Genomic DNA, 56,684 nt, shown 5'->3' with positions numbered 1-56,684 from the left:
TGCCGCCGCAGGCGATCGGCGGCGAGCACGACAACGCCGAGGACCGCACGAGCGTGATCCCGCGCGCGCTGACCTCCCCGATGCGCCCGCTGCCCGTCGACGAGGACGGGGGCGGCGGCCGGGCCCACGCGTTCCCCGCGGACGGCATCGACCGCACCAGCCGGCTGGCCGCTCCCCCGCCGCCGCCCCGGCGCCGGCGTCCGGAGCTGCGGCGCGGCCCGCTCGCGATCGTCGTCGCCGTCCTGCTGGTCCTCGGGGTCGGCACGGGCGTCTGGTACATCAACTCCGGTCAGTTCACCAAGGTGCCGGCGGTGCTGTCCAAGAGCGAGGCCGAGGCCCGGGACCGGCTGGAGGACTCCGGCCTGGACGTCGGCAAGGTCCGGCACGCCTACAGCGACACGGTGGAGCGCGGGAAGGTCATCAGCACGGACCCCGGCGCGGGCGCCCGTATCCGCAAGAACGACTCCGTGTCGTTCACGGTCTCCGACGGCCCCGACACCGTGAAGCTGCCGGACGTCGCGGGCTACCGGCTGGACCGCGCGCGGACCCTGCTGAAGGACGAGGGGCTGGAGCCGGGCATGGTGACCCGGGAGTTCAGCGAGGACACCCCCAAGGGCTTCGTGGTCTCCACCGAGCCCGCCACCGGCACCACCGTGCGGGCCGGCTCGGCGGTCGCCCTGGTCGTCAGCAAGGGCAGCCCCATCGACCTCCCGGACGTCACCGGTGACGACCTGGCCGACGCGAAGGCGGAGCTGACCGAGGCCGGTCTGAAGGTGAAGGTCGCCTCCGCGCAGGTGCACTCCGAGTACGACCGGGGCCAGGTCGCCCGGCAGACGCCGGACCCGGGCAGCCGGGCGGCCGAGGGCGACACGGTGACGCTCACGGTGTCCAAGGGACCCGAGATGATCGAGGTGCCGGACGTGGTCGGGGACAGCGTGGACGACGCCAAGCGGAAGCTCGGGGACGCCGGCTTCGAGGTGGACGAGGACCGGGGTCTGCTCGGGCTGTTCGGCGACACCGTGAAGGACCAGTCCGTGGACGGCGGGGACACGGCCCCCAAGGGCTCCACCATCAAGATCACCATCAGGTGACGGCTCTCACGGCCCGGAGCGGCGACCGGTCATGACACCCTGAATGGGTGAACAGTCAACAGTCGGCTCTCTCCCCCGCGCCCGTCCGCAACCCCGTCGGCGGTCACGTCCCGGTGGCCGGGGGCCTGCACTCCGTGGGCCTGTCCTACGCCCGTGAGCTGAAGGCCGAGGCCGTGCAGGTCTTCGTCGCCAACCCGCGCGGCTGGGCCACACCGGCGGGCAACCCCCGGCAGGACGAGGCGTTCCGGGAGGCCTGCGCGGCGGAGTCGATCCCCGCGTACGTGCACGCGCCGTACCTGATCAACTTCGGTTCGCACACCGAGGCGACGGTGGAGCGGTCCGTGGACTCGCTGCGCCACTCGCTGCGGCGGGGGCGGGCGATCGGCGCGCTCGGCGTGGTCGTGCACACCGGCAGCGCCACCGGCGGCCGGGACCGGTCGGTGGCGCTGAAGCAGGTGCGGGAGCACCTGCTGCCGCTGCTCGACGAGCTGACCCACGACGACGACCCGTACCTGCTGCTGGAGTCGACCGCCGGCCAGGGCGCCTCCCTGTGCTCACGGACCTGGGACTTCGGGCCCTACTTCGAGGCGCTGGACGCCCACCCGAAGCTCGGCGTGTGCCTGGACACCTGTCACGTCTTCGCGGCCGGGCACGACCTGACCGGCCCGGCGGGCATGCACCAGACCCTGGACCTGCTGGTGGACGCGGTCGGTGAGGGCCGGCTGAGGCTGATCCACGCCAACGACTCCAAGGACGTGGCCGGCGCCCACAAGGACCGGCACGAGAACATCGGCGCCGGCCACATCGGCGAGGACCCGTTCCGGGCGCTGATGACCCACCCCGCGACCGAGGGGGTGCCGCTGGTCATCGAGACGCCGGGCGGCAAGGAGGGCCACGCGGCGGACGTGGAGCGGCTGAAGAAGCTGCGCGACGGCTGACCGGCGCGGGGAACCGCCGAACGGTCAGAGGTCGGGGCCGTCCCCGGGTTCCTCCTGGTAGGAGTAGCGCTGCTCGCGCCACGGGTCGCCGATGTTGTGGTAGCCCCGCTCCTCCCAGAAACCGCGGCGGTCGGCGGTCATGTACTCGATGCCCCGGACCCACTTCGGGCCCTTCCAGGCGTACAGGTGCGGGACGACCAGCCGCAGCGGGAAGCCGTGCTCGGCGGTGAGCAGCTCGCCGTCCTTGTGGGTGGCGAAGAGGGTGCCCTCGGCGGCGAAGTCGGACAGGCGGAGGTTGGAGCTGAACCCGTACTCCGCCCACACCATCACGTGGGTGACGGCGGGCGCGGGCGGGGCGAGGTCCAGGATGGTGGCGGCCGGGACACCGCCCCACTCGGCGCCGAGCATGCTGAACTTCGTGACGCAGTGCAGGTCGGCGACGACCGTGGTGTACGGCAGGGCGGTGAACTCCTCGTGGGTCCAGCCGCGCTTGTCGCCGTCGGCGGTGGCGCCGAAGACCCGGAACTCCCAGCGTTCGGGGCGGAACTTGGGCACCGGACCGTAGTGGGTGACCGGCCAGCCCCGCTGGAGCCGCTGTCCCGGCGGGAGCTCGAACCGCTGCGCTCCTTGCGAACCGCCTTCTCCCGATTCGTTTCCCACCGGCTGACCCATGCCTCCATCCTGACAGACCCGGACCGATGCCCCTGACCCACCCCTCTTACATTCGGGCAAAGTAACGCGATATGGACTAAGCCTGTACTTACTTACTAAGTCGAGACTTACTGGACGATCTTCTGCACCGGTGCAATCATGCGGCGCAACAGGCCAGTTCCCGTTCGAAGGAGCGTCAAGCGATGCAGGGCGACCCCGAGGTCATCGAGTTCCTCAATGAGCAGCTGACCGCCGAGCTGACGGCGATCAACCAGTACTTCCTGCACGCGAAGCTGCAGGACCACAAGGGCTGGACCAAGCTCGCGAAGTACACGCGCGCGGAGTCCTTCGACGAGATGCGCCACGCCGAGGTGCTCACCGACCGCATCCTGCTCCTGGACGGCCTGCCGAACTACCAGCGGCTGTTCCACGTCCGGGTCGGCCAGACGGTCACCGAGATGTTCCAGGCCGACCGGGAGATCGAGATCGAGGCCATCGACCGGCTGCGCCGGGGCGTCGAGGTGATGCGGGCCAAGAACGACATCACGTCGGCCAACGTCTTCGAGGCCATCCTCGCCGACGAGGAGCACCACATCGACTACCTGGAGACCCAGCTGGACCTGATCGAGAAGCTGGGCGAGTCGCTCTACCTGTCGACGGTCATCGAGCAGGTCCAGCCGGACCCGTCGGGACCGGGCTCGCTCTGAGGGCCGAGGACACCCGGGGCGCGCCCTAGGCGGCTTCGGGAAGCTCCGCGAGGACCGGTCCGCCCTGGTCGGCCAGCTCCCGGCGGGGGCAGGCGCCGCGGCCGAGGAGTGCCTGGATGCGGCGCACGCAGCCGCCGCAGTCGGTGCCCGCCTTGCAGGCGGAGGCGATCTGCCGGGGCGTGCAGGCCCCGGCCTCCGCGTGGCCCTTCACCTGTTCCTCGGTGACTCCGAAGCAGCTGCAGACGAACACGCGGTTCACCTCCCGAGCGGGTACAAGGTCGTGCCGTACCGAGGACCGGAAGGCCCGCTGATCGGTGAGGCAAACCTAACCTTACCCATCACGCAAGATCGAAAAAAGTGGAGGGGCGCGGATCGTGTGTGACCCGCGCCCCATTCACCAGCCCCCGCGAGGGGCGGACCGTCACTGGTCCCGGTACATCTCCGCCACCAGGAAGGCCAGGTCGAGCGACTGGCTGCGGTTCAGACGCGGGTCGCAGGCGGTCTCGTAGCGCTGGTGCAGGTCGTCCACGAAGATCTCGTCGCCGCCGCCGACGCACTCGGTGACGTCGTCGCCGGTCAGCTCCACGTGGATGCCGCCCGGGTGGGTGCCCAGGCTCTTGTGCACCTCGAAGAAGCCCTTGACCTCGTCGAGCACGTCGTCGAAGCGGCGGGTCTTGTGACCCGAGGCCGCCTCGTAGGTGTTGCCGTGCATCGGGTCGGTGATCCAGGCGACGGTCGCGCCCGAGGCGGTGACCTTCTCGACCAGCTCGGGGAGCTTGTCGCGGATCTTGTCCGCGCCCATGCGGACGATGAAGGTCAGCCGGCCCGGCTCACGCTCGGGGTCGAGGCGCTCGATGTACTGGAGCGCCTCCTCGGCCGTGGTGGAGGGACCGAGCTTGATCCCGATCGGGTTGCGGATGCGCGAGGCGAACTCGATGTGCGCGTGGTCCAGCTGCCGGGTGCGCTCACCGATCCACACCATGTGCCCGGAGACGTCGTACAGCTGCCCGGTGCGCGAGTCGACCCGGGTCAGCGCCGACTCGTAGTCGAGCAGCAGCGCCTCGTGCGACGAGAAGAACTCGACGGTCTGGAACTCGGCCGGGTCCGTCCCGCAGGCCCGCATGAAGTTCAGCGCGTTGTCGATCTCCCGGGCGAGCTGCTCGTAGCGCTGGCCGGAGGGGGAGGACTTCACGAAGTCCTGGTTCCAGGCGTGCACCTGGCGCAGGTCGGCGTAACCGCCGGTGGTGAAGGCGCGCACCAGGTTCAGCGTGGACGCCGACGCGTGGTACATGCGCTTGAGCCGCTCGGGGTCCGGGATCCGGGCCGCCTCGGTGAAGTCGAAGCCGTTGACCGAGTCGCCGCGGTAGGTCGGCAGCGTCACGCCGTCGCGGGTCTCGGTCGGCTTGGAGCGGGGCTTGGAGTACTGGCCGGCGATCCGGCCGACCTTCACCACGGGCACGGACGCGGCGTACGTGAGGACGGCGCCCATCTGGAGCAGCGTCTTCAGCTTGTTGCGGATGTGGTCCGCGGACACCGCGTCGAAGGCCTCGGCGCAGTCGCCGCCCTGGAGGAGGAACGCCTCTCCCTTGGCGACGGCCGCCATCCGGGCGCGCAGCTGGTCGCACTCGCCCGCGAAGACGAGCGGCGGATACGACTCGAGGTCCGCGATCACTGCGCGCAGAGCCTCGGTGTCGGGGTACTCGGGCTGCTGCGCCGCGGGCAGGTCTCGCCAGGTGTTGCCAGCGCTCGGGCTGGTCTTAGCGTTCACGGTCACCCCTCAACCCTACGGGGTCCCGCCAAGCGGTTTTCGCACGGCTCGACAGGTGAGACGCCACCCCCGCGCGGACCGCGGGACATGAGTTGGTAACCTCACGCGCCTTCGACGTTTGAATCATGTACATCTCACATACAGACCGAGCGCACACCAGGGGTGGGACTTGAGCGCGGACCATCGCAGAGACCGCAAGAAGAAGAGACTGCTCGTCTACGGTGTCGCCTCGCTCGTGGCCGCCGCCACCACGGCCGGCACCCTGGCCCTGGCCTCGCCGGGCCTCCTCGGCTCGGACACCACCCGGTCCGGGACGGCGGGGCAGGCCCGGCTGCAGGACGAGTTCCGGGCGGCCGCGGAGGAGTTCGGCGTCCCGCAGAGCGTGCTCATGGCGGTCTCGTACCGGCAGACGCGCTGGGAGGACCACGACGGGCTGCCGAGCACCACCGGCGCCTACAACGTGATGGGGCTCACGGACGTCGACCCGGAGAGCCTGCCGGAGGGCGGCTCCGCCGAGGAGCGCGAGCACCGGCTCGAGCACATGAACCGCAGCGGCGACCCGGTCGTCGAGAAGAACTTCGACGCCGGGAAGGCGCTCCGGAGCCTGCGCCAGGAGCCCGTCGACACCAGCGACCCGCGGCTGCACACCCTGGACGAGGCGGCCGGTCTCATCGACGCCTCGCCCGAGGAGGTGCGCGGCGACTCCGGGGAGAGCATCCGGGCGGGCGCCGCCCTGCTCGCCGAGTACCAGCGGGACGCGACCGGTTCGCTGTCCGAGGACCCGGGGGCCTGGTACCCGGCGGTCGCCCGGGCCGGCCAGTCGACGGACGCCAAGGGCGCGCGGCAGTTCGCGCAGCGGGTGTACGAGTCGATCAGGACCGGTGAGCGGCGCGTCACCGCCGACGGCCAGTCCCTCACCCTGCCGGCCGACCCGGCCGTGCGGCCGGACCGCACCGCGGACCTGGACCTGGCCGCCGCCACCGCCGCTCCGGCCCCCGACTGCCCCTCGGGCCTCAGCTGTGACTTCCGTCCCGCCGCCTACAAGCAGAACGGCGGCATCGACGACTGGGGCAACTACAACGTGGCGAACCGCCCGGTGACGGGCAACGAGATCACCTCGATCGTGATCCACGACACCGAGGGCAGCTACAGCAGCGCCCTGGGCGTCTTCCAGAACTCCCTGTCGTACGCCAGCGCCCACTACCTGATCCGGGCGTCCGACGGTCTGGTCACCCAGCTCGTCGAGAACAAGAACGAGGCCTGGCACGCGGCCAACAAGACCCTCAACATGCACTCGATCGGCATCGAGCACGAGGGATACGCCATCAAGGACGGCAGCTGGTACACCGAGCCGCAGTACGAGTCCTCGGCGGCGCTGGTGAAGTACCTGGCCGGAAAGTACGGCGTCCCGCTGGACCGCGAGCACATCATCGGCCACGACGAGGTGCCGGGCGTCCTGGACGCGAACGTGAGGACCCAGCACTGGGACCCGGGCCCGTTCTGGGACTGGAACCACTACATGGGCCTGCTGGGCGCACCCACCGGCGCCGAGGGGCCGGGCGGCCCGTACAAGGCCGGTCAGGTGGTCCGCGTGGTGCCGCCGTTCACCACGGCGAACCAGCCGAAGATCACCAACAACGGTGCCTCCGTCCCCGCGCAGCCGGCGAACTTCACCTACCTGTACTCCTCGCCGTCCACCTCCTCGGCCACGCTCACCGACCCGTACCTGGGCAGCCAGACCTGGAGCGAGGGCTGGAACTGGGGCAACAAGGTCCTGGCCGGCGGTGAGTTCGTGGTCGCCGAGGCGCGGCAGGACTGGACGGCCATCTGGTACGGCGGCAAGAAGGCCTGGTTCCACAACCGGGGCGGCCAGTTCGCCACCGCCGCCGGCACCCCGGACGTGGTCACGGCCAAGGCCGGGGCCGGCTCCGTCCCGGTGTACGGCCGCGCCTACCCCGAGGACGGCGCGTACGCGGGCACGGGCGTGCCGGTGCAGAACAAGAACAACGAGTCCCTGAGCAAGTACGGCGTCCTGAGCGGGCAGAAGTACGCCCTGGCCGGCGGCGCCGTGAAGGGCTCGTACTACAACAGCGGCAACATCGACGGCTCGGGCACCGGCTCGCGTGTCGTGGTCGTGGGCGACACGACGTACTACCCGATCCGCTTCAACCACCGCATCGGCTACGTGCGCACGGCCGACGTCCAGCTGGTCGAGGGCACCGCGCCCGACGCGGGCACCGACCGCTACAACATCCTCGGGCGGGACGCCTCGGGCGTGCTGTGGCAGTACCAGGGCACCGGGGACGCCGCCGGCCCGTTCTTCGGCCGCTTCCGCGTCGGCGGCGGCTGGAACGGCTACAACGCGGTGACGACCCTGACGGCGCTGCGCGCGGACGGCACCGGCGACATGGTGGCCCGCGACAAGAGCGGGGTGCTCTGGTACTACAAGGGCACCGGCAACCCGGCGAAGCCCTTCGGGGCCCGCGCGCGGGTCGGCGGCGGCTGGTCGGTCTACGACACGATCACCGGCGCCCGCGACCTCACCGGGGACGGCAGGGCCGACCTGATCGCCCGGGACAAGAGCGGGGTGCTCTGGCTCTACAAGGGCACCGACAACCCGGCGAAGCCCTTCGAGGCCATGAGCAGGGTCGGCGGCGGCTGGTCCGCCTTCAACGCGCTGGCCGACACCGGCGACCTCACCGGTGACGGCAGGGCCGACCTGATCGCCCGCGACAAGAGCGGGGTGCTCTGGCTCTACAAGGGCACCGGCAACGCCGCGAAGCCCTTCGAGGCCATGAGCAGGGTCGGCGGCGGCTGGTCCGCCTACGACGTGCTGAGCGGCCCCAGCGACCTCGACCGCGACGGGGTGCCCGACCTGATCGCCCGGGGCAAGGACGGCGTGCTCTGGTTCTACCAGGGCACCGGCAGCGCCTCCGCGCCGTTCGCGGCCCGCGCCCGGGTCGGCGGCGGCTGGAACACGTACAACATGATCGTCTGACCTCGGCACCGGCGCCGCGGGCGTCCCGGATCCCGGGATGTGCCGCGGCGCCGCGCGGGGATGGAGTAGGGTCTGCGGCATGTTCGCGCACTCGATCCAGAACTGGTGGTGGACCGCTCATCCGGCGGCCCGCTGACTGCGCGTGACGTAAGACTTCGCGAAGGCCGCCCGAGGGGCGGCCTTCGGCGTTTCCGCGACCGGGGACCGTTCCTCTCTCCCAGACCGAGAAGGAAACGGACCCATGACACCGCTCGACGCCCTGCTGACCGACTCCCGCCCCTTCGCCCTGCTCCGCCGACGCACCCCGGGCCTCGACCAGGACACCGTGGAAGTGCTGCTCGGCCCGGTGACGGAGCGCGACAGACTCGCCGATCTGCCCGACGAGGGGCTGGCGCTCGTCCCCTTCCGGCAGATCCGCGAGCGCGGCTTCGACGTCCGCGACGACGGCACGCCGCTGCTGGTGCTGACTCCCGAGGAGCGGTACGGCGTTCCCCTCGCCGAGGCCCTGGACCGGCTCCCGGCGCACGAGGTCCGCGTCGAGGGCGGCGGCTTCGACGTGGACGACGAGGAGTACGCGCGGATCGTCGGCCGGGTGCTGGACCAGGAGATCGGGGCCGGTGAGGGCGCCAACTTCGTGATCCGCCGGACGTACGAGGGGCGGATCGACGGGTTCGGGCGGGCCGACGCGCTGGCGCTGTTCCGGCGGCTGCTGGAGGGCGAGCGGGGCGCGTACTGGACGTTCGTGGTGCACACCGGGGAGCGGACGCTGGTCGGGGCCAGCCCAGAGGTGCACGTGCGGATGTCCGGTGGAAGGGGCGGGCGCGCGGCGCCCACGGCCGAGGGTGGCGGTGGGACACAGGTGGGCACGGTCGTCATGAACCCGATCAGCGGGACGTACCGCTACCCCGCCGGCGGCCCCACCCCCGAGCACCTGCTGGACTTCCTCGCCGACGGCAAGGAGATCGAGGAGCTGTCGATGGTGGTCGACGAGGAGCTCAAGATGATGTGCACCGTCGGCGACATGGGCGGCGTCGTCGTCGGTCCGCGGCTCAAGGAGATGGCGCACCTCGCGCACACCGAGTACGAGCTGCGCGGCCGCTCCTCGCTGGACGTGCGGGAGGTGCTGAAGGAGACCATGTTCGTGGCGACGGTGACCGGCTCGCCGGTGCAGAACGCCTGCCGGGTCATCGAGCGGTACGAGCCCCTCGGGCGGGACGGGGTGGCGCGCGGCTACTACGCGGGGGCCCTGGCCCTGCTGGGCCGGGACGCCGGCGGCGCCCAGACCCTCGACTCCCCCATCCTCATCCGCACCGCCGACATCGACGCCGCCGGACGGCTGCGGGTGCCGGTCGGCGCGACGCTGGTGCGGGGCTCGGACCCGGCGGGCGAGGTCGCGGAGACCCACGCCAAGGCGGCCGGGGTGCTGGCCGCGCTGGGCGTGGGCCCCGCCCGGCCGCGTGCGGAGGCCGAGCGGCCGCGGCTGGCCGACGACCCGCGCGTCCGGGCGGCACTGGACGGGCGACGCGCCTCCCTGGCCCCGTTCTGGCTGCGGATGCAGGAGCCGTCGGGCGCGCTGGAGGGGCACGCCCTGGTCGTCGACGCGGAGGACACCTTCACGGCGATGCTGGCGCACGTGCTGCGTTCCTCGGGGCTCGCGGTGAGCGTACGGCGGTACGACGAGGAGGGGTTGCGCGAGGCGGTGCTCGGGCACGAGGGCCCGGTGGTGCTGGGGCCCGGTCCCGGTGATCCGTCCGACCCCGCCGAACCGAGGATGCGCTTGCTGCGCGCGCTGACCGCCGACGTGCTCCGGGAGACGCGGCACGGCGTCCTCGGCGTCTGCCTCGGGCACGAGCTGATCGCGGCGGAGCTGGGACTGGACATCGTCCGCAAGGAGGTCCCGTACCAGGGGGCGCAGACGGAGATCGACCTGTTCGGACGGCGGGAGACCGTCGGCTTCTACAACAGCTTCACCGCGCGCTGCGACGACGAGGCGGCCCGTAAGCTGGCCGCGCACGGCGTGGAGGTGAGCCGTGGGGCGGGCGGCGAGGTGCACGCCCTGCGCGGGCCGGGCTTCGCCGGGGTCCAGTTCCACCCGGAGTCGGTGCTGACCCTGGACGGCGCGGCGATCGTGCGGGAGCTGGTCGGTCAGCTGCGCGGCACCAGCACGTTCTCGGAGCGGCGGCCCGCCCGGTAGTCGAGGACGTTCCTCACCGTGGCGTCGACGATCTGGCCGACGGCGTCCTCGGTGTAGTACGCCTGGTGCGAGGTGACCAGCACGTTCGGGAAGGTGACGAGGCGGGCCAGGGTGTCGTCGGCGATGGCCTCCAGGGACTTGTCGAGGAAGAACAGGCCCGCCTCCGCCTCGTACACGTCCAGGCCGACGCCGGTGAAGCGGCTGGCGCGCAGCTCGGTCACCAGGGCGGCGGTGTCGACGAGGCCGCCGCGACTGGAGTTGAGCAGGATCGCGTCGTCCCGCATCGTCTTCAGGGCGGCCGCGTCGATCAGGTGCCGGGTCTCGGGCATCAGCGGGACGTGCAGGGTGACCAGGTCGGACTCGGCGAGCAGCTCGTCCTTGGCGACGTAGCGCATGCCGAGCGCCGTGCAGGCGGGGTTCTCGGCCACGTCCCAGCCGAGCAGCCGCATGCCGAAGCCGTGGGCGATGCGGGCGAAGGCCTCGCCGATCTTGCCGGTGCCGAGGACCCCGGCGGTGCGGCCGTGCATGTCCCGGCCCATCAGGCCGTTCAGCCGGAAGTCGAAGTCGCGGGTGCGGGTGGAGGCCCGCACGATCCTGCGGTTGACGGCCATGGCGAGGGTCCAGGCGAACTCGGCCACCGAGTGCGGGGAGTAGTACGAGACCCGGGCGATGGTCATGCCGAGGCGGCCGGCGGTGTCGAGGTCGATGTTGTTGAAGCCGGTGGAGCGCTGGGCCACCATCCGGGTGCCGCCGGCCGCGAGGATCTCCAGGACGTCCGCGCCGAGGTCGGCGTTGACGGACGTGGAGACGATCTCGTGGCCGGCCGCGATGGGGGCGGTGTCCTCGTTGAGGAAGACGTCGAGGCAGCGGACGTCCGCACGGCCGCGGAAGGCCTGCTCGATCAGGGGCTGCTCGTCGGCCTGGACACCGAAGGCGAGGATTTCCACGACCGCTCCCGTTCTGCTGGGCTCCCGGCCGAATATACGGTCCTGGCCCGCCGCACGCCCGCCGCACGCCCTCCGGTCACGCCGGTCGCGCCGGTCGCGCCGGTCAGCCGAAGAAGACGCCGACCTCCGCGTACAGCTTCGGGTCCACGGTCTTCAAACGGGCCGTCGCCTCGGCGATCGGGACGCGGACGATGTCCGTGCCGCGCAGGGCGACCATCTTGCCGAAGTCCCCGTCGCGGACGCAGTCCACGGCGTGCAGGCCGAAGCGGGTGGCGAGCCAGCGGTCGAACGCGCTGGGGGTGCCCCCGCGCTGGACGTGGCCGAGGACGGTGGTGCGGGCCTCCTTGCCGGTGCGTTTCTCGATCTCCTTCGCCAGCCACTCGCCCACGCCGGACAGCCGTACGTGACCGTAGGAGTCCAGCGACTGGTCCTTGAGCACCATGTCGCCGTCGCGCGGCATCGCCCCCTCGGCGACGACCACGATCGGGGCGTAGGAGGCACGGAAACGGGAGGTCACCCAGTCGCAGACCTGCTCGGTGTCGAAGCGCTGCTCGGGGATGAGGATGACGTTGGCGCCGCCGGCCAGGCCGGAGTGCAGCGCGATCCAGCCGGCGTGCCGGCCCATGACCTCGACCACCAGGACGCGCATGTGCGACTCGGCGGTGGTGTGCAGCCGGTCGATGGCCTCGGTGGCGATGCCGACCGCCGTGTCGAAGCCGAAGGTGTAGTCGGTGGCGGACAGGTCGTTGTCGATCGTCTTCGGGACGCCGACGCAGGGCACGCCGTACTCGTCCGCCAGGCGGGTGGCGACGCCGAGGGTGTCCTCGCCGCCGATGGTGATCAGCGCCTCGACCCCGAGCTTCGCGAGGTTCTCCTTGATGCGCCGGATGCCGTGCTCGTGCTGGAGCGGATTGGTGCGCGAGGAGCCGAGAACGGTGCCGCCGCGGGGCAGGATGCCGCGGACGGCCGGGATGTCGAGGCGGACGGTGTCGCCCTCCAGGGGGCCGCGCCAGCCGTCCCGGAAGCCGGTGAAGTCGTAGCCGTACTCCTGGACGCCCTTGCGGACGATGGCCCGGACGACGGCGTTGAGCCCGGGGCAGTCGCCGCCGCCGGTCAGTACTCCGACCTTCATCGCGTAACTCCCTTGCCACGGCGGGAGGTTCAGGACCCTGCCACTGTCCCGCGCGGGGTCACGCGTCGTCCAGACCCCGTTCTATCGCGTAGCGCACGAGTTCCACCCGGTTGTGCAGCTGGAGCTTGCCGAGGGTGTTCTGGACGTGGTTCTGCACGGTGCGGTGGGAGATGACGAGGCGTTCGGCGATCTGCTTGTAGCTCAGGCCCTTGGCGACCAGGCGCAGGACCTCGGTCTCGCGGTCGGTGAGCCGCGGCGCTCCGGGTTCACCGGTTGCGGCGGCGGGGGCCGGTTCGGAGGCGAGGCGGCGGTACTCACCGAGGACCAGTCCGGCCAGTCCCGGGGTGAACACGGGATCGCCGAGGGCCGTGCGGCGCACCGCGTCCTGCAGTTCCCCGGTCGAGGCCGACTTCAGCAGGTATCCGGTAGCGCCGGACTTCACCGCCTCCAGCACGTCGGCGTGCTCCCCGCTCGCGGAGAGCACCAGGACGCGCAGCGTCGGGTCGGCGCCGACGACCTCCTTGCAGACCTGGACGCCGGGCTTGCCGGGCAGGTTGAGGTCGAGCACGAGGACGTCGGGGGCGACGGCCCGGGCCCGGCGCACCGCCTGCTCCCCGTCGCCGGCGGTGGCGACCACGTCGAAGCCGGACTCGGCCAGGTCCCGGGCGACGGCGTCCCGCCACATCGGGTGGTCGTCGACCACCATGACCCTGATCGGGTCCTGTCGTTCACTCACGGTCCGCTGCCTTCCCCCGGGCGACGGCGTCGCCGGCTTCCTTCGGTGTCCTCAGTTCGACCTCGGTGCCCTGTCCGGGCACCGAGATCAGCTCGGCCGTGCCGCCGAGATCGCGCAGCCGGCCCCGGATCGACAGGGCCACGCCGAGCCGCCCCTCTCCCTCGGCCTCGGCGAGCCGCCCTTCGGGGATGCCGGGTCCTTCGTCGCGGACGGTGACGATCACCTCGTCGGGCTCGTCCTCGACCAGGATCCAGGCGCGCGCGTCCTCGCCGACGTGCTTGCGTACGTTGTCCAGGGCGGCCCCGACGGCGGCCGCCAGCTCCCGGGCCGCGGGCGGCGCGAGCAGGACCGGCGCGCCCGGGTCGGCGAGATGCACGCGGGAGCCGGCGTACGGGGCGAGCAGGGCGCGCAGGTCGACGGGGCCGCCCGGTCCCTCCTCCTCCGGTTCCTCCACGGCCCGTACGAGCGCGCCCTCGGCGGCGTCCTCCGACAGCCGGGAGACGGGGACCAGGCCGCCGGAGACCAGCGTGCGCAGCGCCACCTCCTGCTCACCGGCCATCCGGCCCAGCTCGGCCGCCTCGCCGCCGATGACGGCGCCGCGCCGCTGCACCATCGCGAGGACCTGGAGCACGCTGTCGTGGATGTCCCGGGCGAGCCGCTCCCGCTCCCGGGTCGCCGCCTCGATCTCCAGGGCGCGGGCGAGGGTCCGCTCGGAGGCGCGGGCGACCTCGACGACGTAGCCGATGGCGATGGAGGCGACCCAGACGAGGATGACGTTGTGGACGGTGTCGCGGGCCGGGCTGCCCCGTTCGACCAGGTTGGCCACGGCCACGAGGGAGGAGGCGACGGCGGCCCAGCGCCAGCCGCCCTTGATGGCGAAGGCGAGGACGGAACCGGCGGTCCATATCGAGGGCAGCGTCGGGCCGCCGTCCATGACCCGCTCGGGCGCGTCGGCGAGCGGGGTGAGGAGGATGCCGGTGACGGCGACGGTGAGGTCGGCGGCGAGGAACCGCCTGGTGCAGCTCGCCTCGCCCGAGACCTTGGGGAGGGTGGCCAGGGTCCAGACGCAGAGGACGGCGTAGTAGGCGACCGCGAGCCAGGGGCGGACGAAGCCCGAGTAGGCGGTGGCGAAGAAGCCGATCGCGTACAGCATGGTGAGCACGCGGTAGCCGGCCAGCGCACGCCACAGCGGCTGCTCGACCGACATCCTCATGACTCTCTCGCGCCTGGCCATGTCCCCCCGTCCCCGGCCCTCCCGTGCTGGTGCCGGCCTACCGGTCGTCGGACCGGTCCTGCTCGGCCGCCGCCTTCTCCTTGGCCGTCTGCTCCTTCTCGGCCTGGGCGAGCGCGGCCTTCGCCGCCCTGTCCGCCTCCTTCTCGGCCTTGACCGCTTCCTTCTCGGCCTTCGCCGCGTCCGCGAGCTGCCGCTTCATGGCGGTCGCGTACATGTCGACGTACTCCTGGCCGGAGAGCTTCATGATCTCGTACATGACCTCGTCGGTCACCGCGCGCAGGACGAAGCGGTCGTGCTCCATGCCCTGGTAGCGCGTGAAGTCCAGGGGCGCGCCGATACGGATGCCGGGCCGCATCAGCTTCGGCACCACCTTGCCGGGCGGCTGGATCTTCTCGGTGTCGATCATGGCGACCGGGACGACGGGCGCGCCGGTGGCCAGCGCCACGCGCGCGAGGCCGCCCGGCTTGCCCCGGTAGAGGCGGCCGTCCGGGGAGCGGGTGCCCTCGGGGTAGATACCGAACAGCTCGCCGCGTTCCAGCACCTCTATGCCGCTCTTGATCGCGGCCTCGCCCGCGCCGCGCACGCCGGAGCGGTCGACCGGCAGCTGGCCCACCCCCTTGAAGAAGGCGGCGGTCAGCCGGCCCTTCACCCCGGGCGTGTTGAAGTACTCGGCCTTGGCGATGAAGGTCACCTTGCGGTCGAGCACGGCGGGCAGGAAGAACGAGTCGGAGAACGACAGGTGGTTGCTCGCCAGAATGGCGGGGCCGTCGGCCGGAATGTGCTCCAGGCCTTCCACCCAGGGCCGGAAGGCGAGCTTCAGCGAACCCCCGACGGTGACCTTCATCGCGCCGTACAACAACCGAGTGCCTCCTGTGTCTGTGGGTCAGACCTTAACCCGGGGCACCGTCAATGGCCCCGACGGCCCTGGTCGGTGTCAGTGCGGTCGCGTACGGTGAAGTACCCACGAGTACCGCACCCGCAAGGACCGCCTCGGCGTGCATCGCACCCGTGTGCGTCCCACGCGTGTGTCCCGCCCGTGTGTCCCGCCCGACGTGCCGGCTGTGCCGGCCCCCTGACGACAGGAGACCGACTCGTGCCGGTCCTGCCCGGAGCCGAGCCGTTCCGCCACGAGGGCGGGGAGGTCGGCGTCCTCCTCTGCCACGGCTTCACCGGTTCCCCGCAGTCGCTGCGCCCCTGGGCCAGGTACCTCGCGGCGCGGGACCTGACCGTCGCCCTGCCCCTGCTGCCCGGGCACGGCACCCGCTGGCAGGACCTCCAGGTCACGGGCTGGCAGGACTGGTACGCGGAGGTGGACCGCGAGCTGCGCGCCCTGCGGGAGCGCTGCGCGCGGGTCTTCGTGGCGGGCCTGTCCATGGGCGGCGCGCTGGCGCTGCGGCTCGCCGCCAAGCACGGGGACGCGCTGTCGGGCGTCGTCGTCGTCAACCCGGCGAACCGGATGCACGGCGTGGCCCAGCACGCCCTTCCGGTCCTGCGCCATCTGCTGCCCGCGACGAAGGGCATCGCCAGCGACATCGCCAAGCCGCTCGGCACGGAGCTGGGGTACGACCGGGTGCCGCTGCACGCGGCGCACTCGCTGCGGACCTTCTTCCGTCTCGCCGACGGCGATCTGCCGCAGGTGACCCAGCCGCTGCTGCTGCTGCGCAGCCCGCGGGACCATGTGGTGCCGCCGGCCGACTCGGCCCGCATCCTCGGCCGGGTGTCGTCGACGGACGTGACGGAGGTCCTGCTGGAACAGAGCTACCACGTGGCGACGTTGGACCACGACGCGGACCGGATCTTCGCGGAGAGCGTCGCTTTCATCGGCCGGCTCGCGCCCGGTTCCGTCAGGGAGCCGGAGCCCGGTCTCGGCAAGGAAGGGACGGCCACAGGTGACTGAGAGCGACTCCGACCGCGAGGACCGCGAGGAGCGGGACGTGGAGCGGGAGCACCGTGAGGACCCGGAGCGCGCGCAGGAGCGCGTCCCCGGGGCGCAGGGCGTGCCCGTCGACGAGGCCGCCGCCTGGGCCGCGATCGTCGCCGGGTACGGGGACGAGCCGCCGGACCCGCCGGGCGCGAAGCCCTTCAAGTCGGTGGAGGACCTGGCGCTGCTGGAGCCGGAGACCAACGACGACGGCCCGGAGCGGGAGGTCCCCGCGTCGGACCGGCCCGCGTCGGACCGGCCGGCGTCGGACCGTCCGGCTGCGGACCGGCCGCTCGGGGGCTCCGTGGCGTTCGCGCCCGGCGTCGGCGGCCCGCGCGACCACAGCCTGGCCGAGCCCTCGGACGACGATCTCGGCGAGGACGACGAGGGTCACTTCGTGCCGCCCGAGCCGCCGCCGTTGCCGGAGGGCGACACCACCGCGAGGTTCGCGTGGCTGGGCGTGCTCGGGGGGCCGGTGCTGCTTCTGCTGGCGGTGGTGCTCGGCTGGGACATGACGTGGTGGCTGGCGACCCTGAGCATCGGCGGCTTCCTCGGCGGCTTCGCCACCCTCGTCATGCGGATGCGCACCGGCGACGAGGAGGACGAGGACCCGGGGCGGGGCGCGGTGGTCTAGGACGCGCGAGGGCCGCTCGGCGGTCCGGTGTGCGGCCGGGCGGGCCCTGCCGTGCGGGTCAGGTCGCGGAGGCGGGTACGTGGAGGGCGGTCAGGACCGGCAGGTGGTCCGTGGCCGCCCTCAGGTCGTCCTCGGCCACCCCGGGGAGCCCGAGCGGTACGCCGCAGCCCAGGACCTCGATGCCCTCCGTGACGAAGACCGCGTCGATGCGCCGGTCCGGCCCGGTGGCGGGGAAGGTGTACTCGCGGCCCCAGGGTGCGGCGGTCCAGCAGTCCCGCAGTCCGTCGCCCAGCCGCCGGAAGGTGCGGCCTCCGGGGCGCTCGTTCAGGTCGCCGCCCGCGATCGCGTGCGTCACGCCGAGGGCGCCCAGCCGGTCGAGGAGCAGACCGGCCTGTTCGTGGCGCTCGTCCGGCTGGAGCGAGAGGTGACAGCTCAGCACGCCGACGCGGGCCGCGCCGAACCGGACGACGGCGGTGGCGAGGCCGCGCCGGTGCCGGCCGGGGGTGAGCGGGAGCAGCACGTCCTCCGTGCGCTCGACGGTGGCGCGCAGCGAGCACAGCAGGGCGGGTCCGGCCGCTGTGCCGCCTCCGGAGAGGAGGACCAGTCCGGACGCGGCGGCGAGCCGGGTGAGCTTCTTGCGCCAGCGGAAGAGGCGGGGGGCCTCCTGGAGGAGGACGAGGTCCGGGGCGCAGGCGGCGATCACGCGGGCGAGGGCGTCGGTGTCGTCGCGCATCGAGCGGATGTTGTAGCTGAGGACCCGGACGACGGCGGAACCGTCGGCTTCGGTGCGGGAGTTGGGGAGCGGTTGGAGCGACGTTGCCATGCCGTCAATTTACGGGACCGCACGGCCGACGCGAGGCGTCCGGCGACGCGTCGAGGGGCCTCGGACGATGTCCTCCGGCGGCACGATGTCCGCCGGCGGCACGATGTCCGCCGGCGGCACGAGGTCCACCGACGCCACGGTGTCCGCCGGCGCCATGGGCGCGCGCGCCCGCGGGGCGCAGCCGCCGATCGGCTCCGCCCCGCGCCCGTCGCTCGGCACCCCCGCACCGGAGGTGCGCCCGTCACATGATCGGGTCGGGTTCCCTGGCCAGGTCGGCCGCGCCCACCAGGCCGGCCTTGTTGCCCAGCTGGGCGGCGATCACGTCGGCGACCGGGCGCCAGTTGCCGCCGACCAGCCACCGCTTGTAGGACTTGCGGATCGGGTCGAGGACCAGGTCGCCCTCGTCGGAGAGCCCGCCGCCGACGATGAAGGCGGACGGGTCGAAGAGCGAGGCCAGGTCGGCGAGGCCGGCACCGGCCCAGCGGGCCAGCTCCCGGTAGGAGTCGACCGCGACGGGGCAGCCCTGCCGGGCGGCGACCGAGATGTGCTTGCCCTCGATGCCGTCGGGCGTGCCGTCGCCGAGCGCGAGCAGCACCTCGGCGCGCTCGGGGGTGGCGTTGGCGCGCTGCTTGGCGTACCGGACCAGGGCGCGGCCGGAGGCGTACTGCTCCCAGCAGCCCTGCGAACCGCAGCCGCACAGCAGGCCGTCCGGGACCATGCGGATGTGGCCGAACTCGGCGGCCACGCCGAAGTGGCCGCGGCGCAGCTTGTTGCCGATGATGATGCCGCCGCCGAGTCCGGTGCCGAGCGTGATGCAGATGACGTTGCGGTGGCCCTTGCCCGCGCCGAACTTGTACTCGCCCCAGGCGGCCGCGTTGGCGTCGTTCTCCACGACGACCGGGAGGCCGACGCGGGCCTCGACCTTCTCCTTGAGCGGTTCGTTGCGCCAGTCGATGTTGGGCGCGAAGTAGACCTCGGAGCGCTGGCGGTTGACGTATCCGGCGGCACCGATGCCCACGCCGACGATCTCGTGCCCGGCGCGCGCGCCCTCCACCGCGGAGGCGATGGCGTCCACGATGCCCTCGGGTGTGCCCGGGGTCGGCACCTTGTGGGTCGAGAGGATGTTGCCTTCCTCGTCGACCACGCCGGCCGCGATCTTCGTGCCGCCGATGTCGACGCCGATGGTGAGTCCCATGAATCCCTCAGTTCGGTCGAGCCCCGCTAAGGGCAACCGTACCCGAGGGGAGGGTCAGTCCAAGTCGATGCGCTGGCCCGGGCCGGTGCCCCCGTCGCCGTCGTCCCGTCCGTCGGCGCGGCGTTCGTCCAGGTCGCGGGGGTCGCGGGGGTCCGTGTCCGCGGCGGCTCCGGCGTCCTTGGCGGTCCAGCGGCTCTCCTGGTTCTGGACGGCGGAGCGATAGGCGGCCAGGAGTTCACCGCCGGCGGCGGCGAGGTGGTCGAAGACGCCCGGATTGCGCTCGATGACCGGTTCGACGGCGGCCCTGGCCTGCTGGACGACCTGCCGGACCACCTGCTGGGCGGCGGGTCCCGCGACCTGGCCGAGCAGCGGGGACTGGAGGCCGGACAGCTTGTCGGCGACGGTGTCGACGAGCCGGCGCAGCTCCTCGGCGGCCGACCCGGGCTGCGGCCCGTACTCGGCACGGCGGCGGGCCTTCTCCGCCTCCAGGTCCTCGGCGGTCGCCGTCGCCCAGGCGTCGGCGTCGGTCGCCCGCACCTCGTCGACCGCGTCGGCCTCGTCGGGACGAGCGGCCTCGGGCTTGGGGAGCTCTTCGCTCATGACGGACTCCTGACTACGGTTCGTCCCTACGACGTTACCCGAACGGACCCGGGGACCGTCCGACGGATCGGGCCACTGATGCGGACGCGCGGCGCGACCCGTCGCCCTGTCGGCTCCCCGGACACCGGGACGGCCGGACACCGGGACGGCCGGACACCGGGACGGCCGGACACCGGGACGGCCGGGCACCCGGGCACCCGGGCACCCGGGCACCCGCGGTTCAGCGTCCACGCGGCCACAGCCGCGGGTCCGGCGCGAACCGGACGGCGAGGACGCCCTCCCGCAGCGCGGCCCCGTCGACGGCGCAGCGGCGCAGTACGGAGGGCAGCGGGACGATCCGGCGGAACGGTCCGGCGGTGACGACCAGTTCGTCCCCGCGGCGGACCAGGTCCACGTCGTCGCGTACGGCGCCGGGCAGCGGGATGTGCCAGACCAGCACCCCGTCCCCGGCCAGCCGGTCGGTGACGGACCACTCGACCGGGGCGGCGCCCGGCGCGGCGCCCGGGCCGGCACCCGGCGCGGCGAGCGCGGCGAGGTCGTCGGCACCGCGCGGGTCGTGCCCGAGGTGGGCGAGGGCGTGGACGTCGTAGCTACCCCGCCACTCCTCCAGTGTCTTGCGCTGCTGGGCGACGGGGCCGGCCAGCCAGCCGTCGGCGGGGGCGGCGTCCTCGGGCAGGACGCGGTTGGCGACCAGCAGGTCGGTGCGCAGGCCGCGCAGGGCGAGGCCGAGGGTGGCGGCGCGGACGGCGTCGTCGCCGGCCGGGCCGGGCTCGGCGACCAGGCGTACGAAGGTGTTCCGGTCGGCGACGACGGCCTCGGCGGCGGCGAGTTCCAGGTCCCAGCGGGCCGCGGCCTCGTACAGCGCCTCGGTGGGCATGGGGACGCCGGCCAGCCGGCCGAGGACGGGGCGCAGGGCGCGGGCCGCCTGCCGCTCGGGCGGGAGCAGGCGGCGCAGGTAGCGGCGCAGTTCCTCGGGCAGGGCGAGCAGGGCGAGGGCGCGAGGCGCGGGCGGCAGGTCGACGACGAGGAGGTCGTGGGCCTCGGCGAGGGCGGCGTCGCGCAGGGCGCGCAGCAGGACGAGTTCGCCGGCGCCGGGGAGCGGGGTGAGTTCCTCGTGGTCGAGGCGGGTGGCGCCGAGCAGGTCGAGGGCGGAGGCGGCCCGGTCCTGGAGGGCGGCGAGGCCGTCCCGGAACCCCTGGTCGGCGTCGGGCCGCCAGGCGGTGAGGCGGGGCTCGACGCCGACCGGGGCCGGACCCGTGGGCACGCCGAGCACGGCACCGAGGCTGTCGTCGCGGTCGGCGCCGAGGAGCAGGGTGCGGGTGCCCGCACGAGCGGCGGCGAGCGCGGTGGCGGCCGCGACGGTGGTACGGCCGCTGCCGCCGGGCCCCGTGATCAGGATGGTGCGCATGGTGCTGAACGGTACCTTCGCGCCCGTCCCGTGCACCGCCTCCGCGCTGGTCGTCGCCGGGGCGGGGCGGGGGGCGGGGCGCCGAGGGCCGACGGAACCGGCGTCCCGCGCGCCGGGCGCGTGCGGTCCGGTACCGCCCGCCGTGGGGTCCGGGCCGCCGGGCGGGCTACTTCGCGCCCGACTCCACCCGCTTCTTCAGCCCCGCCAGCGCCCGGTCGGTGATGACCTTCTCGGCCTTGCGCTTGATCATGCCGAGCATCGGGATCTTGACGTCGACCGTCAGCCGGTAGGTGACCTCCGTGCCCGCGCCCGCCGGACGCAGCAGGTAGGAGCCGTCGAGGGAGCGCAGCATCTGGGACTTGACCAGGGTCCAGGAGACCTCGTCCTCACCGGCCCAGGTGTAGGCCAGGGTCTGGTCGTCCTTGATGGCCCCGGCGTCCATGACGAGGCGCACCTGCTCGGCGCGCCCCTGGGCGTCGGTGGCGAGGACCTCGGCCTCCTTCACCTCTCCGGTCCAGTCCGGATAGCGGGCGAAGTCGGCGATCACCGCCATGACGTCGGCCGGTGCCGCCTCGATGGTGATGCTCGAGCTGGTGTGTTCCGCCATCGCCGTGGCTCCTCCGGATGCGGTGCCGCTGTTGAGGTCGTCGTGCGCCCGTGTCGCGCACGTGTGTGCCGCGTGAAGGCTATCGCGCACGGACACGGCGAACGCCACCACCTGCCCGGGCGACCCGGCCCACCACCTGCACGCCCGGGCCGGCGGCCGAGTCCCCGCCCGGGCCGGCCGCCGGATCCCCGCTCACGGCTCCCACCCCGGCCCCGGCCCCAGCCACGCCCCGGACCGCCCCGGCCCGCTCACCACTCCAGCACCCACGGCTTCCCGGTGGCCGCGAAGTGCCCCACGTTCACGCACTCGGTCGCCCCGATCCGCATCCGCCGCGTCAGCGGCTGGTGCACGTGCCCGAAGAGCGCGTACCGGGGGCGGGTGCGGCGGATCGCGTCCAGCAGCGCCCTGCTCCCCCGCTCGAAGCGCCGCGCCACCGTGTCGTAGACGAGTTCCGGCACCTCCGGAGGGATGTGCGTGCACAGCACGTCCACCTCGCCGACGGCCTCCACCTTCGCGGCGTACTCCTCGTCGTCGATCTCGTAGGGCGTGCGCATCGGCGTGCGCAGGCCGCCGCCGACGAAGCCGAAGACCCGGCCGCCGATCTCCACCCGCTCCCCGTCGAGCACCGTGGTGCCGGGGCGGGCGTACTCGGGCCACAGGGGCGGCATGTCGACGTTGCCGTAGGTGGCGTACGTCGGGGTGGGGAAGGTTGCGAACAGCTCGGCGTACTGCTTGCGCACGGCTCCCTCGATCAGGGTCCGCCGGTCCCCGCCGACGCCCGCCCACAGCCGGGCCCCCAGCTCCCGCGCCTCGGCGAAACGGCGGGCGGTGCGCAGCTCGACGAGGCGGTCGGCGTTCTCGGTGCCGAACAGGTCGGGGAAGATGCCGCGCGAGTGGTCGGCGTAGTCGAGGAAGAGGACCAGGTCCCCGAGGCAGACGAGGGCGTCCGCGCCCTCGCCGGCCCGGGCCAGGTCGCGGGCGTTGCCGTGGACGTCGCTGACCACGTGGACGCGGGTGGTCGTGGTGCCGGGCGGTGTGGGTGCCATGGCGATCAAGCGTAGGCAGCGCGTGCCCCTTGTGAACAGTGGCGGTCGGACCTGCGGTTACTGGCTGGTCGGTTGATCCGTCGACTACTCTGCGCGAAGGAAACCCCATCCGTGTGACGCAGCGAACATCTCGCGGGGACCCCCTGTCGGAGAAGCCATACCGGCGGGTAACGTCCGGGCAGTCCAGTCGTGCTCTGGATTTCAACATGTGAATCCACGAGTACTTGCCCGAGCCTTGGACCGCACCGTCGCATCACACAGTGTCGTGGCGCCGGCGCCCTATGAGGAGCAGCAGTCTTGCGCGAGTTCAGCCTTCCGGCTTTGTACGAGGTCCCTGCGGACGGAAACCTGACCGACATCGTCCGCAGAAACGCCGCGCAGCATCCGGACGTCGCCGTCATCTCCCGCAAGGCGGGAGGCGCCTGGCAGGACGTGACCGCCCGCGCCTTCCTCGGCGAGGTGCAGACCGCGGCCAAGGGCCTCATCGCCTCCGGTGTCCAGCCGGGCGACCGCGTCGGCCTGATGTCCCGTACGCGCTACGAGTGGACGCTGCTCGACTTCGCGATCTGGAGCGCGGGCGCGGTCACCGTCCCGGTGTACGAGACCAGCTCCCCCGAGCAGGTGCAGTGGATCCTCAGCGACTCCGGCGCCACGGCGTGCGTGGTGGAGTCGGCCGGGCACGCGGCCGCCGTCGAGTCGGTGCGTGAGGGGCTGCCCGCCCTCAAGCACGTGTGGCAGATCGACGCAGGTGCCGTGGAGGAGCTGGGGCGCCTCGGCCAGGACGTCACCGACCAGGCCGTCGAGGAGCGCGGTTCGCTCGCGAAGGCCGACGACCCCGCGACCATCGTCTACACCTCCGGTACGACCGGCCGCCCCAAGGGCTGTGTGCTCACCCACCGCAGCTTCTTCGCCGAGTGCGGCAACGTCGTCGAGCGGCTGCGCCCGCTGTTCCGCACGGGCGAGTGCTCCGTCCTCCTCTTCCTCCCCCTCGCCCACGTCTTCGGCCGCCTGGTCCAGGTCGCGCCGATGATCGCGCCGATCAAGCTGGGCTGCGTCCCCGACATCAAGAACCTCACCGACGAGCTGGCCGCGTTCCGGCCGACGCTGATCCTCGGCGTGCCGCGCGTCTTCGAGAAGGTCTACAACTCGGCGCGGGCCAAGGCGCAGGCCGACGGCAAGGGCAAAATCTTCGACAAGGCCGCCGACACGGCGATCGCGTACAGCAGGGCGCTGGACACGCCGTCCGGCCCGTCCGTCGGTCTGAAGATCAAGCACAAGGTCTTCGACAAGCTCGTCTTCAGCAAGCTCCGTACGGTCCTCGGCGGACGCGGCGAGTACGCCATCTCCGGTGGCGCCCCGCTCGGCGAGCGCCTCGGCCACTTCTTCCGCGGCATCGGCTTCACCGTGCTGGAGGGCTACGGCCTGACCGAGTCCTGTGCCGCCACCGCCTTCAACCCCTGGGACCGGCAGAAGATCGGCACGGTCGGCCAGCCGCTGCCCGGCTCCGTGGTGCGCATCGCGGACGACGGGGAGGTGCTGCTGCACGGCGAGCACCTCTTCAAGGAGTACTGGAACAACCCGGGCGCGACCGCCGAGGCGCTGGCCGACGGCTGGTTCCACACCGGTGACATCGGCACCCTCGACGAGGACGGGTACCTGCGGATCACCGGCCGCAAGAAGGAGATCATCGTCACCGCCGGCGGCAAGAACGTCGCCCCGGCCGTCATAGAGGACCGCATCCGCGCGCACGCCCTGGTCGCGGAGTGCATGGTGGTCGGCGACGGGCGGCCCTTCGTGGGCGCGCTGATCACCATCGACGAGGAGTTCCTCGACCGCTGGTGCGCGGACCACGGCAAGCCGGCCGGCTCGACGGCCGCGTCGCTGCGGGAGGACGCGGATCTGCTCGCCGCCGTCCAGTCGGCCATCGACGACGGCAACTCCGCGGTGTCCAAGGCGGAGTCGGTGCGCAGGTTCCGGGTGCTGTCGGCCCAGTTCACGGAGGACTCCGGGCATCTGACGCCGTCGCTCAAGCTGAAGCGGAACGTGGTGGCGAAGGATTACGCGGAGGAGATCGAGGCGATCTACGCGAAGTAGGCCGGCGGGGGGCGCCCATGGGGGCGCCCCTCATACGTTTCCCGGTGCCCCACGGGCACCCCGCGTCACAGCAGGGCCTTCAGGTTCTCCGCGAGCAGGTCCCAGCGCCACTTCTCCTCGACCCAGGCCCGGCCCCGCTCCCCCATCCGGCGGCGCAGCTCCGGGTCGCCGAGGAGGGTGACGACGCGGTCGGCCGTCTGGTCGGCGGAGTCGCCCCGCACGACCCACCCCGTCTCGCCGTCGAGCACGGCGTCGGGAGCCCCGCCGGAGTCACCGGCCACCACGGGCAGGCCGGTCGCGGAGGCCTCCAGGTAGACGATCCCGAGCCCCTCCACGTCCAGTCCGCCCCGCCGGGTCCGGCACGGCATGGCGAAGACGTCCCCGGCGCCGTAGTGCGCGGGCAGCTCGGACCAGGGCACGGCCCCGGTGAAGCGGACGGAGGCGGCCACGCCGGTCTCCCGGGCGAGCCGGCGCAGCTCCTTCTCGTAGGGTCCGCCGCCGACGATCAGCAGGACGGCGTCCGGCTCGGCGGCCAGCACGCGCGGCATCGCCCGGATCAGGGTGTCCTGGCCCTTGCGCGGCACCAGCCGGGAGACGCACACCACCACGGGCCGCTCGGCCAGTCCGAGCCGGGCCCGCACCTCGTCGCCGCCGCTGCCCGGGTGGAAGGTCTTCTCGTCGACGCCGGGCGGCAGCTGCGTCATCCGTGCGGCGGCCTCGGGGGTGAGCGCGCCCGCGATCCGTGAGCGCGTGTACTCGCCGAGGTAGGTGATCGTGTCGGTCGACTCCCCGATCCGGCGCAGCAGCTGCCGGGCGGCGGGCAGCTGGGCCCATCCCGCCTCGTGGCCGTGGGTGGTGGCGACGAGCCGCTCGGCCCCCGCCCTGCGCAGCGCCGGCGCCATCAGCCCGAGGGGCGCGGCCGCCCCGAACCACACCGACGTGCACCCGTGCTCGCGCAGCAGGCCCACGGCCCGCCGGGTCGCGGCCGGCGTCGGCAGCAGCATCGTCGTGCGGTCCCGTACGACGGTGAAGGGCTGCTCGGCGTCGAAGGCGGCGGTGGCCTCGGCGCCCTCCCGGCCCCGCTTCCAGGTGGAGGCGTAGACGACCAGCCGTTCGGGGTCCAGGCGCAGCGCCATGTTGTGCAGGAAGGCCTGGATGCCGCCCGGACGGGGCGGGAAGTCGTTGGTCACGATCAAGGTCTTGCGCACGCCGCCGACCCTACCGAACCCGCCGCGCGCTCCGGGGCCCGGCCGCTCCTGTGGCAGACGCACAGGTGTCCGGGTCATCATGGCCGCAGAGCAGGCGGAACAGGCCGGGCAGGCCGGGCAGGCGGAGCGGGGCAGGCAGGGCACGGCACGCGGACGGGCAGGGAGCACGTGGAGACGACGGACGCGAGGCGGCCCCCGGCACGCCTGCTCACGGCCTGGGGAGCCACACGGCTGGTCCTGCTGCTGTTCGTCCTGAAGATCCTGGTCTTCCCCGGCCCGGACGTCACCAGCGACGTGTCCGTCATCTACCGGGACTGGGCCGGCATCCTGCGTGCCGGAACGTTTCCGCTGGACGACGTCACCTGGCAGTACCCGCCCGCGGCGGCCCTCGCGATGCTCTCCCCGGGGCTGCTGCCCTTCCTGGAGTACGCGACGGCGTTCTTCGTCCTGGCCTGCGTCACCGACCTGCTCGTCCTCGCCCTGCTGTGGTACGCGGGCCGGGGCCCCGGGCGTTCACCGCGCGGTGCGTGGGTGTGGGTGGCGGGGGTGCCGCTGCTCGGCCCGACGGTGTACGCCCGCTACGACGTGATGGTCACCGCCGTCGCGGTGGCCGCGCTGCTCGCCGCGGGCAGGCATCCGCGCCTGGCGGGCGCCCTGGCCGGGTTCGGCGCGCTGCTGAAGGTGTGGCCGGCCCTGGTGCTGGTCGGGATGCGCGGGCGGCGACCCTGGGCCGCGGCCGCCGTGGCCGGTGCGCTGTCGGCCGCGCTGTTCGCCGTGACCATGCCGGGGGCCTTCGCCTTCCTGACCTTCCAGCGCGAGCGGGGCACCGAGGTGGAGTCGCTGGGCGCGCTGGTCTTCCACGTCGCCCGGCACTTCGGCTGGGACGGCGAGGTGCTGCTCCACTACGGCTCGGTCGAGTTCCTCGGCCCGTACGTGGGCGCGGTGAGCACGGCCGCCCTCGCGCTGACCGCCCTCGCGTTCGGCTGGCTGCTGCTGTGGCGGCTGGCGGCCTCGCGTTTCGCGGCGCACACGGCGGCGGACGCGGCCTTCGTGGCGGTGCTGGTGTTCACGGTGACCAGCCGGGTGATCAGCCCGCAGTACATGGTGTGGCTGATCGGCCTGGCGGCGGTCTGCGGGTGCTTCCGGGCGAGCCGGATGCGGGTGCCGGCCGTCCTGGTGCTGGCGGCGAGCCCGGTGACGGTACTGGAGTTCCCGGTCCTGTTCGGGTACGTCGTCGCCAGCGATCCGCTCGGCATCGCGCTGCTGGTCGTGCGCAACGGCCTGCTGGTCGCCGCGGCGCTCCTGGCGGCCCGCGCCCTGTGGCGCGACACGGCCGCGCGCACCGCCCCGGGGCGGACCGCGCCCGCCGGCCGGCTCAGCCGAACTCCGACCGCAGATACTCCCGCCACCGCGCCGTGAACTCCTCCGGCGTGACGCCGAGCACCTCGTCCGTCGCCTCCTCGACCGCGCCCGCCCGCTCGTCGTGCCCGCCCACGGCCCGGTAGAAGGCGTCCAGCCGTTCCTCGCCCCACTGGTCGGCGATCATCCGGCAGGCCAGCCAGCCGCCCTCGTAGGCCCGGGCCAGCTCGTCCGCGTCGGCGGTGAAGCCGAAGTCCTCGTCCGTCGGCAGCCGGGCCGGCACGCGGTCCTCGGACACCGCGCGGGCCAGCTCGGGGGCGGCCTGGTCGGGCGTGCGGCCGCTGCCCCGGTAGCCGACCCAGTCGGCGTAGCCCTCGGAGAGCCACAGCGGAGTGGCGGAGGTGGTGTCGGCGCGGGTGGCGACGTGGGTGGTCTCGTGGGTGAGCACGACCTGCTTGCCGAGGGTGCCGAGCAGCCCGTACGCGTCGGGGTTGACGATGATCCGGTCCGCGGGCGCCCGCTCCCGGCCGCCCGTCTCCCCGGTGGTGACCGCGGCGATGCCCCGGTAGGAGGAGGCGGGCGAGCCGAGCAGGCCCGCCATGCCCTCCACCGACTCCGGGACGACCACGACGACCCGCCGGGCCCAGTCGCCGTCCCAGGCCGCGGAGACGGCGGGCACCGCCCGGTCGGCCAGGTCCGCGAAGCGGCGCAGCGTTCCCGCGGACTGCCCGACGCCGAGCACGAGGCTGTGCGTCCCCCGGACGGCCCGCACCGCTCCCTGGTCCCACGGCTGCTGGCCGGACTCCTCGGCGGGCCGCTCGGACTCCACGGTCCACCGGCCGCCGGCGCCGTCCCGGCTCAGCCGCACGGTGCGGCCGGCGGTGACGGCGCCCCGGTCGTAGCCGGCCACGCGGTAGCTCAGCTCCACGTCCGCGGTGGCCGTGTCACCGGTGCGGTCCATGTCCCGCACGCGGTACGCGAACGCGGCCAGCGGCACCTCGCTCAGGTGGTCGAAGGCGCCCGCGGCGCCCGTGCCCGCGTAGGCGGCCCGGTCGTGGCCCAGGACGGCGGCCGCACGGCGGTCCAGCACCCCCTGCACCTCGGCCCGGGCCGGGTCGGCGGCGGTCCGGCCGCCGCAGGCCACCAGGGAGACCAGCAGCAGGCACAACGCCACCACCGAGGAACCCGACACCCGCCTTCGACCGGCCATCCTCCCGATCGTACGGGCGCGGCGCCGCCGGCGGCGGCCGTCGGGGGCACTTCGGCCACCGAGCGGATCACACCCGGGTGACGGACGAGACCGGCATCATGCCGACCGGGTCGTAGCGGACGGGGGCGCCGGGGTAGGGGGCGTGGATCACCTGGCCGTTGCCGACGTACATGCCGATGTGGCTGGCATCGTCCCGGTAGGCGACCAGGTCGCCCGGGCGCGCGTCGGCCAGGGAGACCCGCCGGCCCGCTCCGGACTGCGCCTGCGAGGTGCGCGGCAGCCCCACCCCGGCCTGCGCGTACGACCACTGGGTCAGGCCCGAGCAGTCGAACCCGCCGGGGCCGTTGGAGCCCCAGACGTAGGGCTTGCCGAGGGCGGAGCGGGCGGCGGCGACGGCGGCCGCGGCGCGCCCGGAGGCGGCGGACCCTCCGGGGCCGGTCAGGTCGGTCCGGCCGGAGCGGGAGCCGCGGTCGTAGGCGGCGCGTTCCTCGTCCGGCAGCGAGGCGAGCAGTTCGCGGGCCTCGGCGAGCTTGCGCTCCACGGTCCGCTTGTGGGCGGCGACGGCCTTTTGGCCCTTCTCCAGCTCGGTGAGCTTCCGGCCGGCCTCCGCCCGGTCCTGCGCGAGTTCGCGCAGGGCGTCCTGGAGCTCCCTCAGCTCACCCGCCTGGTGGGTGGTGATCCGGTCCAGCACGGAGGCCTTGTCCAGGTAGTCGTCCGGGTCGGCGGAGAGCAGCAGTGCCAGCGACGGGTCGACGCCCCCGGAGCGGTACTGGGCGCCGGCCAGCGAACCGAGCGCCTCCCGCATGGTGTTGATCCGCTCCTGCTGCCGGGCGATCGCGTCCTGCGCGGTGCCGATCTCCTCGCGCAGGGCGTCGGTGCGCGCGTCGGCCTTGTTGTAGGCCTCGGTCGCCCGCTCCGCCTCCGTGTGGAGCCGGTCCACCTCCGCCCGCCGGTCGTCGTGCGGGGCGGCCGTGGCCGGTACGGCGCCGAGGACCGCGGCGGCGACGGAGAGGAGGCCGACGGCGACGGTGGCGCCGCGGTCGGACCCGGATGGTGCAAGGCGGCGATGGGACCCCACGGGAAGCCGCACTCCTTCCGCTGACGGACGGGAAACGCGGCAGACAGTAACCCCGCGGCGGGGTACCGGCCAACGACCTGTGGCGGCCCGCAGCACGACGCCCCGCCGCTGACGCAGGTCACCGGCGGGGCGAGGGGGTCGGAGCGCCTCACCGTGATTCGCCCGAACGGGCGGTACGGCGGGGCTGATTCCGGGGTCGGGCGTGACGTCGGGTCAGACCCGCACGCCGAACATGAACGGGCCGCCGATGGTGCCCATCGACTCGTAGCGGACGACCGTGCCGGTGCGCGGCGCGTGCAGCACCTGGCCGTTGCCGGCGTAGAGGCCGACGTGGTGCAGGTCGTTGAAGAAGAAGACCAGGTCGCCGACCTGGAGCTGGCTCTGCGAGTAGATCCGCGTGCCCGCGCCGGTCTGCGACTCGGAGGTGCGCGGGATGGCGACGTCGGCCTGGGCGTAGGCCCACTGGGTCAGGCCCGAGCAGTCGAAGGAGGACGGGCCGGTGGCGCCGTAGACGTAGGGCGTGCCGAGCTTGCTCTGGGCGGCGGCGAAGGCGGCGGCGGCGCGGCCGGAGGCGGGCTTGCCGGAGGGGCCGTCGGTGCTGGCGAGGACCTCGCGCTCGCTGCTGCGGGTGGAGCGCTGCTCCTCGGCCTGGAGCGCGGCCTTCTCCGCCGCGGTGAGGCTGTTGAGCAGCTTCTGTGCGGAGGAGAGCTTGCCCTGGACTTCCTTCTTCTTCTTGCCCAGCTCGGTGCGGGTGGAGGCGAGGTCCTTGAGCTTCTCGGTCGCCTCGGAGCGCTGCTGGGAGAGGTCGCGCTGCTTGGTCTGGATCTTCTTCAGCGCCTCGACCTGCTGACCGCTCAGCTGGTCGAGCGTGGAGGCCTTGTCCAGGTAGTCGTCCGGGTCGGCGGAGAGGAAGAGCTGGAGGGAGGGGTCGATCCCGCCCGAGCGGTACTGGGCACTGGCCATCGAACCGAGGCCGTCGCGCAGCTCGTTGAGCTCCTCCTGGCCGCGGGCGACGTTGTCCTGGATCGTGGAGATCTCCTTCTGGAGCTTCTCCTGCTTCTCCTTGGCGCCGTTGTACTTCTCGGTGGCCTTCTCGGCCTCCTGGTAGAGCTTGTCGACCTTGGTCTTGACCTCGTCCTTGCTCGGCTTCTCGCTCGGGGCGGCGTTGGCGGCCTGGGTGCTGAGAGCGACAGCTGCGGCGGCAGCGGTGGTGAGCACGGTCACGCGCGTGCGGCTCGGCTGCTTGGGACGACGGTGGGACGCCACGGAGACGAGCTCCTTCTTGAGAGGGATCACCCGTTCGAGGGTTCGATGGCTGACCCTAGTGACCCACTCGTGATGAGTTCAAATCCTCCGACGAAAAATCCTGGTTACGCACCGCATTCTTTGCCGTAACTCACATGCAGTAATCCCCACTTGACACTACGTTGTGTGACGGTTCCGTCAATTCAGGCATAGAACACCTACGTTGCGGTTGCCACGAAAGTGAACCAGGAGGTCAGGAAAGCCGCTTGAGGAGCACCGCGGATGCCACCGGGCGTGCGCCCGCGCGCGCCACCCCGTCGGCGACCTCGCGGTCGGTGGAGACGACGATGACCGGCCGGCCCGGCGGCTCGGCGCGCACCAGCTGGCGGATCAGCTCGTCGGCGGTGACGCCGGGCTTGGAGAACAGCACCCGCACCCCGCGCGGCGGCGCCAGCAGCACCGGCGCGGCCAGCTCGGCGCCGTCGAAGACACAGGTCATCTCGGCGCCGGTCTGCGCGGCGAGCTGCGAGAGCTGGCCGAGCAGGCGCAACCGCTGCTTCTCCAGCGGCATCTGCGGATAGCCGGTCTTGGTGACGTTGTAGCCGTCGACGACCAGGTGGGCCTGGGGCAGCGCGAGCAACTGGTCGAGGATGGCGGGGTCGTTCTCGGACAGGGCGCGCGCGGCGATGTCCTTGGGTGTCATGCGGCCGGGTTCCACGGCGTCGACGGTCTCGGCGGGCCGCACCGACACCGGGGGCAGCGCGAGTTCCCGGCGCAGCCCCTGGGTGGCGTCCAGCAGGGTGTCCAGCAGCAGCCGCACCCGCATGTCCTCGACGCTGCGTCCCTCCCGGGCCGCCTTGCGGGTGGCCTCCAGGGCCGCCTCCGCCTCCCCGAGCCGGGTCTTGAGCCGCCGGGACTCGCTCTCGGCCGCGGACACCTGGGCGTGCGTCTCGGCGCGGACCGCGTCGATCTCCTCGCGCACCTTGCGCAGGGCCGCCTCGCCCCGCTTGACGTCGCTGAGGGCGGAGCGCAGCTTGCGGTGCAGCGACTCGCCCTCCTTCTTCGCCGCGTCCAGCTCGGCGCGGAGCCGCTCGGTCTCGGTCCGGGTGTGCTCCCGGGCCCGGGCCAGCTCCGCGTGCAGCCGCTCCAGCTCGGCGCGGCTCTCCTCGTCGGCGCGCTCGGCGTCGGCGCGCTGCGCCTCCTCGCCGGCGGCGGCCACCAGCTTCACCCAGCCGTGCGGCCGCAGCACGTAGGCCGCGGCCGCCACGTCGAGCGGGTCCGCGGCCGGTGGCGGGGAGCCGGAGTCCAGGGCACCGGCCAGTTCCGGCTGGGCCTCTCTGAACTTCTCCCCGATGCGCTGGCGGAAGAGGGTGTCGGTCTCGACGGCCGCGGCCATCGCGTTGCCGGCGAACTTGGCCCTGCGGTTGGGGGCGAACCGTGCGTACTGTCTCAGCTGCGCCGGCAGCTCGCCGAGCGTGAGTCCGCCGAAGCCGTCGGACACGATCTGCACGACCCGGCGGCGCACGCCGTCGGGCAGCGGACGGTCGAGCACCTCGGCGGCGCCGTCGCCCGGCCCCCCGCCTTGTGTCTCCACCATCCGTCACCCCAATGTCTCAGGGCGACCCCGGTCCGGGATCGCCTGGTGCGGGGCCGCTCCCGTCAGGAGGCGGCACCCGGCCTGTCCACGAGTTCCACCTGGTCCACGGCGTTGCACCAGCGGCACCGCACCGACTCGATGGTCTCACTGAGCACCTCGCGCTCCTCCACCTCGGGCTCGCCGGCCAGGTCGAGGTGCACGTACTCGACGACCTTGGAGGCCCGGGTCACGTCGAAGCGGGTGAGGTTGCCGCAGAGGGTGCAGCGCCACCGCGTCGTGTCGGTCGGCAGGGGAACCGTCATCGTGGCTGTTCGCTCTCTTCCAGTGTCGGTGACGCGCCGGGCCGCCCCGGCGCGTGTGGCTCGTAACCCTACGGCCTGGCGGGTACCCGACGCCCGCGTGTCCACGGCGGCGAGGCGCCATGGGCGGGTGCGTCCCGTTGCGTCATGCTCTGTGTCCATGATCCGCAACTGGAGCACCTCGGTCCGAAGGGCGGTCAGGTCACCCGGCACGGCCCGCGCGCCCCGCACCGCCCGTGGCCGGACGGCGCCGGTGACGTACGGGCTGATCACGTTGTGCTGCGTGCTGTTCCTGCTCAGCCCGGCGGCGGGGCTCAATCCGGCGTACGGCACCGGTGACGAGCTGCTGGCCGCCCAGCGCGCCTACTTCCGGCGCTGGGGCGTGATCCCCGCAGAACTGTTCGAGGACTCCCCCGGATCGGCGCTCACCCCCGCCACGGCGCTCTTCGTCCACGGCAGCTGGGTGCACCTGCTGGGCAACATGCTCTTCCTCTACGTCTTCGGCGCGATGACCGAGGAACGGATGGGCCGGCTCCAGTTCGCCCTCTTCTACCTGGGCTGCGGCTACCTGGCGCTGCTCGGCTACGCGGGCGCCAACGCCCACTCCCAGCAGTCCCTGGTCGGCGCCTCGGGGGCGATCTCCGCGATCCTCGGCGCGTTCCTCTTCCTCTTCCCGCGGGCCCGGGTGACCAGTCTGCTGCCGTTCCTCTTCTTCCTGCCGCTGCGCTTCCCCGCCTGGATCGTCCTGCCGTTCTGGGCGGGCCTCCAGTGGATGGCGGCGGGACGGGCCGGCGACGGTCCCGGGGTGGCGTACCTCGCGCACCTGGTGGGCTTCGGGCTGGGCTTCGCCTTCGCCTGGGTGCGGTTCGGGCCTGCGGCTAGAGTGAAGAGCGTTCCAGTGGCGGCGCCCGAGGGAGAGAACCAGCCGTGATCAGCGCGATCGTCCTCATCAAGACCAGCGTGGACCGCATCCCCGAGATCGCGGAGCGGATCGCCGCGCTGGAGAACGTGACGGAGGTCTTCTCCGTCACCGGCACCTACGACCTGATCGCGATGGTGCGGGTGGCCCAGCACGAGGACCTGGCGGAGGTCATCCCCGGCCGGATCAGCAAGATCCCGGGCGTGGAGGGCACCGATACGCACGTGGCCTTCCGCACGTACTCCCAGCACGACCTGGAGGCGGCGTTCGCGATCGGTCTCGACAACTGACGCCGACCGGGACGCGCATGAAGAGTTCTTCATGCCGGACTCATCCGGATCGCCGGGTACCGGGCGCAGGATCGGGGACATGGTCTTCTCACGCCGGATGGCGGCCCTGGCGGCCGTCGTCCTGATCCCGCTCGGCATCGCCGCGACCAGCTTCGCCCTCACCGACAGCCCGCAGGAGCCCAAGGTCCCGGCCAAGGTGGAGCTGGAGAGCGGCTCCCCCACCCCGTCGCCCACCTCCTCCTCGCCCCAGCCGACGCCCAGCGACCAGGTGGTGACCCGGCCACCGGTGACCGACAGCCCTCCGGATGACGACGATGACGACGACCGAGGCCAGGACACCGATGACGGAGCCACCGGCCCGGCCGCCGACGACGGACCCGGCGACGACGGCTGACCGCGAGCGCCGCCGGATCTCGGCCCGTGTCCGCATCCTGCTCTGGCTGCTGCTCGTGATGGCCGTCGCCCTCGCCTCGGTGGCCGCGACCACCCGCTCGATCCTGCTGCGCGACACCGACCAGCGGATCAACGGCCTGCTCGCGCAGGAGGCCGGCGAGTTCGCCAACTTCGAGGAGCAGGGCTTCGACCCGGAGACCGGCCGGCCCTTCACCGACCCCGGGCGGCTGCTGCGCGTCTTCCTGGAGCGGCAGTACGCCGACCTGGACGAGGAGCTGATCGGTCTGGTCGGCGAGGTGGGCAGCAGGCCGACGCAGATCATCCAGCAGCGGGAGATCCCGGTCGCCCTGCCGCTGCACGAGGACGCCGACGCGCGGCGCCGCATCTACGCCTCGCCCGACGCCACCGGCACCCTGGAGCGCCCGGAGGGCGAGATCCGCTGGGCCAAGGTCACCGTGGCCCGGTACGGCGGCGAACCGGCGGCCGCGTTCGTGGTCGCCTTCCACCCGGGGCGCGAACAGGCCCGGGCCGACGAGGTGTTCCGCGTGCTGCTCGCCATCTCCGGCGTAGCGCTGCTGATGACGACCGGTATCGCGTGGGTGGTCGCCGGCCGCATCCTCAAGCCGGTGCGGCTGGTGCGTGCCACGGCCGCGCAGCTCACCGAGCAGGACCTGACCCGGCGCATCCCGGTGCACGGCCACGACGACGTGGCGGCCCTGGCCGAGACGTTCAACGCCATGCTCGACCGGCTGGAACGCGCCTTCGCCGCCCAGCGCCGGTTCGTCGACGACGCGGGCCACGAGCTGCGCACCCCGATCACCATCGTGCGCGGCCACCTGGAACTGATGGGCGACGACCCGGCGGAGCGCGAGGAGACCGTCCGCCTGGTCACCGACGAGCTGGACCGGATGAGCCGCATCGTCGAGGACCTGCTGCTGCTCGCCAAGACCGAACGCCCCGACTTCGTCACCCCCGAGCCGGTGCAGCTCGCCGAACTCACCGCCGACGTCTACGTCAAGGCCCGCACCCTCGGCGACCGCGACTGGGTGCTGGCCGAGGTCGCCGACCGGGAGGCGCACCTCGATCCCCAGCGGATCACGCAGGCCATGGTGCAGCTCGCGCAGAACGCCGTGCAGCACACCACCGCCGGCCAGACCATCCGCATCGGCTCCCGCGCCGACGGCACCCGCGTCGAGCTGTACGTCGCCGACTCCGGGCCCGGGGTGCAGCCGCAGGACGCCGCGGTGATCTTCGAGCGGTTCCGGCGGGGCACGGCCCGGCGCGGGGTGCGCGGGACCGGCGCCGGGCTCGGGCTGTCGATCGTCAAGGCCATCGCGGAGGGCCACGGCGGGCGGGTCGCCCTGCGCACCACCGAGGGTGGCGGAGCCACCTTCGTCCTGACACTGGACTGATTTCCGGAAGAGGCACGTCCATGAACCGCATCCTCATCGTCGAGGACGAGGAGCGCATCGCCTCCTTCGTCGAGAAGGGCCTGCGCGCCAACGGCTTCACCACCACCGCGGTCGCCGACGGCGACGCCGCCTACGAGTACGCGCTCACCGGGGGCTTCGACCTGGTCGTCCTGGACATCGGACTGCCCGGCCGGGACGGTTTCACGGTCCTGCGCGAGCTGCGCGAGTCCCGGGTGACGACCCCGGTGATCGTGTTGACCGCCCGGGACTCCGTACGGGACACGGTGGCCGGGCTGGAGGGCGGCGCCGACGACTGGATGACCAAGCCGTTCCGCTTCGAGGAACTGCTCGCGCGGGTCCGGCTCCGGCTGCGTACGGCGGCGAGGGCGCCGGAGGTGACGGTGCTGAGGTCCGGCGACCTCTCCCTCGACCTGCGCACCCGCCGGGCCCGGGCGGCGGAGCGGACGGTGGACCTGACGGCCCGTGAGTTCGTGCTGCTGGAACTGTTCCTGCGGCATCCGGGGCAGGTCCTGTCCCGGGAGCAGATCCTCTCCCACGTGTGGGGCTACGACTTCGACCCCGGCTCGAACATCGTGGACGTGTACGTGCGGGCGCTGCGCAAGAAGCTGGGGGCGCAGCGGGTGGAGACGGTACGGGGCATGGGGTACCGGCTGCCGGGCTGACGCACGTCCCGGCGGGTTCGGCTGACCGGCTTTTGTGTGAAGTTTCCTTCATGTCGGACTCATTGGGGACTCACCGCCCGGGAGAACCCTCGATGACGTGACGTTGAACCTCCGCCTCGCGGCGGCCCTGTGCGTGGCGCTGTCCCTGTGCGCGCTGCTGGCGGTCCCCGCCAACTTCCCGGCCCTCGGCGGCGACGCGCGCCTCACCCTCGCCGTGTTCGCCCTGGCCACCTGCGCCTGGATCGGTACGCCGATCGACGACACGTACATCGCGCTGGGCGCCGGTCTCGCGCTGACCGCGACCGGCGTGATCAGCAGCGACACCCTGTTCGGCACCCTCGGTGACGACACGGTGTGGCTGCTGATCTGCGCCTTCGTGCTGGCGGCGGCGGTGGCCCGGACCGGGCTCGCCGGGCGGGCGGCGGCGTTCCTGGTGGGCGGGGCGCGCAGCGTACGGCAGTTGGTGCACCTGACGACGGCCGCGCTGGTCGTGACCGCGTTCGCGGTGCCGGCCACCTCGGGCCGGGCGGCGCTCGCCCTGCCGGTGTTCCTCGCCCTCGCCAAGGCTCTCGCCGACCGGAAACGACTGGTCGTGATGCTGGCGCTGCTGTTCCCGACCGTGATCCTTCTGTCTGCGGTGGCGACCCTGATCGGCGCGGGCGCACATCTGATCACGGTGTCGGTGCTGTGGGAGTCGACCGGCGACCGGATCGGCTTCACCCAGTGGCTGCTGCTCGGGCTGCCGCTGGCGGTGGCCTCCTCGCACCTGGCCGCCGAGACCGTCCTGCTGACGACGACCCGGCGCGCGGACCGCCGGGGCCCGGTCCACATCACCGCCGAGGAGATACAGCGGCACACCGAGAGCCCGGTCACCGGCCCCTGGACCCAGGCGGAGAAGCGCTGCGCCCTGCTGCTGGCCACGGTGGTGGCCCTGTGGTGCAGCGAGCCCGTGCACCACGTCTCCCCGGCGGTGGTGGCGCTGATCGGCGCGGTCGTCGCCTCCTCCCCCGCGCTCGGCACCGTGCGGCTCAAGGACGCCCTGAAGACGGTGCCGTGGTCGCTCCTGCTCTTCATGGCGGCGACCATGGCGATGGGTGTCGCCCTCTCCGACTCCGGTGCGGCGAGATGGCTGGTGTCGGGGCTGCCCGCGGACGTCACGCCGGCCGTCTTCCTGGGGGTCGTGGTCGCGGTGAGCACGGCCGCCCACCTGGTCCTCCAGTCCCGCTCGGCCCGCTCCTCCGTCCTGGTCCCGCTGGTCATCGCCGCGGCGGTGGGCGCCGGGGTCAACCCGGTCGCCGCCGCGCTCGCCTCCACCGCCGCGGCCGGCTTCTGCCACACCCTGCCCGCCTCCGCCAAGCCGGTCACGCTCTTCTCCGACCTCCCCGGCACCCCCACCTACACCCCGCGCGACCTGCTGCGGCTGTCCGCCGTCCTGGCACCGCTGACCGCCGCCCTCGTGCTGTTCTTCGCCGCCGCCGTCTGGCCGCTGCTCGGCGTACCCGTCACCCGATGAAGGAGCCCTCCATGCCCTCCCTGCCCGCCTTGTCCCCGGCGCCCGGCGCGATCCCCGCGGCCCCGGTGTCCTCCGGCGCGGCCTCCGTGCCCGCCGTGCTGCACCGAGTCGTCGTCGCCCCCAGCGGCTTCAAGGAGTCCCTGTCCGCCCAGGCCGCCGCCGACGCCATCGCGGCGGGGGTCCGCCGGGTGCTGCCGACCGCCGAGATCGACAGCATCCCGCTGGTCGACGGCGGCGAGGGCACGGCCGTGGCGCTGGCGGCGGCGACCGGGGGGCGGCTGGTGGCGCTGCCCGCCACGGGGCCGGTCGGGGAGCCCGTCGGCACCCACTTCGCGCTGCTCGGCGCCCAGGACACGGCGGTCGTGGAGATGGCGGCCGTCGCGGGACTGTCCCTGGTCCCCCGGGCCCTGCGCGACCCGGGCGCCACGACCACGTACGGCGTCGGCGAGCTGCTCCGCGCCGCGCTCGACACCGGGGTCCGGCGGATCCTGGTCGGCTGCGGCGACTCGGGCACCTCGGACGGGGGCGCGGGCGCGCTCCAGGCGCTCGGCGCGCGGCTGCTGGACGCGGACGGCTTCGAACTGCCGCCCGGCGGACGGGAGCTGACCCGCCTCGCCCGCATCGACCCGGCCGGCCTCGACCCGCGGCTCGGGGACACCGAGCTGCTGGTGGCCTGCAACCCCTTCAACGTGCTGTGCGGCGAGCGGGGCGTGGCCCGGGTGTTCGGTCCGCAGAAGGGGGCGACGCCCGCGCAGGTGGAGCAGTTGTCGGCCGGACTGGAGAACTGGGCGCGTGTCCTCACCCGCGACCTCGGTGTCACCGGCACCGACCTGCGCACCGGCCCCGGCACCGGCGCCTCCGGCGGGCTGGGCGCGGGGCTGGCCGCCGTCGGCGCCCGGCTGCTGCCCCGCTTCGAGGTGCTGCTGGACCACGTCGACCTGGACGCCCGCCTCGCCCGCGCCGACCTGGTGCTCACCGCCGAGGGCGCCCTGGACCACCAGACACCGCGCGGCAAGGTCCCCGCGGAGGTGGCCCGGCGTGCCAAGCTCTCCGGCCGTCCCGTCCTCGCCCTGGCCGGCACGCTCGGCGAGGGCGCCCACGAGGTGCCGGGGGTGGACGCCTGCCACGGGATCATGCCGGCCCCGATGGCGCTGGCCGACGCACTGCTGCGCGCCGCCGAACTCCTCACGGACGCCACGGAGCGGGCGCTGCGGATGATCCTGCTGGGGTCGCGGCTGCCGGCGGGCCGGACCGCTCAGGCCGCCGGCACCTCGGCGGAGGTGGTGTCGGGGACGCACCGCCCGTCCTCGGTGCGGTAGTTCCAGCGGGCGCCGTCGCTCACCAGCTCCTTGACGGCGTTCACGAAGCGCTCGACGTGCTCGTCCGGCGTGCCCGCGCCGAAGCTCACCCGGATGGCGTTGAGGGACTTCTCCCCGGGCGCGGCTTCCGGGGCACCGCACTCGCCCTGCGTCTGCGGGTCGCTGCCCAGCAGGGTGCGGACCAGGGGGTGGGCGCAGAACAGGCCGTCGCGCACGCCGATGCCGTACTCGGCGGAGAGCGCGGCGGCGAAGTGCGAGCTGTTCCACCCCTCGACGACGAAGGAGAGCACGCCGACCCGGGGCGCGTCGTCGCCGAAGAGGGACAGCACACGCACCTGGGGCACCTCGGCGAGGCCCTCGCGCACCTTGCCCAGGAGGTACTGCTCGCGGGCGACCAGCGTGTCGAACCCGGCCTCCTCCAGCGCCTTGCAGGCGGCGGCGACGGCGTAGGCGCCGATGACGTTGGGCGACCCGGCCTCGTGGCGGGCGGCGCTGTCGTGCCACTGGACGTCCACGCCGCCGTCGGCGCGCCGGGAGACGCTGCGGCTGGCGCCGCCGCCGGCCAGGTACGGCTCGGCCTCGCGCAGCCAGTCGGCACGCCCCGCCAGCACGCCGGTGCCGAAGGGGGCGTACAGCTTGTGCCCGGAGAAGGCGACCCAGTCGACGTCGAGGTCGGCCACCGAGACGGGGTGGTGCGGGGCGAGCTGGGCGGCGTCCAGCACGATCCGGGCGCCGTGCGCGTGGGCGGCGGCGGCCAGTTCACGCACCGGCCACAGCTCGCCGGTGACGTTGGAGGCGCCGGTGACGCAGACCAGGGCGGGCCCGTACGGCTCGCGGGCGGCGAGGGCGCGCTCCAGGGTCTCGACGGCCTCGGCCGGGGTGCGCGGGGCGTCGAGGTACGTCACGTCCGCGTCCCTCCAGGGCAGCAGCGAGGCGTGGTGCTCGGTCTCGAAGACGAAGACCCGGCAGCCGGCCGGCAGCGCGGCGGCGAGCAGGTTGAGGGAGTCGGTGGTGGACCGGGTGAAGACGACCTGGTCGGTGTCCCGGCAGCCGAGGAAGCCGGCGACGGTCGCGCGGGCGTTCTCGAACAGGTCGGTCGAGAGCTGCGACAGGTACCCGGCGCCCCGGTGCACGCTGCCGTAGTACGGGGCGTAGGCCGCCACGTCGTCCCAGACCCGCTGGAGCGCGGGGGCGCTGGCGGCGTAGTCGAGCGCGGCGTAGGTGACCTCACCGCCGGTGACGAGCGGAACGGTGACGTCCCGGCCCAGCACGGGCAGCGGGGTGGCGACAGCGGTGGGTACGGACATGGCGGACTCCCGTGAGGGCCGGCGCGGTCGGACGCGCTGCGAAGAAGAAGGTGAGTGTGCGGAGGCGGGGCTCTGCGGCCCTATCGCATTCGCTGGTTCACGGGAGACTCCCTCGGACGACCCAGGACCCCTGGTTCCGCGAGGGGTCCGCGCTTGCCGAGGACCTTGCTGTCCACGGCCCGGTCTTCACCCGGGGCACCCCGCCACGGACGGAGGGTTGCCGGACAGTCGGCCGGGGCCTCATGACTGTCACTCATGACCTGTCGAAAAACCTAGGGGAAGTGATCGGCGCCCCGCAACCCGAGTCCGGATCGCGGGACGCACGTCACACCGTAGGCGGCTACGCGTTGCTCGCGGCCACCCAGCGCTCCAGCGCGCGGCGTGCGGCACCGGAGTCGATCGCCTCGGCGGCCCGGTCCATGCCGGCCCGGATCCGCGCGGTCAGCGGTGCGTCACCCGGCTCCAGGGCCACCAGGGCCGCCGCCGAGTTCAGCAGGACCGCGTCCCGCACCGGGCCCGTCTCGCCGTTCAGCAGGCGGCGGGCGACGTCGGCGTTGTAGGAGGCGTCGGCGCCGCGCAGCGCCTCGACCGGCACCAGGTCGAGGCCGACGTCGCGCGGGTCGAAGGTCTCCTCGCTCACCCGGCCGTCCCGCACGACCCAGACCCGGGAGGTGGCGGTGGTGGTCAGCTCGTCGAGGCCGTCGTCGCCGCGGAAGACCAGGGACGAGTGGCCGCGTTCGGCGAAGACGCCGGCGATGATCGGCGCCATCCGGGCGTGGGCCACCCCGATCGCCTGGGACGTGACCCGGGCGGGGTTGGTCAGCGGGCCCAGGAAGTTGAACACCGTGCGGATGCCCAGCTGGCCGCGGGCCGCCGCCACGTGGCGCAGGGCGGGGTGGAACTTCACGGCGAAGCAGAAGGTGATGCCGGCCTCCTCGGCGACCTCCGCCACCCGCTTCGGCGTCAGCTCCAGGTTCACCCCGAGCTTCTCCAGGACGTCGGAGGCGCCGGACGCCGAGGAGGCCGCCCGGTTGCCGTGCTTGACGACCTTCGCGCCCGTGCCTGCCACGACGATCGCCGACATGGTGGAGATGTTGACCGTCTTGGCGCCGTCGCCGCCGGTGCCGACGATGTCGACCGTCTCGCCCGGCACCTCGATCACGTTGGCGTGGGCGTACATGGTGCGGACCAGGCCGGAGATCTCCTCGACGGTCTCGCCCTTGGACCTGAGGGCCACCGCGAAGCCGGCGATCTGCGCGTCGGTCGCCTCGCCCCGCATGATCACGTCCAGCGCCCAGGCGGTGTCGTCCGCGGACAGGTCCTGGCCGTCAAGCAGCCCGTTCAGCAGGGCGGGCCAGGAGCGGCCCGCCGCGTTGTCGCCTCCAGCGGGGGTCACAGCGCTCATGAGCCGCTCCTGTGTCGTGTGTACTGCGGAAAGGAAGTGCCCTCCCACCCTATCCAGCCCCGGGCACGGCGAAGGGCCCCGTCCGCGGAACGGACGGGGCCCTTCGACCGTGGTGTGGCGACGCTGGAGGGTCAGTGGTGGCCGTGGCCGCTCGTGATCTCCTTGTACTCCTCGACGGTCGGCTTCGGAATCTGCGACTCCTCGCCGTAGTACGACTTGCTGAGCTTGGCGCGGAGCTTCTCGGTGCTCTTCACCTTGCGCTCGACGCCGTTCTCGTCGACCGTCGGGCCGATCTCGGCCGGCTTGTACTGCTCGTGGGCCGTGAGGGTGTGCAGCTGCTCCTGGCTGAGCGGCTCGTGGACCTCGATGAACTCACCGTGCGGCAGGCGCTTGATGATGCCGGACTCGCGGCCGTGCAGCACCTTGTCCTTGTCCCGGCGCTGGAGACCGAGGCAGATCCGCTTGGTGACGATGAACGCGATGACCGGGCCGACGAAGAACGCGATGCGGACGAACCAGGTGATCGCGTTGATCGACAGGTGGAAGTGCGTGGCCCAGATGTCGTTGCCGCCACCGATGAGCAGGATGAAGTACTCGGTGATCCAGGCGACACCGAACGCGGTCCGGGTCGGGGCGTTGCGCGGGCGGTCCAGGATGTGGTGCTCGCGCTTGTCGCCGGTGACCCAGGACTCGATGAACGGGTAGACCGCGATCGCGACCAGGACCAGCGGGAAGATGATCAGCGGGACGAACACGCCCAGGACGAGCGTGTGACCCCAGAAGTTGATCTCCCAGCCGGGCATCACGCGGATCAGGCCCTCGGAGAAGCCCATGTACCAGTCCGGCTGGGCGCCGGTGGAGACCATGTCCGGCCGGTAGGGGCCGATGGACCAGATCGGGTTGATCGTGGCGATCGCCGAGATGGCGGCGATCACGCCGAAGACCAGGAAGAAGAAGCCTCCGGCCTTCGCCATGTACACCGGCAGCAGCGGCATGCCGACCACGTTCTTGTTGGTCTTGCCGGGGCCCGCGAACTGCGTGTGCTTGTGGTAGAAGACCAGGATCAGGTGGCCGACCACCAGACCGAGCATGATGCCCGGCAGCAGCAGGATGTGGACCGAGTAGAACCGGGCCACGAAGTCGTGGCCGGGGAACTCCCCGCCGAAGAGGAAGAACGACAGGTACGTGCCGACGATCGGCACGGACAGGATCGCGCCCTCCATGAAGCGGATGCCGGTGCCCGAGAGCAGGTCGTCCGGGAGCGAGTAACCGGTGAAGCCGGTGAACATGCCGAGGACGAACAGCAGGAAGCCGAACAGCCAGTTGATCTCGCGCGGCTTGCGGAACGCGCCCGTGAAGAAGACGCGCATCATGTGCACGAACATGCCGGCGAGGAAGATCAGCGCCGCCCAGTGGTGGATCTGCCGGATGAGCAGACCACCGCGGACGTCGAAGCTGATGTCCAGCGTGGAGGCGTACGCCTCACTCATCAGCTGGCCCTGCAGCGGCACGTACGAGCCGTGGTACGTGACCTCGTTCATCGACGGGTGGAAGAACAGCGTCAGGTACACACCCGTGAGGATGATGATGATGAAGCTGTAGAGGCAGATCTCACCCAGCATGAACGACCAGTGGTCGGGGAAGATCTTGCGCATGTTGGCCTTGGCCAGGGAGTAGATCCCCAGCCGGCCGTCGGCCCAGTCGGCGACGCGCTCGCCGGCCGGTGCCTTCCCGCGAGAGCGGGGGGCTTCGTTCGCTGTAGTGCTCATCCGCGCTCCCAGAAGGCAGGACCGACGGGCTCTTCGAAGTCGCCGAGCGCTTCGAGGTAACCCTCGTCGTTCACGCCGATGCGCAGCTGCGGCAGGGCGTGACCGGCGGGACCGAAGATCACCCGGGCGCCGTCGGCAAGGTCGAAGGTGGACTGGTGGCAGGGGCAGAGCGCGTGGTGCGTCTGCTGCTCGTACAGGGAGATCGGGCAACCGACGTGGGTGCAGATCTTCGAGTACGCCACGATGCCCTCGTGCGACCACTCGAGCTCGCGCTTGTCCTTGATGGCCTCCGGCTCCAGCCGGATGATCATCAGGGCCGCCTTGGCGATCTCGGTCATGAACTCCTCGTCGTGCTCCTCCAGGCCCTCGGGCATGGCGAAGGTGAGGGAGCCCACCGCGACGTCGGAGGGACGCAGCGGCTCGTGGGTGTTCATGTTGACCAGCAGCTTGCCCTTGGACCACAGGGTGTGGCGGAGCTTGGTCTCGGGCAGCGGGCCGAGGTCGCGCAGCAGGACGACACCGGAGAGCGGGACCAGGGTCAGCGCGCCGAACATCGTGTTGCGGATCAGCTTGCGGCGCCCGATGACGGACTCCTTGGCACCCTGCTTGAAGTCCGCGTGGACCTTGGCACGGAGCTCGGGGTCGGCCTCGATCGGGTGGCGCTCGTCGGCGATCTCCTCGTCGGACATCAGGGTGCGGGCCCAGTGGACCGCCCCCGCGCCGATCGCGAACAGCGCGACGCCGAGCGTCATGCCGAGCGCGAAGTTCAGCGCACTGATGTGGCCGATCGGGAAGATGTAGACCGACTGGTCGACCGGGATCGTCACGAAGGCGGCGATGAAGCCGACGGTGGCCAGCATCGACAGCGTGAACAGCAGGGCGACCGTGCGCTCGGACCGCTTGGCGGCCCGCTCGTCGATGTCCTGGACACGGTGCTCGTGGGGCGGCAGCCCCGGGTCGGCGAACGGGTTCTTGTCGTCCGCGACCTTCACCGCGCCGTGCGCGGTGCCCTGCTCAGCGGGCAGGTTCTCTTCTGGAATGTCTTGGCTACTCATGACTTCTTGGCCTTTGCGGTCCGAGCGGCGACCCAGACGGCGACCGCGATCAGCGCGCCCAGTCCGAAGACCCACGCGAACAGACCCTCACTCACCGGGCCCAGCCCGCCGAGGCTGAGGCCGCCGGGGTTCTCGGTGTCGTCGCTGTTGACCGCGTGCAGGTAGGCGATGATGTCCTTCTTGTTCTGCTCGGACATCGTGGTGTCGGGGAAGGAGGGCATGTTCTGCGGGCCGGTCTGCATGGCCTCGTAGATGTGCTTGGGGTCGACATCCTCGAGGCTCGGCGCGTACTTGCCGTGCGTCAGCGCGCCGCCCTTGCCGGTGAAGTTGTGGCACTGCGCGCAGTTGTTGCGGAACAGCTCACCGCCCTTGGCGATGTCCGCGCCCTCCGGGCCGTACTTCTCCTCCGACGGGACGGCCGGACCGGCACCCAGCGACGCCACGAAGGCGGCCAGCTGGTCGATCTCGGCCTGCGAGTAGATGTTCGGCTTGTCCGGGACCTGCGCGCCCGGCTGCTGGGCCGGCATGCGGCCGGTGCCCACCTGGAAGTCGACGGCCGCGGCGCCGACGCCGACCAGGCTCGGACCGTCGGTGGTGCCCTGACCGCCGGTGCCGTGGCAGCTGGCACAGCCGACGGCGTAGAGCTTCTTGCCCTCCTCGATGGCGAGGGACTGGGCGGTTTCATCGGCCTGCGCCTTGCTCGCGGGTGCGAACGCGGCGTACAGCCCCCCTGTGCATGCCAGCGCGAGGAGTAGGACGACGAGCGCCGCCAGCGGGTGGCGTCGTCGTGCGGAGAGCTTTTTCACGGATTACCCCGGTGTCAGGATCTTCTGCGTCGATGCTTCTGGTATTGGGCGGGTGCGTGCCGCGACTACTTGATCATGTAGATCGTGGCGAAGAGGCCGATCCAGACGACATCGACGAAGTGCCAGTAATAGGACACGACAATGGCCGCGGTCGCCTGCTCGTGGGTGAACCTCCGGGCCGCGTAGGTGCGGCCGAGGACCAGCAGGAAGGCGATGAGGCCGCCCGTCACGTGCAGTCCGTGGAAGCCGGTGGTCAGGTAGAACACCGAGCCGTACGGGTCAGACGAGAGCGAGAGGCCCTCGTGCTTGACCAGTTCGGTGTACTCGAACACCTGGCCGCCGATGAAGATCGCACCCATCACGAAGGTGACGATGAACCACATCCGGAGCTTCTTCACGTCACCGCGCTCGGCCGCGAACACGCCGAGCTGACAGGTGAGGGAGGAGAGCACCAGGATCGTGGTGTTCGTCGCGGAGAACGGGAAGTTCAACGCGTCGGCCTTCTCGGACCAGAAGTCCGGGCCGGTCACCGATCGCAGGGTGAAGTACATCGCGAAGAGGGCCGCGAAGAACATCAGCTCGGAACTCAACCAGATGATGGTTCCGACGCTGGTGAGGTTCGGCCGGTTGACCGACGGGTGCGCGTGCCCGGTTTCTACTGTCGTTGCTGTCGCCACGACCGACATTATGTCGGTCGCTTATCCCGCCCTCACCCCGGGGGGTGCCGTTCGGAGTGTCCGCCCCGTCTGTACTGCCCGTATGGCCCATCGAACGGCCCGTCGAAGCCCTGTCCGAACCAGTGTTGACGGGCAGGGTGAGGGAGTAGCATCCGGCGCACGGGCCACGACAGGCCTCGACGGGCTTCATCGGTCTTCACCGCGTATCGGAGGAAGCATGCAGGCGACCGCCACGGTGCTGGTCTACAGCGACGACTCCAACACCCGCGAGCAGGTGCGGCTGGCGACCGGCCGCCGGCCGGCTCCGGACGTGCCCGTGGTCGAGTTCGTGGAGTGCGCCACCCCGGCCGCCGTGATCAAGGAGCTGGACAAGGGCGGCATCGACGTCTGCGTCCTGGACGGCGAGGCCGTTCCCATGGGCGGCATGGGGCTGTGCCGGCAGATCAAGGACGAGGTCTTCCACTGTCCTCCGGTGCTGCTGCTCATCGCTCGCCCGCAGGACGCGTGGCTGGCGACGTGGAGCCGCGCCGAGGCGGCTGTGACGCTCCCGGTGGAGCCCGTCGAGTTCGCGGGCGCGCTGGCCTCACTGCTGCGGCAGAAGAGGCTTCAGGGCGTCTAGGGACGCGTGAGGGCTCCGGGGCAGGGGTTTCCCGGGGCCCGTGCGGCGTGCACCGGCCCCGGGGCCGTCCTCACGCCCCCTGCGGGCGCAGCCGGGCCTGCTCGGCCGTGCCGCCGGCCTCCGGCGTGCCGCCCGTCAGCGCGCTTCCCGTGCGCCACCTGTTCCAGTCCAGGTTCCAGTCGCCGAAGCCGTTGCCGAAGGACTCCATCGTCTCGCCACCGGAGTTGACCACCTCGACGAGGTCTCCCTCCTGTACGGCGCCGAAGAACCACTCCGCGTTGGCGGTGCTCATCCCGACGCAGCCGTGGCTGACGTTGGCGGAGCCCTGGGAGCCGACGGACCAGGGGGCCGCGTGCACGTACTCGCCGCTCCAGGTGACCCGGGTGGCGAAGTACACCGGCAGGTCGTACGACTCCGAGGAGCCCTCGGCGATGCCGACGGTGCTGCTGCGCATGCGTACGAAGGGTTCCTTGCCCAGGACTACCTTGACGCCGTTGCGGGTCTCGAAGCCGGGCTTCCCGGTGGTGACGGGGATCTGCCTGACCTCCCGCCCGTCCTGGAACAGCGTCAGCGTGTGCGTGGCGGCGTCGGTGACGGCCACCACGTGGTCCTCCGTGGTGATCCGCAGGGGCTCGGCGGCGCCGCCCCACATCCGGTCGCCGATCTTGATGCCGTCGAGGGCGCTGCTGACCTCGATCGTGGCGTGGGCGGGCCAGTACTCCCTGGGCCGGTAGTGGAGCTTCTTGTCGTCCACCCAGTGCCAGGCGCCCTCCACGGCGGGGGTGGACCGCACCTTCAGGGCGCGCTCCACTATGGCCCGCTGGGCCCTGTCCCGGACCGGCTGGTTCAGTTCCGCCGTGATGGGTTGTCCGACGCCGTACGCGCCGGCCTTGGGGCCGAAGGCGACGTCCAGGGTCTTCTTGGCGCTGGGCCGTCCGGTCTCGAACGTGAGGACCTTGCGGCCGGGCGCGCCGTCGCCGTCCTCGGTGCTGACCCGCACCGTGTACCGGGCGGCGGCGACCAGCGGGGTGGTGCTGTGCCAGCGGGCCCCGTCGGCGGACAGCTCGCCCGCCACGTAGCGGCCCGCCGCGTCCACGGCCGTGACGTCCGTGATGCGGCCGTCGGCGCCCTCCGCGACGACCTCCAGGGGTTTGTCGGGGTCGGCCTTCTTCCCGGCGTCCGTGGGGCCGTTGAAGGAGATCTGGCCGGCCGCGTCGTACGGCGCGGCCGTCAGCGGGTTGTCGTCGTCGCCGGTGCAGGCGGTGACGCTCGCGCCGAGGGCGATCACCAGCAGGGTGCAGCCGACGACCGTACGCCCCCGCGCCTGGAAGTGAACCGTGTTGCTCATGTCCTCACGCTAGGGAGCGACGTCAAGGGCGGCACGGCGGGTAACCCGGACGAGTGAGGGCGGGTGCGGCAGACGAAGGGGCCCGGACGCTCCTGACGGAGTGTCCGGGCCCCTCGGCGTGCGACGCGTGCTACTGGGTGCGGTTCTCACCGCGGTAGTACTCGAAGACCCATCCGAACAGGCCCACGAGGATGACCGGCGCGGAGAAGTACATGATCCACCAGCCGACGGCCACGCCCAGGAAGGCGAGTGCGCCACCGAGCCCGAGCGCCAGCGGCTGCCAGCTGTGCGGGCTGAAGAAGCCGACCTCGCCGGCCTCGTCCGCGACGTCCGCTTCCTTGTTGTCCTGGGCCCCGGCGTCCACCCGCTTGGCCGTGAAGGCCAGGTAGAAGCCGATCATGAGGGCCAGGCCGAAGGCCAGGAAGAGGGCCGTGGTGCCGGCCGGCTCCATCGACCAGTAGCCGTAGACGATCGCGACGGCCAGGATGAAGACGCTCAGCCAGATGAAGAGCTGTCCCTGGATCTTCACTTGCCGGCCTCCTTGCCGCCGGCGAGGGTCTTCTCACCGTGACCGACGTTCTCGAGCTGGTCGATCGCCGAGACCTCCGGGTGGTGCAGGTCGAAGGCGGGGGATTCACTGCGGATGCGCGGCAGGGTGAGGAAGTTGTGCCGCGGCGGCGGGCAGGAGGTCGCCCACTCCAGCGAACGGCCGTAGCCCCACGGGTCGTCGACGTTGACCGGCTTGCCGTACTTGGCCGTCTTCCAGATGTTGTAGAAGAACGGCAGCATCGACATGCCGAGCAGGAACGAGCTGATCGTCGAGATCGTGTTCAGGGCCGTGAAGCCGTCGGCCGCCAGGTAGTCGGCGTACCGGCGCGGCATGCCCTCGGCGCCCAGCCAGTGCTGGACGAGGAACGTGCCGTGGAAGCCGATGAACAGCGTCCAGAAGGTGATCTTGCCCAGGCGCTCGTCGAGCAGCTTTCCGGTGAACTTCGGCCACCAGAAGTGGAAGCCGGCGAACATCGCGAACACCACGGTGCCGAACACCACGTAGTGGAAGTGCGCCACCACGAAGTACGAGTCCGAGACGTGGAAGTCCAGCGGCGGCGAGGCCAGGATGACACCGGTCAGACCACCGAAGAGGAAGGTGATCAGGAAGCCGGTGGACCACAGCATCGGGGTCTCGAAGCTGAGTGATCCCTTCCACATGGTGCCGATCCAGTTGAAGAACTTCACACCGGTCGGTACCGCGATCAGGAAGGTCATGAAGGAGAAGAACGGCAACAGCACGCCGCCCGTGACGTACATGTGGTGCGCCCACACCGTCACCGACAGACCGGCGATCGCGATGGTCGCCGCGATCAGGCCCATGTAGCCGAAGATCGGCTTCCGGGAGAAGACCGGGATGATCTCACTGACGATGCCGAAGAACGGCAGCGCGATGATGTACACCTCCGGGTGCCCGAAGAACCAGAAGAGGTGCTGCCACAGCAACGCTCCGCCGTTGGCCGAGTCGAAGACGTGGGCGCCGAACTTGCGGTCCGCCTCGAGCGCGAACAGGGCCGCGGCCAGCACCGGGAAGGCGAGCAGGACCAGCACACCGGTCAGCAGCACGTTCCAGGTGAAGATCGGCATGCGGAACATGGTCATGCCCGGCGCGCGCATGCAGATGATCGTGGTGATGAAGTTGACCGAGCCGAGGATGGTGCCGAAGCCGGAGAAGGCCAGACCCATGATCCACAGGTCACCGCCGATACCCGGCGAGTGCACCGCGTCGGACAGCGGCGAGTAGGCGAACCAGCCGAAGTCGGCCGCACCCTGCGGGGTCAGGAAGCCGCCCACCGCGATCGTCGAGCCGAACAGGTACAGCCAGTAGGCGAACATGTTCAGCCGCGGGAACGCCACGTCCGGCGCGCCGATCTGCAGCGGCATGATCCAGTTCGCGAAGCCGGCGAACAGCGGCGTCGCGAACATCAGCAGCATGATCGTGCCGTGCATCGTGAACGCCTGGTTGAACTGCTCGTTCGACATGATCTGCAGACCCGGCCGGGCCAGCTCGGCGCGCATGAAGAGCGCCATCACGCCGCCGATCACGAAGAACACGAACGACGTGGCCAGGTACAGCGTGCCGATCGTCTTGTGGTCGGTGGTCGTCAGCCACTTGACCACGATCTCGCCACGCCTCTGGCGCCGGACCGGCAGCTCGTCCTCATAGTGGGACCCTGCCGCGGCACCCTGGGGTTCGTTGAGGATGCTCACAGGATGTTCGACTCCCGGTTCTTCTCGTGGCCCGCCTGCTCGATGCCGGCGGGGACGTAACCGGTCTGCCCCTTCTTCACGAGGTCGTTCAGGTGCTGCTCGTAGCGCTCCGGAGAGACGACCTTCACGTTGAACAGCATCCGGGAGTGGTCCACGCCGCACAGTTCGGCGCACTTGCCCATGAAGGTGCCCTCCTTGTTGGGGGTGACCTCGAAGGCGTTGGTGTGGCCCGGGATGACGTCCTGCTTCATGAGGAACGGCACCACCCAGAAGGAGTGGATGACGTCACGCGAGGTGAGGACGAAGCGGACCGTTTTGCCCTTGGGGAGCCAGAGGGTCGGACCCGGGTTGTTGGTCTGCGGGTTCCGCGTGCTCGGGACACCGCAGTCGAAGGTGCCGCCGGCGTTCGCCGGGAAGTCCTCCTTGTACCGGTCCGGGATGCCGGCCAGTTCCTTGGAGGTCTTGGCGTCGCCGGTGGACCCGTCGACGTTCTCGACGTAGTTGAAGCACCAGCTCCACTGGAAGCCGACCACGTTGACCGTGACGTCGGGCTTCTTCTTCAGGGTCAGGAGCTCGGACTCGTCACGGGCGGTGAAGTAGAACAGCACCGAGACGATGACGAGCGGAACGATGGTGTAGAGCGCCTCGATGGGCAGGTTGTACCTGTTCTGCGGAGGTACCTCGACCTTGGTGCGGGTGCGCCGGTGGAAGAAGCAACTCCACAGGATCAGGCCCCACACCAGCACGCCGGTGGCCAGCGCGGCTGCCCAGGAGCCCTGCCACAGGGAGAGGATCCGCGGAGCCTCTTCCGTGGTGGGGGTGGGCATGCCGAGGCGGGGGAAGTCCTCGTATGTGCAACCTGTGGCGGTCGCCAGGACCAGGCCCGCGGTCAGTGCCTGCAGCAGCTTCCGCCGCATCGGGCGCCGCGGCGAGCGGTCGGAGCCGTTGGGACTCACGTAGCGCCTTCCCGAGAGTCTCGCCCGCGCTGTTCGGCTGCGGCCTTCTCGCTGGTCGGTCGCCGCCCTGCGTCGGGCAGGGGTTTGATGTTTATGCGGACCAAACCCTAGCCGACGCCCTCCGGGGGGTCGCGGGGAGGGTGGCATACGCGCCGGGGGGCACCCTGAAAGGGTGGGACGGGGCGTCCGCAGGGGGTCCGAACCGGGGGTGACGTGGCGGTTCTCGGCACGTCGCGAGCGGTCGCGCGGCTCCCCCACCCCTTGGCGCGTCCGCACGCCGGACGTCATAGCGTGGGTCTGTGGCCTACTTCGACGCTGCTTCCGCCGTTCCTCTTCATCCCGTCGCCCGGCAGGCCCTGTTGGCCTCCCTCGACGAGGGGTGGGCCGACCCCGCCCGGCTCTACCGGGAGGGGCGCCGGGCCCGGTTGCTGCTCGACGCCGCCCGGGAGGCGGCCGCGGAGGCCGTGGGGTGCCGGGCGGACGAGTTGGTGTTCACTCCTTCGGGGACGCGGGCGGTGCATTCGGGGGTCGCCGGGGCGTTGGCCGGCCGGCGCCGGGCTGGGAATCACCTCATCGTGTCCGCCGTCGAACACTCCTCCGTACTGCATGCCGCCGAGGCGCACGAGGCCCGCGGCGGGACGGTCACCCAGGTGCCGGTGGGGCGGACGGGGGCGGTCGACCCGGCGGCGTACGCGCGGGCGCTGCGCGCCGGCACCGCCCTGGCCTGCCTCCAGTCGGCCAACCACGAGGTGGGCACGGAGCAGCCGGTGGCGGAGGTGGCGGAGGCCTGCCGGGCGGCCGGGGTGCCTCTGCTGGTGGACGCTGCCCAGTCGCTGGGGTGGGGGCGCGTCGAGGGCGACTGGTCGCTGCTCGCGGCGAGCGCCCACAAGTGGGGCGGGCCGTCGGGGGTCGGGCTGCTCGTCGTGCGCAAGGGCACCCGGTTCGCGCCCGGGGCGCCGGCCGACGAGCGCGAGTCGGGCCGGGCGCCCGGTTTCGAGAACCTCCCGGCGATCGTCGCCGCGGCGGCCTCCCTGCGGGCGGTGCGGGCCGAGGCGGCCGAGGAGGCGGCCCGGCTCCGGGAGTTGACGGAGCGGATCCGGGCGCGGGTGCCGGCCCTGGTGCCGGACGTGGAAGTGGTCGGTGACCCGGCGCGCCGGCTGCCCGGCCTCGTCACCTTCTCGTGTCTCTATGTCGACGGGGAGACACTGCTGCACGAACTGGACCGCGCGGGTTTCTCGGTCTCCTCCGGCTCGTCCTGCACCAGCAGCACTCTGACGCCCAGTCACGTCCTGAAGGCGATGGGGGTGCTCACCGAGGGGAACGTCCGGGTGTCGCTGCCGCCGGGGACCGCGGCCGAGGACGTCGAGCGGTTCCTCGGGGTGCTGCCGGGCACGGTGGCCGCGGTGCGGGAGAAGCTGGGGGCGCCGGTGGCCACGGAGGCCGCCCGGCGGACGGGGGACGACCTCGTGGTGGACGCGATCGGTCGGCGCTGCCCCGTCCCGGTGATCGAACTCGCCAAGGTCATCGGCGACGTGCCCGTCGGCGGCACGGTCCGCGTCCTGTCCGACGACGAGGCCGCCCGGCTGGACATCCCGGCGTGGTGCGAGATGCGGGGCCAGGAGTACGTGGGCGAGGAGCCGGCGGCGGTGGGAACGGCCTACGTGGTCCGCCGGACCGGCTGAGCCGCGGGGGCCGGCAGCCGCCGAACGCCGGGCCCCGCCGAACGCCGAGCCCCGGTGCCGCCGAGCCCCGGTCAGGGGTTCGGTGCCCCTCAGCCCCGCGAGCCGGGGGTCGTGGCCCGGCCCCGCGGAGGCGGGTTCAGGTACGGCTGGGCCCCGGGGGCCCGGGACCGTGGCCGGCGCGGCTGACGCGGCCCTCACGATGAGCACGCCGAGCGTGCTCGCCGTACGGATGACGCCAGCCCCGGCACCGATGCCGCTGGACCCCGTGGGCGAGGAGCCCTGCCCCGGGGAGCCCCGCCGGGTCCCGGCGGGGCTCAGCCGCGGAGGCCGGGAAGCGGCTGGGCCCCGGGGCCTCGCTGCCGCTCAGCCCCGCGACCAGGGGGCCGTGCCCCGAGGCGCCGAGCCGCCCGAGAGTGCGGGGCCGGTCCCCGGTGCGGCTGAGCCGCGCGGGGCGCGGGGCCGGTCCCGGTGGGGCTCGGCCGCGTGGGCCCGGTCAGCTCAGGTGGGCCTGGACCTCGGTGGCCGCCTCGTCGCCGTACGCCTTGGTGAAGCGCTCCATGAAGTGGCCCCGCCGCAGCTGGTACTCCTGGGTGCCCACCGTCTCGATGACCAGGGTGGCGAGCATGCAGCCGACCTGCGCGGCCCGCTCCAGCGAGACCCCCCAGGCCAGCCCCGACAGGAAGCCCGCGCGGAAGGCGTCGCCCACGCCGGTCGGGTCGGCCTTGCGCTCCTCGTCCGGGACGCCGACCTCGATGGTCTCCTCGCCGACCCGCTCGATGCGCACGCCCCGCGCGCCGAGGGTGGTGACGCGGTGGCCGACGCGGCCGAGGATCTCCTCGTCGCTCCAGCCGGTCTTGGTCTCGATCAGCCCCTTCTCGTACTCGTTGGAGAAGAGGTAGGTCGCCCCGTCCAGCAGTATCCGGATCTCGTCGCCGTTCATCCGGGCGATCTGCTGGGAGAAGTCGGCGGCGAAGGGGATGGAGCGCGCCCGGCACTCCTCGGTGTGCCGGAGCATCGCCTCCGGGTCGTCGGCGCCGACGGAGACCAGGTCGAGACCGCCCACGCGGTCGGCGACGGTCTTCAGCTCGATGAGGCGGGCCTCGCTCATGGCGCCGGTGTAGAAGGAGCCGATCTGGTTGTGGTCGGCGTCGGTGGTGCACACGAAACGGGCGGTGTGCAGCGTCTCGGAGATGCGCACCGAGTCGGTGTCGACGCCGTGCCGGTCCAGCCAGGCCCGGTACTCGTCGAAGTCCGAGCCGGCGGCGCCGACCAGGATCGGCCGGGTGCCGAGCTGTCCCATTCCGAAGGCGATGTTCGCGCCGACCCCGCCCCGGCGCACGTCGAGCTGGTCGACCAGGAAGGAGAGCGAGACCGTGTGCAACTGGTCCGCGACGAGCTGGTCGGAGAAACGGCCGGGGAAGGTCATGAGGTGGTCGGTGGCGATGGAGCCGGTGACTGCGATGCGCACGGCGTGGACTCTCTCCTGTAAGGGGAGGGCGGGTTGACAGTTCACGCTACCCGGGAGTCCCGCCGACCCGAAGCAGGCAAAACTACCCGGTAGTACAACTTTCGTCGCGGTCCCGGACGTGCCTACGGTTCAGTCATGACGAACTCGAGGACCGCCGACCCCGCCCCGGCCGACCTGGACGGCGACCTGGCGTCGCTGCGCGGCGACTGCGCCCGCATGGCCCCGCGCTGGGAGATTCCGGCACACGTGGCGACCCGCCCCGTCCCTGTCTCGCTGATCCACGGCGTGCGGGTGCCGCGGACGTCGGCGAAGCTGCTGGACGCGATGTCCGACTACGGCGACTGAGGGCCGTCCGGGTGACGCGTGGCGTCGCCGGGAACCGGATGCCTCCCCACCGCGTCCCATCGCTGTCCCCAGGAACAGCAGAAGGAGCGATGCGGTGAACACCGAGCGACCCGACCACGACGACGCCACCGCCGCCCCCGCGGGCGAGGCCGGCACCGGGCGACCCGCGCGGCGCCCCCGGGCCGTCGCGGTCGCGTCGGTCGCCGCGGCCGTGCTGCTGGTCGGGACGGGCGGGGCCTATCTGGCCGCGTCCGCCTCCGAGGACGACCCGAACGGCGGTACGGAGTCCGGGGCGTCCGGCGACGGCACTCCCCCGCCGCTCGCCCTGGACGGGTACGGCGCCCCCTCCCAGGGCGGCGCGAACGGCGTCGCGCCCGGCGAACCCGACCCCCACGGCGTCACCTATCGGGCCGACGGCCCGCTCCCCGAGGGGCCCGGCTCGGCGCCCGTGTACCGGGCGAAGGGCGAGGTCGGCGAGGCGGAGGTGGCCCGGCTGGCCGAGGCGCTCGGGGTCGAGGGCGCGCCGCGCGTCCAGGGCGGGGCCTGGAAGGTCGGCACCGCCGGGGACGGTTCGGGACCGCTGCTCACGGTGGACCGGCGGGCGCCGGGCACCTGGACGTTCCACCGCTACGCCCCCGGCACGGACGACTGCGGGAAGGGCCCGGCGTGCAAGACCCCGCCCGCCGACGGGAGCCCGATCGACGAGGCGGCCGCGAAGAAGGCGGCGGCTCCCGTGCTCAAGGCGCTGGGGCAGGACGACGCCAAGCTGGACGCGGGGCAGGTCATGGGCGCCCGCCGGGCGGTCAACGCCGAGCCCGAGGTCGGCGGGCTGCCCACGTACGGCTGGACGACCGGTGTGGTCGTCGACGCGCGGGGCGAGGTGGTCGGCGGCAGCGGCCAGGTGTCGGCGCCGGTCAAGGGCGACACGTACCCGGTCCTGGGCGCCGCTCGGACGCTGGCGCTGCTGAACGCGCCGGGCGCCGGCACGGGCGCCGGCATCGGCGGCTGCGCGAGCCCCGTACCGCATGAGGACCGCGCCGACGTGACCTGCGAGATGCCGACGGGCACGCCGGAGAAGCCCGGGAAGGGGACGGTCACGGTCGAGGACGCGGTGTTCGGGCTGGCCGCCCATCCGGTGCGGGGACGGCAGACGCTGGTGCCGTCCTGGCTGTTCGAGGTGCGGGCGCCGGGCGCCCAGGACGCTGTCACGGTCACCTATCCGGCGGTCGACCCGAAGTACCTGGCGACCACCGCTCCCGAGGCGCCCTCCCCGTCCCCCTCCGACGGGCCGGCCTCGGCACCGTCGAAGCCGCGGGAGGTGCCGGCCGAGGGCTACACCTCCGCGGGCGGGGAGCTGACCGTGCACTTCACGGGCGGGGTCTGCTCCGACTACGAGGCGAGGGCGGAGGAGAGCGCGGGCAAGGTGACGGTCACGGTGACCGAGACCCCGCACCCCGAGAAGGTCTGCATCCTCGTCGCGAAGGAGTACGAGCGGACGGTGCCGCTCGACGAGCCGCTCGGCGACCGGGCGGTCGTGGGCCCCGACGGTGAGAAGATCCCGGCGCACAAGCCGGGCGCGCGGCTGCCGGCCCCGTCCGGGAACCGGTGACGCCAACGCGCCGCGCACAACCGACAGGGCGGCGGGGGGGGGGGGGGGGGGGGACGTGCCCCCTGTTCACCCTTTTTGTCTTGTCTTTTCCTCCCCCTTAACAAGATGACACCCCAACCAGAGAAACCCC

At 72.4% G+C, this 56,684-nt stretch carries 52 protein-coding genes and 1 riboswitch (1 of these 53 only partly in view); of the genes, 21 read left to right on the top strand and 31 right to left on the bottom strand.

Annotated elements, in window-relative coordinates; all coding sequences use genetic code 11:
* Positions 1–1,091 carry the 3' portion of a Stk1 family PASTA domain-containing Ser/Thr kinase gene (pknB, locus tag AC07FV_RS04090; protein WP_479084457.1) on the top strand. It extends 862 nt beyond the left edge of the window, so only the last 1,091 of its 1,953 coding nucleotides appear in the window; its start codon lies off the left edge, out of view; it ends in the stop codon at positions 1,089–1,091.
* A gap of 47 nt (positions 1,092–1,138) precedes the next feature.
* Positions 1,139–2,029, top strand: coding sequence for a deoxyribonuclease IV (locus AC07FV_RS04085; protein ID WP_479084456.1), 891 nt, complete (start codon positions 1,139–1,141; stop codon positions 2,027–2,029).
* Between the two features lie 24 nt (positions 2,030–2,053).
* Here AC07FV_RS04085 and AC07FV_RS04080 read toward each other — a convergent pair whose 3' ends face one another.
* Positions 2,054–2,701 carry a sulfite oxidase-like oxidoreductase gene (locus AC07FV_RS04080; protein WP_356610582.1) on the bottom strand — a complete coding sequence of 216 codons (648 nt, stop codon included), beginning with the start codon at positions 2,699–2,701 and terminating at the stop codon, positions 2,054–2,056.
* Positions 2,702–2,883: 182 nt separating this feature from the next.
* Here AC07FV_RS04080 and bfr point away from each other — a divergent pair, with 182 nt between their 5' ends.
* Positions 2,884–3,387 (top strand): bacterioferritin, encoded by a 504-nt coding sequence (gene bfr, locus AC07FV_RS04075; RefSeq protein ID WP_479084454.1) that lies wholly within the window; start codon positions 2,884–2,886, stop codon positions 3,385–3,387.
* Positions 3,388–3,412: 25 nt separating this feature from the next.
* Here the strand turns inward: bfr and AC07FV_RS04070 are convergent, their stop codons facing one another.
* Both AC07FV_RS04070 and AC07FV_RS04065 read right to left on the bottom strand, forming a co-directional pair.
* Complete coding sequence (locus AC07FV_RS04070; RefSeq protein ID WP_053129480.1) at positions 3,413–3,646, bottom strand: (2Fe-2S)-binding protein; 234 nt, start codon at positions 3,644–3,646, stop codon at positions 3,413–3,415.
* 162 nt (positions 3,647–3,808) lie between these two features.
* Positions 3,809–5,161: a class II 3-deoxy-7-phosphoheptulonate synthase gene (locus tag AC07FV_RS04065; protein ID WP_003976701.1), complete on the bottom strand. Its 1,353-nt coding sequence runs from the start codon at positions 5,159–5,161 to the stop codon at positions 3,809–3,811.
* Between the two features lie 163 nt (positions 5,162–5,324).
* Between AC07FV_RS04065 and AC07FV_RS04060 the strand changes: the two genes are divergently transcribed.
* From AC07FV_RS04060 to AC07FV_RS04050, 3 genes are all read left to right on the top strand, one after another.
* On the top strand, positions 5,325–8,153 hold the full coding sequence (locus tag AC07FV_RS04060; protein WP_479084451.1) for an N-acetylmuramoyl-L-alanine amidase: 2,829 nt from the start codon (positions 5,325–5,327) through the stop codon (positions 8,151–8,153).
* A 37-nt stretch (positions 8,154–8,190) separates the two neighbouring features.
* Positions 8,191–8,289 (top strand): trp operon leader peptide, encoded by a 99-nt coding sequence (locus AC07FV_RS04055; RefSeq protein WP_361011640.1) that lies wholly within the window; start codon positions 8,191–8,193, stop codon positions 8,287–8,289.
* A gap of 105 nt (positions 8,290–8,394) precedes the next feature.
* Positions 8,395–10,347, top strand: coding sequence for an anthranilate synthase family protein (locus AC07FV_RS04050; RefSeq protein WP_479084449.1), 1,953 nt, complete (start codon positions 8,395–8,397; stop codon positions 10,345–10,347).
* Here AC07FV_RS04050 and AC07FV_RS04045 read toward each other — a convergent pair.
* From AC07FV_RS04045 to AC07FV_RS04025, 5 genes are all read right to left on the bottom strand, one after another.
* A complete protein-coding gene (locus AC07FV_RS04045; RefSeq protein WP_479084448.1) occupies positions 10,299–11,294 on the bottom strand; it encodes a 2-hydroxyacid dehydrogenase in 996 nt (331 codons plus the stop codon). The two genes, AC07FV_RS04050 and AC07FV_RS04045, sit on opposite strands and share 49 nt — an antisense overlap.
* A gap of 103 nt (positions 11,295–11,397) precedes the next feature.
* Entirely contained in the window at positions 11,398–12,426 is a 1,029-nt protein-coding gene (locus AC07FV_RS04040) for a 6-phosphofructokinase (RefSeq protein WP_458417594.1), read from the bottom strand.
* 58 nt (positions 12,427–12,484) lie between these two features.
* Positions 12,485–13,162 (bottom strand): response regulator, encoded by a 678-nt coding sequence (locus AC07FV_RS04035; RefSeq protein ID WP_479084447.1) that lies wholly within the window; start codon positions 13,160–13,162, stop codon positions 12,485–12,487.
* Complete coding sequence (gene macS / locus AC07FV_RS04030) at positions 13,155–14,396, bottom strand: MacS family sensor histidine kinase (protein ID WP_479084446.1); 1,242 nt, start codon at positions 14,394–14,396, stop codon at positions 13,155–13,157. Before macS ends, AC07FV_RS04035 begins: the two co-directional genes overlap by 8 nt.
* 37 nt (positions 14,397–14,433) lie before the next feature.
* The gene (locus tag AC07FV_RS04025; RefSeq protein ID WP_479084886.1) at positions 14,434–15,240 is read right to left on the bottom strand and encodes a lysophospholipid acyltransferase family protein; all 807 of its coding nucleotides are present in this window, start codon (positions 15,238–15,240) and stop codon (positions 14,434–14,436) included.
* Positions 15,241–15,489: 249 nt separating this feature from the next.
* Here AC07FV_RS04025 and AC07FV_RS04020 point away from each other — a divergent pair, with 249 nt between their 5' ends.
* Positions 15,490–16,293 carry an alpha/beta hydrolase gene (locus AC07FV_RS04020; protein WP_479084444.1) on the top strand — a complete coding sequence of 268 codons (804 nt, stop codon included), beginning with the start codon at positions 15,490–15,492 and terminating at the stop codon, positions 16,291–16,293.
* Positions 16,286–16,951, top strand: a complete 666-nt coding sequence (locus AC07FV_RS04015) for a hypothetical protein (protein WP_479084443.1) — start codon at positions 16,286–16,288, stop codon at positions 16,949–16,951. The genes AC07FV_RS04020 and AC07FV_RS04015 overlap by 8 nt, the downstream gene beginning before the upstream one ends.
* A 58-nt stretch (positions 16,952–17,009) precedes the next feature.
* Here AC07FV_RS04015 and AC07FV_RS04010 read toward each other — a convergent pair whose 3' ends face one another.
* The 6 genes from AC07FV_RS04010 to AC07FV_RS03985 form a co-directional block, all read right to left on the bottom strand.
* Complete coding sequence (locus AC07FV_RS04010) at positions 17,010–17,774, bottom strand: endonuclease/exonuclease/phosphatase family protein (RefSeq protein ID WP_479084441.1); 765 nt, start codon at positions 17,772–17,774, stop codon at positions 17,010–17,012.
* Between the two features lie 241 nt (positions 17,775–18,015).
* A complete protein-coding gene (locus AC07FV_RS04005; RefSeq protein ID WP_053129509.1) occupies positions 18,016–18,969 on the bottom strand; it encodes an ROK family glucokinase in 954 nt (317 codons plus the stop codon).
* A 54-nt stretch (positions 18,970–19,023) separates the two neighbouring features.
* Complete coding sequence (locus AC07FV_RS04000) at positions 19,024–19,569, bottom strand: DUF5304 family protein (RefSeq protein ID WP_391967686.1); 546 nt, start codon at positions 19,567–19,569, stop codon at positions 19,024–19,026.
* Positions 19,570–19,789: 220 nt separating this feature from the next.
* Positions 19,790–20,977: an ArsA family ATPase gene (locus AC07FV_RS03995; RefSeq protein ID WP_479084439.1), complete on the bottom strand. Its 1,188-nt coding sequence runs from the start codon at positions 20,975–20,977 to the stop codon at positions 19,790–19,792.
* Between the two features lie 166 nt (positions 20,978–21,143).
* The gene (locus AC07FV_RS03990) at positions 21,144–21,584 is read right to left on the bottom strand and encodes an SRPBCC family protein (RefSeq protein ID WP_479084437.1); all 441 of its coding nucleotides are present in this window, start codon (positions 21,582–21,584) and stop codon (positions 21,144–21,146) included.
* 248 nt (positions 21,585–21,832) lie between these two features.
* A complete protein-coding gene (locus AC07FV_RS03985) occupies positions 21,833–22,630 on the bottom strand; it encodes a metallophosphoesterase family protein (RefSeq protein ID WP_479084435.1) in 798 nt (265 codons plus the stop codon).
* A gap of 297 nt (positions 22,631–22,927) precedes the next feature.
* On the opposite strand from AC07FV_RS03985, the gene AC07FV_RS03980 reads away from it, so the two are divergent.
* Positions 22,928–24,724 (top strand): AMP-dependent synthetase/ligase, encoded by a 1,797-nt coding sequence (locus AC07FV_RS03980; protein WP_479084434.1) that lies wholly within the window; start codon positions 22,928–22,930, stop codon positions 24,722–24,724.
* Positions 24,725–24,789: 65 nt separating this feature from the next.
* Here the strand turns inward: AC07FV_RS03980 and AC07FV_RS03975 are convergent, their stop codons facing one another.
* Positions 24,790–25,932: a glycosyltransferase family 4 protein gene (locus AC07FV_RS03975; protein WP_479084432.1), complete on the bottom strand. Its 1,143-nt coding sequence runs from the start codon at positions 25,930–25,932 to the stop codon at positions 24,790–24,792.
* A 168-nt stretch (positions 25,933–26,100) separates the two neighbouring features.
* On the opposite strand from AC07FV_RS03975, the gene AC07FV_RS03970 reads away from it, so the two are divergent.
* Complete coding sequence (locus AC07FV_RS03970; protein WP_479084430.1) at positions 26,101–27,351, top strand: glycosyltransferase 87 family protein; 1,251 nt, start codon at positions 26,101–26,103, stop codon at positions 27,349–27,351.
* Here the strand turns inward: AC07FV_RS03970 and AC07FV_RS03965 are convergent.
* The 5 genes from AC07FV_RS03965 to AC07FV_RS03945 all read right to left on the bottom strand — a co-directional run bounded on the left by AC07FV_RS03965 (position 27,308) and on the right by AC07FV_RS03945 (position 32,723).
* On the bottom strand, positions 27,308–28,501 hold the full coding sequence (locus tag AC07FV_RS03965; RefSeq protein WP_479084428.1) for a hypothetical protein: 1,194 nt from the start codon (positions 28,499–28,501) through the stop codon (positions 27,308–27,310). The genes AC07FV_RS03970 and AC07FV_RS03965 overlap by 44 nt on opposite strands.
* Positions 28,502–28,568: 67 nt before the next feature.
* Positions 28,569–29,579, bottom strand: a complete 1,011-nt coding sequence (locus AC07FV_RS03960) for a C40 family peptidase (protein ID WP_479084427.1) — start codon at positions 29,577–29,579, stop codon at positions 28,569–28,571.
* A 213-nt stretch (positions 29,580–29,792) separates the two neighbouring features.
* Positions 29,793–30,845: a C40 family peptidase gene (locus tag AC07FV_RS03955; RefSeq protein ID WP_479084884.1), complete on the bottom strand. Its 1,053-nt coding sequence runs from the start codon at positions 30,843–30,845 to the stop codon at positions 29,793–29,795.
* A 232-nt stretch (positions 30,846–31,077) separates the two neighbouring features.
* Complete coding sequence (locus AC07FV_RS03950) at positions 31,078–32,421, bottom strand: NYN domain-containing protein (RefSeq protein WP_479084425.1); 1,344 nt, start codon at positions 32,419–32,421, stop codon at positions 31,078–31,080.
* 62 nt (positions 32,422–32,483) lie between these two features.
* Positions 32,484–32,723 carry a hypothetical protein gene (locus tag AC07FV_RS03945; protein ID WP_271415467.1) on the bottom strand — a complete coding sequence of 80 codons (240 nt, stop codon included), beginning with the start codon at positions 32,721–32,723 and terminating at the stop codon, positions 32,484–32,486.
* A gap of 157 nt (positions 32,724–32,880) precedes the next feature.
* On the opposite strand from AC07FV_RS03945, the gene AC07FV_RS03940 reads away from it, so the two are divergent.
* From AC07FV_RS03940 to AC07FV_RS03910, 7 genes are all read left to right on the top strand, one after another.
* Positions 32,881–33,651 (top strand): rhomboid family intramembrane serine protease, encoded by a 771-nt coding sequence (locus tag AC07FV_RS03940; protein WP_479084424.1) that lies wholly within the window; start codon positions 32,881–32,883, stop codon positions 33,649–33,651.
* Positions 33,648–33,929: an Lrp/AsnC family transcriptional regulator gene (locus AC07FV_RS03935; protein ID WP_053129551.1), complete on the top strand. Its 282-nt coding sequence runs from the start codon at positions 33,648–33,650 to the stop codon at positions 33,927–33,929. Before AC07FV_RS03940 ends, AC07FV_RS03935 begins: the two co-directional genes overlap by 4 nt.
* 79 nt (positions 33,930–34,008) lie before the next feature.
* Entirely contained in the window at positions 34,009–34,323 is a 315-nt protein-coding gene (locus AC07FV_RS03930; protein WP_479084423.1) for a small secreted hydrophilic protein, read from the top strand.
* Complete coding sequence (locus AC07FV_RS03925) at positions 34,271–35,734, top strand: sensor histidine kinase (RefSeq protein ID WP_479084421.1); 1,464 nt, start codon at positions 34,271–34,273, stop codon at positions 35,732–35,734. The genes AC07FV_RS03930 and AC07FV_RS03925 overlap by 53 nt, the downstream gene beginning before the upstream one ends.
* 20 nt (positions 35,735–35,754) lie before the next feature.
* Positions 35,755–36,417, top strand: a complete 663-nt coding sequence (locus AC07FV_RS03920; protein WP_121746593.1) for a response regulator transcription factor — start codon at positions 35,755–35,757, stop codon at positions 36,415–36,417.
* Positions 36,418–36,514: 97 nt separating this feature from the next.
* On the top strand, positions 36,515–37,930 hold the full coding sequence (locus AC07FV_RS03915; RefSeq protein WP_479084419.1) for an SLC13 family permease: 1,416 nt from the start codon (positions 36,515–36,517) through the stop codon (positions 37,928–37,930).
* A gap of 95 nt (positions 37,931–38,025) precedes the next feature.
* Positions 38,026–39,249: a glycerate kinase gene (locus AC07FV_RS03910; protein ID WP_479084883.1), complete on the top strand. Its 1,224-nt coding sequence runs from the start codon at positions 38,026–38,028 to the stop codon at positions 39,247–39,249.
* Here AC07FV_RS03910 and AC07FV_RS03905 read toward each other — a convergent pair.
* The 6 genes from AC07FV_RS03905 to ctaE all read right to left on the bottom strand — a co-directional run bounded on the left by AC07FV_RS03905 (position 39,186) and on the right by ctaE (position 46,277).
* Positions 39,186–40,556, bottom strand: a complete 1,371-nt coding sequence (locus AC07FV_RS03905; protein ID WP_479084418.1) for an aminotransferase class V-fold PLP-dependent enzyme — start codon at positions 40,554–40,556, stop codon at positions 39,186–39,188. The two genes, AC07FV_RS03910 and AC07FV_RS03905, sit on opposite strands and share 64 nt — an antisense overlap.
* Positions 40,557–40,700: 144 nt before the next feature.
* Positions 40,701–40,817: riboswitch (SAM riboswitch) on the bottom strand.
* A gap of 79 nt (positions 40,818–40,896) precedes the next feature.
* Positions 40,897–41,961, bottom strand: a complete 1,065-nt coding sequence (gene trpD / locus AC07FV_RS03900; protein ID WP_384692624.1) for an anthranilate phosphoribosyltransferase — start codon at positions 41,959–41,961, stop codon at positions 40,897–40,899.
* A 131-nt stretch (positions 41,962–42,092) separates the two neighbouring features.
* Positions 42,093–43,730 (bottom strand): cytochrome bc1 complex cytochrome b subunit, encoded by a 1,638-nt coding sequence (qcrB, locus tag AC07FV_RS03895; protein ID WP_479084416.1) that lies wholly within the window; start codon positions 43,728–43,730, stop codon positions 42,093–42,095.
* Positions 43,727–44,785, bottom strand: coding sequence for a cytochrome bc1 complex Rieske iron-sulfur subunit (qcrA, locus tag AC07FV_RS03890; RefSeq protein ID WP_356610608.1), 1,059 nt, complete (start codon positions 44,783–44,785; stop codon positions 43,727–43,729). Before qcrA ends, qcrB begins: the two co-directional genes overlap by 4 nt.
* Complete coding sequence (qcrC, locus tag AC07FV_RS03885; protein ID WP_356610609.1) at positions 44,782–45,591, bottom strand: cytochrome bc1 complex diheme cytochrome c subunit; 810 nt, start codon at positions 45,589–45,591, stop codon at positions 44,782–44,784. The genes qcrA and qcrC overlap by 4 nt, the downstream gene beginning before the upstream one ends.
* A 65-nt stretch (positions 45,592–45,656) precedes the next feature.
* A complete protein-coding gene (gene ctaE / locus AC07FV_RS03880) occupies positions 45,657–46,277 on the bottom strand; it encodes an aa3-type cytochrome oxidase subunit III (protein WP_029393865.1) in 621 nt (206 codons plus the stop codon).
* Positions 46,278–46,485: 208 nt separating this feature from the next.
* Here ctaE and AC07FV_RS03875 point away from each other — a divergent pair, with 208 nt between their 5' ends.
* Complete coding sequence (locus AC07FV_RS03875) at positions 46,486–46,887, top strand: response regulator (RefSeq protein WP_356610610.1); 402 nt, start codon at positions 46,486–46,488, stop codon at positions 46,885–46,887.
* Positions 46,888–46,957: 70 nt separating this feature from the next.
* Here the strand turns inward: AC07FV_RS03875 and AC07FV_RS03870 are convergent, their stop codons facing one another.
* From AC07FV_RS03870 to ctaC, 4 genes are all read right to left on the bottom strand, one after another.
* The gene (locus AC07FV_RS03870; RefSeq protein WP_479084415.1) at positions 46,958–48,235 is read right to left on the bottom strand and encodes a L,D-transpeptidase; all 1,278 of its coding nucleotides are present in this window, start codon (positions 48,233–48,235) and stop codon (positions 46,958–46,960) included.
* Between the two features lie 130 nt (positions 48,236–48,365).
* Positions 48,366–48,764, bottom strand: coding sequence for a cytochrome c oxidase subunit 4 (locus AC07FV_RS03865; RefSeq protein WP_356610612.1), 399 nt, complete (start codon positions 48,762–48,764; stop codon positions 48,366–48,368).
* A complete protein-coding gene (ctaD, locus tag AC07FV_RS03860) occupies positions 48,761–50,494 on the bottom strand; it encodes an aa3-type cytochrome oxidase subunit I (protein WP_479084413.1) in 1,734 nt (577 codons plus the stop codon). Before ctaD ends, AC07FV_RS03865 begins: the two co-directional genes overlap by 4 nt.
* Positions 50,491–51,450 carry an aa3-type cytochrome oxidase subunit II gene (gene ctaC, locus AC07FV_RS03855; protein WP_053129593.1) on the bottom strand — a complete coding sequence of 320 codons (960 nt, stop codon included), beginning with the start codon at positions 51,448–51,450 and terminating at the stop codon, positions 50,491–50,493. The genes ctaD and ctaC overlap by 4 nt, the downstream gene beginning before the upstream one ends.
* A gap of 299 nt (positions 51,451–51,749) precedes the next feature.
* Here ctaC and AC07FV_RS03850 point away from each other — a divergent pair, with 299 nt between their 5' ends.
* Positions 51,750–53,132: an aminotransferase class V-fold PLP-dependent enzyme gene (locus AC07FV_RS03850; protein ID WP_479084412.1), complete on the top strand. Its 1,383-nt coding sequence runs from the start codon at positions 51,750–51,752 to the stop codon at positions 53,130–53,132.
* A gap of 493 nt (positions 53,133–53,625) precedes the next feature.
* Here the strand turns inward: AC07FV_RS03850 and AC07FV_RS03845 are convergent, their stop codons facing one another.
* Positions 53,626–54,600 carry a carbohydrate kinase family protein gene (locus AC07FV_RS03845; RefSeq protein ID WP_383650065.1) on the bottom strand — a complete coding sequence of 325 codons (975 nt, stop codon included), beginning with the start codon at positions 54,598–54,600 and terminating at the stop codon, positions 53,626–53,628.
* A gap of 135 nt (positions 54,601–54,735) precedes the next feature.
* Here AC07FV_RS03845 and AC07FV_RS03840 point away from each other — a divergent pair, with 135 nt between their 5' ends.
* Positions 54,736–54,945 carry a hypothetical protein gene (locus tag AC07FV_RS03840; RefSeq protein ID WP_479084410.1) on the top strand — a complete coding sequence of 70 codons (210 nt, stop codon included), beginning with the start codon at positions 54,736–54,738 and terminating at the stop codon, positions 54,943–54,945.
* A gap of 94 nt (positions 54,946–55,039) precedes the next feature.
* Positions 55,040–56,554, top strand: a complete 1,515-nt coding sequence (locus AC07FV_RS03835) for a hypothetical protein (RefSeq protein ID WP_479084409.1) — start codon at positions 55,040–55,042, stop codon at positions 56,552–56,554.
* The last annotated feature ends 130 nt before the right edge of the window (positions 56,555–56,684 follow it).

It is taken from the genome of Streptomyces sp. NPDC045956 (assembly GCF_056430705.1).
The sequence above is the reverse complement of the archived record's forward strand: the minus strand, read 5'-3'. Positions and strand labels throughout refer to the sequence as shown.

Excerpts from the sequence above, each read along its gene's own strand:
- AC07FV_RS04080 (WP_356610582.1), bottom strand. The coding sequence starts at position 2,701 with ATGGGTCAGCCGGTGGGAAACGAATCGGGAGAAGGCGGTTCGCAAGGA.
- bfr (WP_479084454.1), top strand. The coding sequence starts at position 2,884 with ATGCAGGGCGACCCCGAGGTCATCGAGTTCCTCAATGAGCAGCTGACC.
- AC07FV_RS04055 (WP_361011640.1), top strand. The coding sequence starts at position 8,191 with ATGTGCCGCGGCGCCGCGCGGGGATGGAGTAGGGTCTGCGGCATGTTC.
- AC07FV_RS04050 (WP_479084449.1), top strand. The coding sequence starts at position 8,395 with ATGACACCGCTCGACGCCCTGCTGACCGACTCCCGCCCCTTCGCCCTG.
- AC07FV_RS04040 (WP_458417594.1), bottom strand. The coding sequence starts at position 12,426 with ATGAAGGTCGGAGTACTGACCGGCGGCGGCGACTGCCCCGGGCTCAAC.
- macS (WP_479084446.1), bottom strand. The coding sequence starts at position 14,396 with ATGGCCAGGCGCGAGAGAGTCATGAGGATGTCGGTCGAGCAGCCGCTG.
- AC07FV_RS04025 (WP_479084886.1), bottom strand. The coding sequence starts at position 15,240 with ATGAAGGTCACCGTCGGGGGTTCGCTGAAGCTCGCCTTCCGGCCCTGG.
- AC07FV_RS04010 (WP_479084441.1), bottom strand. The coding sequence starts at position 17,774 with ATGGCAACGTCGCTCCAACCGCTCCCCAACTCCCGCACCGAAGCCGAC.
- AC07FV_RS04005 (WP_053129509.1), bottom strand. The coding sequence starts at position 18,969 with ATGGGACTCACCATCGGCGTCGACATCGGCGGCACGAAGATCGCGGCC.
- AC07FV_RS04000 (WP_391967686.1), bottom strand. The coding sequence starts at position 19,569 with ATGAGCGAAGAGCTCCCCAAGCCCGAGGCCGCTCGTCCCGACGAGGCC.
- AC07FV_RS03995 (WP_479084439.1), bottom strand. The coding sequence starts at position 20,977 with ATGCGCACCATCCTGATCACGGGGCCCGGCGGCAGCGGCCGTACCACC.
- AC07FV_RS03990 (WP_479084437.1), bottom strand. The coding sequence starts at position 21,584 with ATGGCGGAACACACCAGCTCGAGCATCACCATCGAGGCGGCACCGGCC.
- AC07FV_RS03985 (WP_479084435.1), bottom strand. The coding sequence starts at position 22,630 with ATGGCACCCACACCGCCCGGCACCACGACCACCCGCGTCCACGTGGTC.
- AC07FV_RS03965 (WP_479084428.1), bottom strand. The coding sequence starts at position 28,501 with ATGGCCGGTCGAAGGCGGGTGTCGGGTTCCTCGGTGGTGGCGTTGTGC.
- AC07FV_RS03950 (WP_479084425.1), bottom strand. The coding sequence starts at position 32,421 with ATGGTGGAGACACAAGGCGGGGGGCCGGGCGACGGCGCCGCCGAGGTG.
- AC07FV_RS03945 (WP_271415467.1), bottom strand. The coding sequence starts at position 32,723 with ATGACGGTTCCCCTGCCGACCGACACGACGCGGTGGCGCTGCACCCTC.
- AC07FV_RS03940 (WP_479084424.1), top strand. The coding sequence starts at position 32,881 with ATGATCCGCAACTGGAGCACCTCGGTCCGAAGGGCGGTCAGGTCACCC.
- AC07FV_RS03930 (WP_479084423.1), top strand. The coding sequence starts at position 34,009 with ATGGTCTTCTCACGCCGGATGGCGGCCCTGGCGGCCGTCGTCCTGATC.
- AC07FV_RS03925 (WP_479084421.1), top strand. The coding sequence starts at position 34,271 with ATGACGGAGCCACCGGCCCGGCCGCCGACGACGGACCCGGCGACGACG.
- AC07FV_RS03920 (WP_121746593.1), top strand. The coding sequence starts at position 35,755 with ATGAACCGCATCCTCATCGTCGAGGACGAGGAGCGCATCGCCTCCTTC.
- AC07FV_RS03905 (WP_479084418.1), bottom strand. The coding sequence starts at position 40,556 with ATGTCCGTACCCACCGCTGTCGCCACCCCGCTGCCCGTGCTGGGCCGG.
- trpD (WP_384692624.1), bottom strand. The coding sequence starts at position 41,961 with ATGAGCGCTGTGACCCCCGCTGGAGGCGACAACGCGGCGGGCCGCTCC.
- qcrB (WP_479084416.1), bottom strand. The coding sequence starts at position 43,730 with ATGAGCACTACAGCGAACGAAGCCCCCCGCTCTCGCGGGAAGGCACCG.
- qcrA (WP_356610608.1), bottom strand. The coding sequence starts at position 44,785 with ATGAGTAGCCAAGACATTCCAGAAGAGAACCTGCCCGCTGAGCAGGGC.
- ctaE (WP_029393865.1), bottom strand. The coding sequence starts at position 46,277 with ATGTCGGTCGTGGCGACAGCAACGACAGTAGAAACCGGGCACGCGCAC.
- AC07FV_RS03875 (WP_356610610.1), top strand. The coding sequence starts at position 46,486 with ATGCAGGCGACCGCCACGGTGCTGGTCTACAGCGACGACTCCAACACC.
- AC07FV_RS03870 (WP_479084415.1), bottom strand. The coding sequence starts at position 48,235 with ATGAGCAACACGGTTCACTTCCAGGCGCGGGGGCGTACGGTCGTCGGC.
- AC07FV_RS03840 (WP_479084410.1), top strand. The coding sequence starts at position 54,736 with ATGACGAACTCGAGGACCGCCGACCCCGCCCCGGCCGACCTGGACGGC.